Origin of the sequence: Streptomyces viridosporus, assembly GCF_002078235.1 — a bacterium.
In the GTDB taxonomy this organism is placed as follows: domain Bacteria; phylum Actinomycetota; class Actinomycetes; order Streptomycetales; family Streptomycetaceae; genus Streptomyces; species Streptomyces viridosporus.
This window is the reverse complement of sequence record NZ_MSGP01000155.1, coordinates 1-41,967: the sequence shown is the minus strand read 5'-3', so window position 1 is coordinate 41,967 and position 41,967 is coordinate 1. Positions and strand designations below refer to the sequence as shown.

The window sequence follows — 41,967 nt, the reverse complement described above, 5'->3', positions numbered from 1 at the left end:
CTCCAGGAGGACGGCCGCCGTCCGTACGCCGCCATCGGCAAGGCCGTGGGCCTGTCGGAGGCGGCCGTGCGCCAGCGCGTCCAGAAGCTGCTGGAGCAGGGCGTGATGCAGATCGTCGCCGTCACGGATCCGCTCACCGTGGGCTTCAGGCGCCAGGCGATGGTCGGGGTCAACGTCGAGGGCGACGTGGAGTCCGCGGCCGACGCGCTGAGCGCCATGGACGAGTGCGAGTACGTGGTGATGACCGCGGGCTCCTTCGACCTGATGGTCGAGATCGTCTGCGAGGACGACGACCACCTTCTGGAGGTCATCAACAGACGCATCCGGGCCGTGCCCGGCGTGCGCTCCACCGAGAGTTTCGTCTACCTCAAGCTCAAGAAGCAGACCTACATGTGGGGAACCCGATAACCGTGAGCAGCGACAGCCCCAACGACCTCAGCAAGTCCGCGTACGACCACTTGTGGATGCACTTCACCCGCATGTCCTCGTACGAGAACTCCCCCGTCCCCACCATCGTCCGGGGCGAGGGCACCCACATCTACGACGACAAGGGCAAGCGCTACCTCGACGGTCTCGCCGGCCTGTTCGTGGTGCAGGCGGGTCACGGCCGTACGGAGCTCGCCGAGACCGCCTCCAAGCAGGCGCAGGAACTGGCCTTCTTCCCGGTGTGGTCCTACGCCCACCCCAAGGCCGTGGAGCTCGCGGAGCGGCTCGCGCACGAGGCGCCGGGCGACCTCAACAAGGTCTTCTTCACCACCGGCGGCGGCGAGGCGGTGGAGACCGCCTGGAAGCTCGCCAAGCAGTACTTCAAGCTGGTGGGCAAGCCGACCAAGTACAAGGTCATCTCCCGCGCGGTCGCCTACCACGGCACCCCCCAGGGCGCCCTGTCCATCACCGGACTGCCGGGCCTGAAGGCCCCGTTCGAGCCCCTCGTCCCGGGCGCGCACAAGGTGCCCAACACCAACATCTACCGGGCGCCGATCCACGGGGACGACCCCGAGGCGTTCGGCCGCTGGGCCGCCGACCAGATCGAGCAGCAGATCCTCTTCGAGGGCCCCGACACGGTCGCCGCGGTCTTCCTGGAGCCGGTGCAGAACGCCGGCGGCTGCTTCCCGCCCCCGCCCGGCTACTTCCAGCGGGTGCGCGAGATCTGCGACCAGTACGACGTGCTGCTCGTCTCCGACGAGGTCATCTGCGCCTTCGGCCGGCTCGGCACGACGTTCGCCTGCGACAAGTTCGGCTACGTCCCGGACATGATCACCTGCGCCAAGGGCATGACCTCGGGCTACTCCCCCATAGGCGCGTGCATCGTCTCCGACCGGCTCGCCGAGCCGTTCTACCGGGGCGACAACACCTTCCTGCACGGCTACACCTTCGGCGGCCACCCGGTGTCGGCCGCGGTGGGTCTCGCCAACCTCGACCTGTTCGAGCGCGAGGGCCTGAACCGGCACGTGCTGGACAACGAGGGCGCCTTCCGCGCCACCCTGGAGAAGCTGCACGACCTGCCGATCGTCGGCGACGTCCGCGGCAACGGCTTCTTCTACGGCATCGAACTGGTCAAGGACAAGGACACCAAGGAGTCCTTCGACGCGGAGGAGACCGAGCGGGTCCTGTACGGCTTCCTGTCGAAGAAGCTGTTCGAGAACGGCCTGTACTGCCGTGCCGACGACCGCGGCGACCCGGTCGTCCAGCTCGCCCCGCCGCTGATCTCCGACCAGGGGACCTTCGACGAGATCGAGCAGATCCTGCGCGCGACGCTGTCGGAGGCGTGGACGAAGCTGTGAGCCGCCGACGGCTGTGATCTTCCGTTGGGATGATCATCCACGGCCCCGGTGCCGCCCGTTCGAGTGAGAAACGGCGGCCCGGGGCCGCGTGCTGTCCGGCCCGTCGCCGTGGCCTGCCTAGCGTTCCTGTGACCGATCGGCCCTGCCTTCGTTCCCCCGGACGGGGGACCAAGCCCGAACCACGCACGGCATTTCCGATCCGAACCGAGGTGTACGCCATGGTGGCCCCACCGGACAACGACGTGCTCTGGACCCGTGCCCTGCACTTCCGGCACGACGACGGCTCACCCGGACTGAGCGGGGTCTCGCTCGGTGTCCGGGAGGGCGAGATCCTCGCCGTCAGCGGCCCGCGAGGCAGCGGAAAAACGACACTGCTGCGCTGCCTGTCGGGGCTGGTGCCCGTCCGCAGCGGCGAGGTCTGGTTCAACAGCGTGCCCGTGCACACCATGGGCCCCGTAGCCCGGGAGCGGCTGCGCCGGGAGCGCTTCGGCTGGATCGACTCCGACCCGGCGCTCATCCCCGAACTGAACGTCTGGGAGAACGCCGCCCTGCCCCTGATGATGCGCGGCACCGGACGGCGCCGGGCCAAGACGGCCGCCATGGAGTGGCTGGAACGCCTCGACATCGGCGACAAGGCCCGCAGGCGCCCGGACGAACTGGTGCAGGCGGAGCGGCAGCGGGTGTGCATCGCCCGCGCCCTCGCCCCGGCGCCCTCGGTGGTGTTCGCCGACGAACCGACCGCCCCGCTGCACCGTGCCGACCACCGGCACGTGCTGCGCACGCTCACCGCGGCGGCCCGTTCGCACGGCATCACCGTGGTCCTCGCGACCGCCGCCCCGGACACCGCGGCCGTCGCCGACCGCACGGTGTCGCTGCTCGACGGACGGCGCGTGCGCACCGTGCACCTGCCCCCGGTCCCCGGGAGCGCCGAGGCGGAAGGCCGGGCGGCGTGCTCGCTCTCCGTCTGACCCGAAGCGCCCACCCCGCCGTCCAGGTGCGCCGTCTGCTGGTCGCGGCCGCGTCGGCGGGCACGGGCTTCCTGCTCCTGTGCGCCCTCGGCCACGCGCTGGGCCACTCCGGCGCGCCGTCCGCCTCGGTGCTCCGGCTGGCCTGGTGCGCAGCCCCGATGGCGGCCACCGTGCACCTCGCGGTCGCGGTGGCCCGCACCGACCCGGGCACCCGGCCCCGGCCCGGACTGTCGGCGGTGGGCCTGGGCCCGGCCCGTCTGATGGCGATCTCCGCGACGACCACGGCCCTGTCCTGTGCGCTGGGTTCGCTGCTCGCCCTGCTGGTCTTCCTGTTCCTGCGCGGCGGCCTCACCGGCGTGCCCTCCGGCGGTGCCGCGACGGACTTCCTCGCCGCGGACCGGCCGCTGCCGTTCCCGGCGACCCTGACGCTGCTGGCCCTGGTGCCGCTGAGCGCGTCGGCGGCCGTGGCGGTGACGCTGCGTCCGCGCGAACCGGCGCCGGACGCGTCCCGCATCGCGCGGGCGTACGGACGGTTCGGCGCGGCCCGGCGCCCGGCGGGGCCGGAGACCTTCGGGGCGTACGGACGGTTCGGCAGGCAGCTGGGAGCGGCGGCGCGCGGGCGGCGGACGGCCCGCGCACCGCAGGAGGAGAAGCGGGGAGCCGTCCCCGACACCCCCGGGGCGGTCTCCGGCGTTCCCGAAGCGGTCCCCGGAGTGCCCGAAGCGGCCCCGGACGCCGCCGAGGCGGTCCCAGGGGGCACCGGTGCCCCGCCCGCCCCTGCCCGCTCGGTGCTGTCCGGTCTCCCCTGGGGCATCTCCGTGCTGGCCGTGGGACTGGCCGTGGAGGCCTTCGCGAGCCGTACGGGCTCCGACGGCGCACCCGTCGACCGGCCCGGCGCGCTGGTCGGGCTGGCCCTGACCGCCGTCGGCCTCGCCCTGGCCGGCCCCGGTCTCACCCATCTGTGCGGGCTGCTGCTCCAGGCGGTCCGGCCGGGTGCCCTGCGCCTGCTGGCCGGGCGGATCCTGATGACGGAGGCCGCCCGCATCGGCCGCCCGCTGGGGGTGGTCTGCGCGGTGCTGTCGGCCGTCGGCGCCATGGCCTCGCTGAACGAGTCCGACGGGCCGTCGGTCGGTCCGCTCACCACGCTCGGGGTGCTGCTGGTGGCCGGCTGCACGACGGCGACCCTGCTGACGGCCGCCGTCGAGGCCAAGCACGCCCGCGCCGACACCACGGCCGCGCTGCTGCGCCTCGGGGCACCCCTCACCATGCTGCGCAAGGCCGCCGCGCTCCGCGCCGTCGCCCTGCTGGCGCTGTTCGGGCCGCTGACCCTGGCCGTGGCCGAGCTGTCGGCGTGGCCGCTGGCCCGCTGAGGCCCGTACGGACAGTTCCTCGAACGGGTTCTCCGCGGACCGATGAGTTCCGCGCCGCCCCGGGGTCCACCCCTCGAACACCACGGAACCGATGGGAGAGACCCCGCCATGTACCAGCAGATGATCTTCGTGAACCTGGCCGTCAACGACCTCGACGCGTCGAAGAAGTTCTTCACGGAGCTCGGCTACTCGATCAACCCGCAGTTCAGCGACGAGACCGCCGCGTCGGTCGTGATCAGTGACACGATCTTCGCGATGCTGCTCACCCGTCAGAAGTACGCGGAGTTCACGAAGAAGGAGATCGTGGACGCCACGAAGAGCAGCGAAGTGCTGCTGGCCCTGAGCGCCGAGAGCCGCGAGAAGGTCGACGAGCTGGTGGAGAAGGCCGTCGCGGCGGGCGGCTCGGTCACCGGCGAGACCCAGGACCACGGCTTCATGTACGGCCGCGCCTTCGACGACCTCGACGGCCACACCTGGGAGGTCGTGTGGATGGACCCGGCCGCCGTGGAGGGGTGAGGGACGGGCGGGCCCGGCAGGGGCGGGTACGGACGGGTCCCACCCTCCCCCGCCGGGGGCGAGGACCGCCCTGACGGCGTTGAAACATCCGGTTGCTTAATAAGAAGGCAAAACCGGAGCCTGCTGCGGGCATATGCGTTGACACTCCTTACGCGGCGCTTATAGACCTGGGAGCTTCCCGGGAGTGGTGATGCTTCGTCAGCACTCCCTCAACCCCCCGCATTTGCGCATCTCCCGCAAAGGACAAACGTGGCAGTTCTGTCCGTATCCCGCCGCACCGTCGCGCGCAGCGTACGCGTCCTCGGTGTCGTCTCCGCATCGGCCGCGCTCGCGCTCAGCGCCGCCGGCAGCGCGGCGGCATGCAACATCAACGAGTTCTCGGCCAAGGCCGAGTGCGTGGGTGACAAGGGCGTCATCACCGTCACCGACGTGGACCCGGCCGGCATCCCCGCCACCGTCAGCGTGTTCCTCGAGAACAACGGCGCCGACGTGAAGAAGGTCGGCGAGCAGGTGGTCAAGGGCTCCCGCAAGGGCACCACCATCACCTTCGAGGAGGACTGGGAGCCGAACGCCGAGTACCGCATCCACGTCAAGGCCGTGCCCTACGTGGACGAGGACATCAAGCCGAACCTGGTCACCCCGGCCACGGCGTGCAAGAAGGACGAGGAGAAGCCCCCGGCTTCGGAGCCCGCGCCGACCCCGTCGGACGCCGCCTCGTCCCCGGCCGAGGAGGCCGGCTCGCCGACCCCGTCGGCCTCGGAGAGCGGCAGCACCGCTCCGGCGGACACGACGAACAACGTGCCCTCCCCGGCCGGTGAGTCGAACCTCGCCGAAACCGGTGCCAACTCCCACACCGGTCTGATCGTCGGCATCGCGGCCGCGCTGGTCGCGGTCGGCGGCGGCGCGGTCTTCCTCGGCATGCGCCGCCGAGGGGCGAAGAGCGAGAACTGACGTCTCACGGACGCGATGCGATGGCCCGTCCCCGAGGGGGGCGGGCCATCGTGCTGCGGGAACGGGCCGCCCCCCGGCGGTTCACCCGGGCGACCGGTCCGAGGTGGCGGGCGCGGTGCCGTCCGGAGCGGCGCCCGAGGTCACCACGGCCCCCGACCGGCCGCCCGGGGGCGATGCCGTCGCGGTGGCGGTCAGGCGCGAGGGGCTTCGTGCCGCTCGTCCCGGGAGGGACCCCTCATCCGAGCACGGCGATCTCGTCGGCGTCGAACTCCACCCCGACCTCGTCCCCGACCTCCGGCGCCGACCTGAGCGCGCAGGCCGCCTCCAGCCCGGGCGCGTCCTCGGGCTGGAGGCGGACGGCGACATGGGTGCCCCGGAAGGTCCGCGCGGCCACGGTGCAGCGCAGGCCCGTGTCGGCCGGGACCAGGCGGACACCGGCGGGCCGGACGAGGAGCGTCCGCGTTCCCTGCGGGGCGTCCCGGGGCGCGGGGACCTTGCCCCAGGGGGTCACGGCGACCGCGTCACCCACCGTCGCCTCGACCACGTTCTCGAAACCGAGGAAGCGGGCCACGAAGGCGTCGGCCGGCCGCTGCCACACCTGGAGGGGCGTACCGGACTGGGCGATCCGTCCGTCCCGCATCACCACCACCCGGTCGGCCAGCGCGAACGCCTCCCCCTGGTCGTGGGTCACGGCGAGCACGGTGGTGCCCAGCCGGCCGAACAGCTCACGCAGTTCGACGACCAGCCGCTCCCTGAGCGAGCGGTCCAGCTGTCCGAGCGGCTCGTCGAGCATCAGCAACCGGGGGCTGGGCGCAAGGGCGCGGGCCAGCGCCACGCGCTGCTGCTCCCCGCCGGACAACGCGGCGACGGCCCGCCCGGCCGCTCCGGGCAACCCGACGAGCTCCAGCAACTCCCCCACCCGCTCGGCCTGTTCGCTCCGTGACGCCCCACGCGTCCGCAGCCCGAAGGCCACGTTGCCGCCGACGTCCCGCTGCGGGAACAGCTGGTGGTCCTGGAACATCAGCCCGACCCCGCGCCGGTGCGCGGGCACGTCCGTCCGGTCCCGGCCGTCGAGCACGACCCGCCCGGAGTCGAGGGGCTGCAGCCCGGCCACCGCCCGCAGCAGCGTCGACTTGCCGCTGCCGCTGGGTCCGAGCACGCACACGATCTCGTGCTCGGCGACCTCCAGGTCGACGGCGTCCAGCACGGGCCGTCCGCCGAAGCGGACGGTCGCGGCCCGAAGGCTCAACAGCATCTAGAACTCCCCGGTCCGGTCGGTCCGCAGCCGCTCCAGCACCAGCAGCGCCACCGCGCACACGATCATCAGAATCGTCGACAGGGCCATCGCCTGGCCGTAGTTGAGGTCGCCGGGCCGCCCCAGCAGCCGGGCCACGGCCACCGGCAGCGTCGGGTTCTCGGGCCGCGCGATGAACACCGTCGCCCCGAACTCGCCCAGCGACACCGCGAAGGCGAACCCGGCGGCGATCAGCAGCGCCCGCCGCACCATCGGCAGGTCCACCTCCCGCCACGCCCGCCACGGCGACGCCCCGAGCACGGCCGCCGCCTCCCGCAGCCGTACGTCCACGGCCCGCAGCACGGGCAGCATCGTCCGGACCACGAACGGGACGCCGACCAGTGCCTGCGCGAGCGGCACCAGGATCCAGGAGGCCCGCAGATCCAGCGGCGGCTCGTCGAGGGCGATCAGGAACCCGAAGCCGACGGTCACCGCGGACACCCCGAGCGGCAGCATCAGCAGCGCGTCGAACCCGCGCACCAGCCGCCCCGCGTCCCGCCGGGTGAGCGCGACGGAGGCGAGGCCGCCGATCACCACGGCGATGGCGGTGGCGGCCACCGCGTACTGCAGCGAGTTGCCGACCGCCTCGATCGGCGGCACGAGGAACACTCCCCCGTCCCCGCGGGTCAGCGCCCGGTAGTAGCCGAGTCCGGCGCCCGCGAAGGACCGTTCCACCAGTACGGCGAGCGGCAGCAGGAGCAGCACGCCGACGGTGGCCACGACCCCGCCGAGCAGCGCCCACTGCCCGGCGCCGCGCGGCCGGCGCGCGGTCACCGAGGCGTCCACCAGCCGCAGCGCGGTCTCCCGCCGCCGCACCGTCCAGGCGTGCAGGGCGAGGATCGCGCCCACGGCGACGAACTGGATCATCGTCAGGACGGCGGCGGTGGACAGGTCGAAGATCTCGGAGGTCTGGCGGTAGATCTCCACCTCGAGGGTGGAGAAGGTGGGCCCGCCGAGGATCTGCACCACACCGAAGGAGGTGAAGGTGAACAGGAAGACCATCAGCGCGGCGGCGGCCACGGCCGGCGCGAGCGCGGGCAGGGTGACGGTCCGCCAGGCCGCGAACCGCGAGGCGCCGAGCACCCGCGCGGCCTCCTCCTGCCGGGGGTCGAGCTGTGCCCACAGTCCCCCCACGGTCCGGACGACCACGGCGTAGTTGAAGAAGACGTGCGCGAGCAGGATCGCCCACACGGTGGTGTCCAGCCGCAGGCCCCACAGCTCGTCGAGGAGCCCGCCGCGTCCCACCAGCGCCATGAACGCCGTCCCGACGACCACCGTCGGCAGCACGAACGGGACGGTGACCACGGCCCGCAGCACCTGCTTGCCGGGGAACTCGAAGCGGGCGAAGACGTAGGCGCCGGGCAGGGCGATCAGCAGGGTGAGGGCGGTGGAGGCCAGCGCCTGCCAGGTGGTGAACCACAGGACCTGCCGGACGTCGGACTGCGCCAGGACCTCCCCGATCCGGCCGAGCTGCCAGGTCCCCTCGGCCTTCAGCCCGCGCGCGACGATCGCGGCGACGGGGTAGGCGAAGAAGACGGCGAAGAACGCGACGGGCACGGCCATGAGACCGAGCCGCGCCGCGTTCCCCCGCCACCCGGCCGCGGTGCGGCTCACCGGCGCGGTCCCGCTCACTTCAGTACGAGCGAGGTCCACGACTTGACCCACTGGTCACGGTGGTCGGCGATCTTCGCCGGGGCCATGGTCCGGGGGTCCTTCGCCTGCGGTCCGAACTCCGTGAACTCCGCGGGCACCCGGGCGTCCTCGCGCACCGGGTAGACGAACATGTTGAGCGGCATGTCCTCCTGGAACCGCTTGCCGACCAGGAAGTCGAGCAGCGCCTTGCCGCCCTCGGGGTTCTTCGCGTTGCTCAGCAGCCCCGCGTACTCGACCTGGCGGAAGCAGGTGCCCTCGGCCACACCGGTGGGTGCGGTGTCCGGCCTCGGGTCGGCGTAGATCACCTCGGCGGGCGGCGAGGAGGCGTAGGACACCACCAGCGGCCGGTCGGCCTTGGCCTTCTTGCCGCCGGCGGAGCCGGTGAACTCCTCGTTGTAGGCCTGCTCCCAGCCGTCGGCCACCTTCACGCCGTTGGCCTTGAGCTTCTTCCAGTAGTCCGTCCAGCCGTCGTCCCCGTACTCGGCGACGGTGCCGAGCAGGAAGCCGAGGCCGGGCGAGGAGGTGGAGGCGTTCTCGACGACGAGGAGGTTCTTGTACTCGGGCTCGGTCAGGTCGTCGAAGGTCCGCGGCGGGGTCAGCTTCCGCTCGGCGAACCACTCCTTGTCGTAGTTGACGCAGACGTCGCCGGTGTCGACGGGCGTGACCCGGTGCTCGCCCCCGTCGACGCGGTACTCGGGGAGGATGGAGTCGGCGTCCTTCACCTCGTACGACTGGAACAGCCCGTTGTCGAGGGCGCGGGACAGCAGGGTGTTGTCGACGCCGAAGAAGACGTCGCCCTGGGGGTTGTCCTTGGTCAGGATCGCCTTGTTCACGGCCTGTCCGGCGTCGCCGTCCTCGAGGACCTTGAGCTTGTAGCCGGACTCCTTCTCGAAGGCGGCGACGACCTCCTCGGACGCGGCCCACGAGTTGTGGCTGACGAGGGTCACGGTCTTCGACCCGCCGCCGCTCCGGTCGTCGCCACCGGACGAGCCGCAGGCGGACACGGTGACCAGGCCCAGCCCGACGGCCAGGATCGTGACCTTCTTGGTGATGCTCACTGGATTCCTCCTGGGTGACCAGGAAGAGACGCGGCCCTGCCCGGGACCCCTCACAGGTGTCCCGGGCAGGGTGCAACAGCTCGAGTGGTGACCGATCTCCCTACCCAGAATGACCTGGGCCAGGTTCGGAGGGTCTGCGGCCGGTGCCGCACTCTCAGCGCTGTGGCGCTCCCCTGTCGGAATATGAAGATGTGCTTGTCTGATTCTCGACTATGAAGTTGTGCTGACGCCGGCCAGGCTACCGCTCGCTCGCGGCGAGCTGACCACAGGCCCCGTCGATCTCCTGGCCGCGGGTGTCCCGGATCGTCACCGGCACGCCGTGGGCGGCGATCGCCTCCACGAACGCCTTCTCGTCCTCGGGCCGGGAGGCGGTCCACCGGGAGCCGGGCGTCGGGTTGAGCGGGATGAGGTTGACGTGCACGGGCCGGCCCTTGAGCAGCCGGCCGAGCCGGTCGCCGCGCCAGGCCTGGTCGTTGATGTCCCGGATGAGCGCGTACTCGATGGACAGCCGCCGCCCGGACTTGGCCGCGTAGGCGAACCCGGCGTCGAGCACCTCGCGCACCTTCCACCGCGTGTTCACGGGGACGAGGGTGTCGCGCAGCTCGTCGTCGGGGGCGTGCAGCGAGATGGCGAGGCGGCACTTGAAGCCCTCGTCGGAGAACCGGTGGATGGCCGGGACGAGGCCGACCGTGGACACCGTGATCCCGCGCTGCGACAGCCCCAGCCCGTCCGGCTCGGGATCGGTGAGGCGGCGGATGGCCCCCACGACCCGGTTGTAGTTGGCGAGCGGCTCACCCATGCCCATGAACACGATGTTGCTCAGCCGCGTCGGCCCTCCCGGCACCTCGCCGTCCCTCAGGGCGCGCATGCCGTCCACGATCTGGTGCACGATCTCCGCGGTGGACAGGTTCCGGTCGAGTCCGGCCTGCCCGGTGGCGCAGAACGGGCAGTTCATGCCGCAGCCCGCCTGGGAGCTGATGCACATCGTCACCCGGTCCGGGTAGCGCATCAGCACGGACTCGACGAGCGTGCCGTCGAACAGCTTCCACAGCGTCTTGCGGGTGGTGCCCTGGTCGGTCGACAGGTGCCGGACGACCGTCATCAGCTCGGGAAGCAGCGCCTCCCGCAGCCGGGCCCGGGAGCCGGCCGGGATGTCGGTCCACTGCTCCGGGTCGTGCGCGTACCGCGCGAAGTAGTGCTGCGAGAGCTGCTTGGCACGGAACGGCTTCTCACCGGCCGCTGCGACCGCCTCCTTGCGCTCGGCGGGCGTGAGGTCGGCAAGGTGCCGCGGCGGCTTCTTGGCTCCGCGCGGCGCGACGAAAGTGAGTTCTCCGGGCTTGGGCATGGTGGTACCAGTGTCGCAGATCCAATCGGGTGACCTGCGGCTGTCGCTCACGACGCCTGTCGTCGGCAGTCGCCACCAGTCATCACTGAGCGGCGCCGGACGGCCCAGGGACGGCCCGGGCCGGTCACGCCCGAGGCTTGCGGCATGGTGCGATGTGACACCGGTCATGGGGTTGGGCAAGGGAGCGGCGTTGGTCTTTCGTGGAGTGCTCGCGCTGCTCGCGGGCAGCGCTTTCCTGGCGGTGGCATGCGGCTACCGCGGTGTCGACGTGTGGGTGTGGGATTGGGCGGACGTGGTGGTCACGCGGCGGACACGGTACGGAACGCCCTGGCTGAGCCTCACCACCCTGCGGATCCAATGCGGGATCGCGGGAGTCGTCCTTCTGGCGGTCGGGCTGTACACCCTGGTGCGCTGACGGCGGCAGCCGTCTCCGGCTGCCGCGTCGTCCGAACCCGCGGCAGGACGTCCGGCCCATCCGGTCCGGGGCCTGCGCTGGTGAGGCCGACGGGGATCGAACCCATGGCCTCGTCCTCGTCAGGTCGATCACGGGGCCGCTCCCACCGAGAAGACCCTCCGATGTGCGCTGGTGTCCTGGCCGCCGGGGTCCGTCCCGGTTCGGCTCCGGTCGTCGCTGTCGGTGCCAGACGTTGATGTCGGACACCAGTGGGCCCCTGACATCCGGAGCAGACCCGTATGCCTCGGTGCGGTCGCCGCGCGACCACTTCCGGGTGACGCTGTGACCGTGACGGATGCGCTCGCTTTCCGCCGCGCTGTGAGGTGCGGTGACGACCGCACCAAGACGAAGGGGCAACAGGTAATGGTGGACATGCCTCATGGAGCACGGCAGGAGACCAGAGGCGCCCGAAACGACGGCCGGCCGGTCGGACCGATGAGGTACTTCGGTGTGCTGCTCCTCCTCAGCGGAGTGCTGAGCGTCCTTCAGGGCATCGCCGGCATTGCCAAGGATCGTCTCTTTGGCGTGCCGCGGTACTACGAGTACCGGTTCGACCTCACCAGTTGGGGCTGGATCCATCTCGTCGTAGGTGTTGCGCTGGTCGTTGTCGGGGTGGGAGTGCTGCGGGCGATGAGCTGGGGCCGTGCGGCCGGCGTGACGACCGCCGCGATCAGTCTGGTGACCCAGTTCATGTTCATCCCTTACTACCCTCTGTGGTCGATCAGTGTGATGGCGCTCGACCTGATCATTTTGTGGGGCATGGCACGGATCGCCATCGCCTGATCGAGGACCGACGTCGACGCGCGCATCCTCCGGGGTGTGGCCCACCTCGACCGGTCTGCGGGTCACCCTGCGGCGGTCGGCCGGGCTGGAGCCGCCGACGTGATCGCCTCCTCGGAGCCGCCGCGGCACGCCTGGGGCGCGCACTCGGTGACCGTGGTGGAGACCGGGCCCGGGTTCGTGGAGCTGCGGATGACCGGCTACGACGTGCTGCGCGCCGCCCGGCAACGCACCGCCCTCGGCCTGCCCGACCCCGACGACGAGGAGGCGACCCCCCCTGCCCCTCGCCCACTGGACCTACACCGGCCACGGCCACACCCCCGGTGAATCCTGGCTCGCCGCCGACATCCGCCGGGCCCTGCGAGCGAGCCGCGAACTCGCCCGTGAAGCAGTCGCCGACCGGCACGGCACCGGCCTGCGCCACCGCGCCCGCCACATCGGGCCCGACGGCCCCGACCGAGCCCCCTGCCGACGCTGAACGCGCTGGTGAGGGGTTTGTTCGTGCCCGGCCGCTGCCGGTCCTCCGGGCTCAGGCACGGCCTTACCGGTGTCGCGGACGTGCACGGTGATCATCTCCGCGCCGGACCGGTCCGCTGCCGCTCCCCGGCCCGGCCGTGCTCCCCGTCCCGCACACCGCAGGAAGACACCCGCGGGCATCATTCATAATTGCTGGAACAAGGGGCAAAACGCCCCGGTGGAGCGGAGCCCGTGGTCCGCTCCCCGAGCGTGAGGAACGCGCTGAGGCGCGCGGGAGTGCCGGCGCTGGAGGTGGTCGGAGTGCGGACTGTCGTCGACAGGCTGGCCGCTTCCGATATCTGGCGTCGCCCCGCGGTCCGGGTGATGGCCTTCTGCCTCCTGCCGCTGCTCCTGCTGCTGGTGGACGTGGTGACCGGACCGCATGTGCGCCTGAGCCCCCTGATGGTCGCGGGTCCGGCCTTCGCCGCGATCTTCTGCGCCCCCCGCTGCGTCCTGGTGGTGCTCGCCGTGACCCTCCCGTGCTCGGTCGCGGCCTCCGCGGTGAACCAGCACCTGGACACCGTCAACTTCCCGGTCCAGTTCGGCAGCACGGTGCTGATCGGCGCGGCCTCCGTGGCGGCCAGCGCGATCCGGGTGCGCGGGGAGCGCCGGCTGGCCGCGTCCCGCTGGGTGGCCGAGGTCACCCAACGGGTGCTGCTCCACCCGCTGCCGCGCCGGTCCGGCCCCTTCGACGTGGCCTCGCTGTACCTGGCGGCGGACGAGGAGGCCGCCGTCGGCGGTGACCTCTACGGTGTCGCCCGGTGCGGGCGCAGCACCCGGGTGCTGGTCGGGGACGTCCAGGGCAAGGGGCTGGCCTCGCTGGAGATGGTCAGCTGTGTGCTGAACAGCTTCCGGCGGTCGACGCGGCACGGTCTCCCGCTGGACGAGATGGTCGGCGAGATCGAGGCGGCGTTCCGCGAGGAGGTCCAGGAGCAGTCCGCCGCGACGGACCCGGGGGTCCGCCCGGCCGGTCAACTCGCGGCCGAGTCGTTCGTCACCGGGGTGGCGGTCGACCTGTCCGACGACGGCCGCGTCCGTCTGGTGAACCTGGGCCACCCGGCCCCGCTGCTGCTGCACGGGGGCACGGTCACGGCCCTCGAACCGACCGTTCCGGCCCCACCGATGGGTCTGGGAGACCTGAGCGCCGACGAACTCGTCGTGGACGCGGCCGACATCCCGCCCGGGGCCACGCTGCTGCTGTACACCGACGGGGTGACCGAGGCCCGCGACACGTCGGGGACCTTCTACCCGCTCGCCGAGCGGGTACGGCGCTGGGCGGACAAGGAACCGGAGGCGCTGCTGGCCGCCCTCCACGCCGATCTGCGGCGGTACGCGGGCGCCCGGATCGTGGACGACATCGCCATGGTGGCGCTGCGCCGTTCCCCCGTCCGTACCCCGGCCGACGGCGTGTCGGCGGACGGCCGTCGCGCCCGGCCCGCTCCACCGGAGTCCCCTCGTGCCGACGAGGGGTCCACTCCGTTCGACGCTCCGGCCCCCGTACCGCGGACACACCCCGCCGAATAACTCCGGCGCACGGGCCGGCGCCGGCACGCGGAAGGGCCCGTCCCACCGGGACGGGCCCTTCTCACCACGGGTACGGCCGGGGAACGGGTCAGCCCGACCCGACGAAGAGGACGAGGAGCAGCCACACCACCGGTGCCGTCGGCAGCAGGGAGTCCAGCCGGTCCATGATGCCGCCGTGGCCGGGCAGCAGCGTGCCCATGTCCTTGATGCCCAGGTCCCGCTTGATCATGGACTCGCCCAGGTCACCGAGCGTGGCGCTGACCGCGACCGCGAGACCGAGCAGCAGACCCTGCCACCACCTGCCGTCGTCGATCAGGAACTGCATGCACAGCGCGCCCGCCGCCATCGAGAAGGCGATCGCGCCCAGCAGCCCCTCGCGGGTCTTGCCGGGGCTGATCCGCGGGGCGAGCTTGTGCGTGCCGAAACGCCAGCCGACCGCGTACGCGCCCGTGTCGCTCACGACCGTCAGCAGCAGGAACGTCAGCACGCGCCAGGGCCCGTCGTCCGCCGTCAGCATCATCGCGACGAAGGTCGCCAGGAACGGCACGTAGAACGCCGCGAACAGACCCGCCGTGACGTCCCTGAGGTAGTTCTCGGGAGGCGCCGTCATACGCCACACCAGCACCGCCAGCGCGGTGAGCGCCATGGCGACCCACGCGCCCTCGGCTCCCCGGGCGTACCCGGAGACGACCATGGCCGCGCCACCGAGCGCGAGCGGCACCAGGGGCGCCCTGATGCCCTTGCACTCCTTCAGCCGCGTGGTCAGCTCCCACAGGCCCACCACGACCGCGACGGTGACCACGCCGACGAAGACGGCCTTGACGACGAACAGCGACGCGACGATCACCGCGCCGAGTCCGACGCCGACGCCTATCGCGGCGCCCAGGTCGCGCCCCGCGCTCTTCTTCTGCGGGGCACGCGCCGGCTGCGGGGCGTCGGGCATGGGCTCCGGATTCTGCGGCGCCTCCCCCGGGTGGGGGCGGGCCCGCGTCGGCTCGTCTCGGAACGGAGGACCGCTCAACCGAGCGGCCCCCGGGTCCGCATCCTGGTCTCCGCCGTGTTCGGGTACGTCGGGCACGATGGGCATGGGGCGAGTCTGCTGTGCGTAGTGCGCATCGTACGCGGGACCCGCCGGGGCAGCTCCCCGGCCGGGTCCGTGGTCGGACGGCCCCCAGTACCCGGTCTGCGGCGTCCCCCAGGAAGAGTCGTTCATCAGACCTCGAGAAGCTCCGCTTCCTTGTGCTTCAGGAGCTCGTCCACCTGGGCGACGTACTTCGCGGTGGTGTCGTCGAGCTCCTTCTCCGCACGACGGCCCTCGTCCTCGCCGACCTCGCCGTCCTTGATCAGCTTGTCGATGGCGTCCTTGGCCTTGCGGCGCACGGCGCGGATGGAGACCTTGGCGTCCTCACCCTTGGCCTTGGCGACCTTGATGAACTCGCGGCGGCGCTCCTCGGTCAGCTCGGGGAACACCACCCGGATGATGTTGCCGTCGTTGCTCGGATTGACGCCCAGGTCGGAGTCGCGGATCGCCTGCTCGATGTTGCGCAGCGCGCTCTTGTCGAACGGCGTCACCACGGCCATGCGCGGCTCGGGCACGGAGAACGAGGCCAGCTGGTTGATCGGCGTCAGCGCGCCGTAGTAGTCGGCCACGATCTTGTTGAACATCGCCGGGTGCGCACGACCGGTGCGAATCGCGGCGAAGTCCTCCTTGGCGACCACGACGGCCTTCTCCATTTTCTCCTCGGCCTCGAGGAGGGTCTCTTCGATCACCACTTGCTCCTGCGTGTCTTGAGTAGGCCCGGCTGCGGTTCCCCGTCGGGGTGGCGGCCGGCTGCTGCGTCGCGTCTTCTTCCTGCACGGTTCCCGACCGGCGGGACATTGTCCATCCCCCGGCCCGGGTCATCAGCCCTGGCTGACTTGGTCACCCACGAGCGTGCCGATCTTCTCACCCTTGACGGCGCGCGCGATGTTGCCCTCCGTCAGAAGCTCGAAGACGACGATGGGGAGCTTGTTGTCACGGCACAGCGTGATCGCCGTGGCGTCGGCGACCTTCAGGTCCCGGGTGATGACCTCGCCGTAGCCGAGATGGTCGAACTTCACCGCGTCGGGGTTGGCCTTCGGGTCGGAGTCGTACACCCCGTCCACGCCGTTCTTGCCCATCAGCAGTGCCTCGGCGTCGATCTCGAGGGCGCGCTGGGCCGCGGTGGTGTCGGTGGAGAAGTACGGCATGCCCATACCGGCGCCGAAGATGACCACACGGCCCTTCTCCAGGTGCCGCACGGCGCGCAGCGGGATGTAGGGCTCGGCGACCTGCCCCATGGTGATGGCGGTCTGCACCCGGCAGTCGACGCCCTCCTTCTCCAGGAAGTCCTGGAGGGCGAGGCAGTTCATCACGGTGCCGAGCATGCCCATGTAGTCCGAGCGGGCCCGGTCCATGCCGCGCATCTGGAGTTCCGCGCCGCGGAAGAAGTTGCCGCCGCCGATGACGATCGCGATCTGCGCGCCGTCCCGCACGACGGCCGCGATCTCGCGTGCGATGGCGTGCACCACGTCGGGATCGACGCCCAGGCCCCCGCCCCCGGAGAAGGCCTCTCCGGACAGCTTCAGCAGAAACCGGCCGCACACTTTGCCGTCGTCGCTCTTCTCAGCCTTGGTGGTCATCGGGGATCCCGCCTCTTTCACGTGTTGCACATACGAAGAAGGCCATTGCCGGTGGGGCGTGGTTCGCATCCCATACGGCAATGGCCTCCTCGTCAGATCTGCTGTCGCCCGGCATCCGCGCGTACGTGACGGCGTACCGGTACGACTGCTGCCGACCCTATCCGGGTCGCGCGCCCGTCGCGGTACGGACTCAGATGCCGACCTTGATGCGCGCGAAGCGCTTCAGGGTGACACCGGCCTCTTCCAGGACCTTCTGGACGGACTTCTTGTTGTCCAGCGCGTAGGGCTGGCCGAGCAGCGTGGCGTCCTTGAAGAAGCCGTTGAGGCGACCCTCGACGATCTTCGCCAGGGCGGCCTCGGGCTTGCCCTCGGCGCGGGTGGTCTCCTCGGCGATGCGGCGCTCGGACTCGATGACCTCGGCCGGCACGTCCTCCTTGGAGAGGTACTTCGGCGCGAAGGCGGCGATGTGCTGGGCGACGCCCTTGGCGACCGCAGCGGCCTCGTCGGTCTGCTTGTCGAGCTCGACGAGGACACCGATCTGCGGGGGCAGGTCGGGCATCGTGCGGTGCATGTACGCCGCCACGTAACCGTCGGTGAACTGCGCGAAGCGGTCCAGGACGATCTTCTCGCCCAGGTTGGCGTTGGCCTCGTCCACGAACGCCTGGACGGTCTTGCCGGCCTCGATCTCGGAGGCGAGCAGGGCCTCGAGGTCGGCCGGGGAGGTCTTGGCGACGTGCTCGGCGATGGCGGTGGCCACGGACTGGAACTTCTCGCCCTTGGCGACGAAGTCCGTCTCGCACTTCAGCTCGACCAGGACGCCGGAGGAGTTGTCGTCGGCGATGACCGAGACCACCGCGCCGTTCTCGGCGGAGCGGCCCTCGCGCTTGGCGACGCCCTTCTGGCCCTTGATGCGAAGCGCCTCGACGGCCTTGTCGACGTTGCCCTCGGCCTCGTCCAGCGCCTTCTTGCAGTCCATCATGCCGGCGCCGGTGAGCTCCCGGAGCTTCTTGACGTCGGCGGCGGTGTAGTTCGCCATGAGTCTGTGAGTCTTTCTCGAAGTCTGGAGTTTCGAAGATCTGCGGATCGGGGCCCGCCCGGGGGCAGGTCTCCGACGCGCCGCCGACCTGCGGGCGAACGGCGGGAGCGATGGGGGTGCCTCCCCCGCCCTCGGGGCGAGGGGGGCGAGGACACCGCTCCCGCCGTCATCGGCCCTGACGGGTCGGTCAGGCCTGCTCGGCCGGAGCCTGCTCGGCCGGGGCCTCCGCGGCCGGGGCCTCCGCGGCGGGAGCCTCCTCGGCCGGCTTCTCGCCCTCGGCGGCGGCCGGAGCGGCGCCCTCGGAGTCCGCCTTCTTCTCGCCCTCGAGCAGGTCGCGCTCCCACTCGGCCAGCGGCTCGCCCGCGGCCTTCTCGCCCTTGCCCTCGGTGGCGACACCGGAGCGGGCGATGAGGCCCTCGGCGACGGCGTCGGCGATCACCCGGGTGAGCAGGGTGACGGAGCGGATGGCGTCGTCGTTGCCCGGGATCTTGTAGTCGACCTCGTCGGGGTCGCAGTTGGTGTCGAGGATGGCGACGACCGGGATGTTGAGCTTCCGGGCCTCGCCGACCGCGATGTGCTCCTTCTTGGTGTCCACGATCCAGACGGCGCTGGGCACCTTCTGCATCTCGCGGATACCGCCGAGGGTCTTCTCCAGCTTGGCCTTCTCGCGGGAGAGGACCAGGAGCTCCTTCTTGGTCAGACCGGAGGACGCGACGTCCTCGAAGTCGATCTGCTCGAGCTCCTTCAGGCGCTGCAGGCGCTTGTAGACGGTCGAGAAGTTGGTGAGCATGCCGCCCAGCCAGCGCTGGTTGACGTAGGGCATGCCGACGCGGGTGGCCTGCTCGGCGATGGCCTCCTGCGCCTGCTTCTTCGTGCCGACGAACATGACCGTGCCGCCGTGGGCGACGGTCTCCTTGACGAACTCGTAGGCGCGGTCGATGTACGACAGCGACTGGAGCAGGTCGATGATGTAGATGCCGTTGCGCTCGGTGAAGATGAAGCGCTTCATCTTCGGGTTCCAGCGACGGGTCTGGTGACCGAAGTGGACGCCGCTCTCCAGCAGCTCCCGCATCGTGACGACGGCCATGGCCGTATCTCCTTGAATTTCTCGGTTGTGCCGCGGAGACCGGCCGGCCTCCGCGCCTGACGCCCGCGACGCGCCGTTGCCACGAAGGACCGAGGGGCGCTGACATCGGGATCCGGCCGTGACCGGTCTCGGTGTCGGGGCGTGCGAAGTCGACCCGGTGGCCCGGGTCGCCACCAGAAGTGTACGGGACCGGCGGGGTGCCGGGTGACGCCGTTGTCCACAACCGGCGGCCGATCCACAGGTCCCGGCCATGATCACGGTTCTTCCGGGACGCTTCCCGCATGCGAGTGAGGCGATGTCCGGGAGCGGGTGCGCGAGCGGCCCTGTGGGTGGCCCTGATCCTGACGGCGCTGTCGGCGCCGGTGCCGTGGTGGCCGGTGCCGGGCGCGGACAGCGGCGCGGGGAACGCGGTGCCGGCGGGCGGGGACGGCGGGACTCCGGCCGTGGGACGGGCGTGGCCCGTGGGGGTGCGGCCGCGGGTGCTGCGCGGCTGGGAGCCGCCGGCCACGGTGTACGGCCGGGGGCACCGGGGCGTGGACCTGGCGGCGGCGCCGGGGGCACCGGTACGGGCGGTGGCCGCGGGCCGGGTCTCGTTCGCGGGCCGGGTCGCCGGGAGGGGCGTCGTCTCGGTGGAACTGGCCGGTACGGGTGATCCCCCGTTGCGCACGACCTACGAGCCCGTCCGGGCGTCGGTGGACGAGGGCGACGAGGTGGCGGCCGGCGAGGTGGTCGGCACGGTGGAGCCCGCGGGCTCGCACTGCTCGGCCCCGTGCGTGCACTGGGGGCTCCTGAGGGGCGACGCCTACCTGGACCCGCTCACCCTGCTGCCCCCGTGGCTGCTGCACAGGGGCCCGCCGAGACTGCTGCCGGTGCTCGGGGTCCCGGTACCCCGGTGACGGGGGCCGGGCCCCCCGCGCGCCGGGCCGGTGCCGGAGGACGGCCGTCGCCTCGGTGACCCGGCGCCTCGAAAGCGGCCGCCGGAGGAGTGACCAGGGCCGGACCCTCCGCCGCCGGAAGGACACCGCCGGAAGGCACCGCGAAGGCGTGCCGGGCCCGGCCGTGCGTCCCGTCCGTCAGCCCCGCACTCCCCTCAGCACCATGGAGACCGCCGCCTCGGTGATCGCGTCCGGGTGTTCCGCCGCGCCCAGTTCGATGCGGCGCACCGCGGCGTCGACCACGCCCTGGAGCAGCATCGCCGCGAGCCGGGGCTGGTCGTGGCCCAGGTCGCCCAGGGCTTCGACGATCATGGCGATGAGTCCGCCGTGCGCCGCGCGGATCTTCTCCCGGGCACCCGCGTCGAGCTCGCTGGCGGAGATCGCCACCACGGCCCGGTGCCGCCGGTCCCCGACCAGTTCCAGTTGCTTGCGGACGTACGCCTCGATCTTCGCCTCGGCCCCGTCGGCGAGGGCCATCGCCGCCTCGACCTCCGCCGCCCAGACCGGGAAGTCGACCTCGCACAGCTCCTCGACGACGGCCGCTCGCGAGCGGAAGTACTCGTACACGGACGAGCGCGCGAGGCCCGTCCGCTCGGCGAGGGCCGGGAAGGTCAACGCCTCCGTCCCGCCCTCGGACAGCAGGGAGCGTGCCGCGTCCAGCAGGGCGGCTCGTTGCATCGACCGGTGCTCGGCCACGGAGGCCGCTCGAATCCTTGGCACGTCGTCCACTTTACGGACGCCTCACCCGCGACGGGAGTCTCCCGTTCGCAGGCTCAGGTCACACGGGGCCCGGCGGAACCCGGGCCAAACGGGCTCAGCGTCCGAAACTCGCCAGTTTCGCCCGCAGCTGGAGCACGGATTTGGTGTGGATCTGGCTGACCCGGCTCTCGGTCACCCCCAGCACGTTGCCGATCTCGGCGAGGGTGAGCCCTTCGTAGTAGTACAGGGTGACCACGGTCTTCTCCCGCTCCGGCAGCGTGTTGATCGCCCGCACCAGGAACCGCCGCAGCTCCCGGTCCTCGGCCACCTCCACCGGGTTGTCGGCGGCGGTGTCCTCCAGCGTGTCCATGAGGCTCAGCCGGTCGCCGCCCTCGCCCCCGACGTGCAGCAACTCCTCCAGGGCGACGACGTTCGCGAGCGACAACTGGCTGAAAACCGCGTGCAGCTCCTCCACTGCGATGCCCAGCTCTGCGGCGACCTCGCTCTCCGACGGCGTGCGTCTGAGCCGCGCCTCCAGGGTGGCGTAGGCCCGCTCGACGTTCCGCGCCTTCTGCCGGACCGAGCGCGGGATCCAGTCGAGCGCCCGCAGCTCGTCGATCATCGCGCCCCGGATGCGGGTGATCGCGTACGTCTCGAACTTGATCTCCCGGTCGACGTCGAACTTCTCGATCGCGTCGATCAGCCCGAAGATCCCGGAGGAGACGAAGTCCGCCTGCTCGACATTGGACGGCAGTCCCACGCTGACCCGGCCGGCGACGTACTTCACCAGCGGCGAGTAGTGCAGGATCAGCTGTTCCCGCAGCCGCTCGTCTCCTGTCGCCTTGTACGACCGCCACAACTCGTCGAGTGTCGAGGGAGCGGGCGGCCGCACGCTGCCACCGTCGCGGGCGGCTGGGGGGATCGCCGCCCGGTCGGACCCGGAGGTGTGCTGGGGCATTCGTCGCCTTGTGCCGTTCTGCCGTGGACTGGTACTGCCTGGGTGAGTCGTCTGTCCCGTGTCGAGTTGCCTGTGCGTGCCGGAATCCTCGTGAGCGTAGCGTGACTGGGGCGTCGCGGTGTGCGAAGAGGCGGGGCGGAGCCGTGCGCAGATTCGTTCCGGGCGCCGCCCCACCGGGGCATTGCGGTCGCTCAGCGTGATCACCCGGGTGTCCCAACTGGCGTATTTTTCAAGGGGCGTCAGGGTTCCCCCGGACGGCCGAACACGCTCCGTCAGTGCGCGTGCGGACCGCCGCGAGCCGAGATCAGCGCCTGGCGTGTCAACTTCCAGCCGTCGCCGTGTCGTTCGACGTAACCAAGTGCTCGCAGTTCGTACAGTCTCGCGATCGCGTCGTCCCGGGTGGTCTGCGCGCCGCACGCGATGTCCTCCGCCCGGGCGGCCCCGTGCGCCGGCAGCGCGGCGAGGACCTGGCGGCCGGCCGGTTCCAGCAGGTCCCGGGGCAGCACCGGCCCCCGGCGTTCCGGCGCGAGCTCGCCCATGTCGCCGACCAGCTCGACGACGTCCGCGGCATCGGTGACCAGCGCCGCTTCCTGCCTCAGCAGTTCGTGCACCCCGGCGGAGAGCCCGCTGGTGGCCGGTCCCGGCACCCCCATCGTGTGGCGCCCCAGCCGCCGGGCCGCCCTGGCGGTCACCAGGGAGCCGCTGCGGTGGGCGGCCTCGACGACCACGGTGCCCCGGGTGAGCGCGGCGATCACCCGGTTCCGGAGGACGAATCTGCTCGGCGTGGGGTGATCGCCGGGCGGCAACTCGCCGATCACCAGTCCCTGTTCCGCGATCCTGGTGATCAGCCCGGTGTGCCCGCGCGGGTAGGGCCGGTCGACTCCGCAGGCGAGGACGGCGACGGTGGCGCCGCCCGAGCCGAGCGCGCCGCGGTGGGCGGCACCGTCGACGCCGTAGGCACCGCCGGAGACCACGACCCAGCCGCGTTCGGCGAGGCCGGCGGAGAGGACGGCGGCCATGTGGGCGCCGTACTCGGTGCAGGCGCGGGCGCCGACGAGGGCGACCGAGCGCAGCGCCCACATCCGCAGATCGGCGCCGCCGCGCACCCACAGCCCGAGGGGCCGGGCGTCCCCCAGGTCGTCGAGCTGCCGGGGCCACTCGGTGGTCCCGGGGCTGACGAACCGCGCGCCGGCCTCCCGCGCGACGGCGAGGTCCCTGTGCGGGTCGGCCCGCTCGGCCCGGGCGAGCATCCCGGCCCACCGCTTGCCGCTCACCCCGGGCAGGGGCCCGCCCCGTTCCCGCAGTCGCCGCACCACGGCCTCCGCTCCGAGTTCCCGCACCCAGCGCCCGCCGGTCTCGTCCCCGGGCTCGACGACCCGGGTGAGGAGGATCCGGGCGAGGAGCCCGTCCTCGCCCTCGTCGGCGGCGCTCATGCCGGCGCTCCGATGGTCATGGGCACACCGCGGGGCACACCGGTGCGCAGTTGCAGCGCGAGGGCGACGTCCCCGGCGTCGGGCCGGTCGTGGCCGGCCAGGTCGGCGACGGTCCAGGCGACCCGCAGCACCCGGTCGAGCCCCCGGGCGGTGAGCACCCCCCGCTCCAGACTGCGTTCGGCCTCCTCCATCGCGCCGGGTGCGGCGTGCCAGCGACTGCGCAGCTCCCGGCCGGGGACGTCGCTGTTGGTGCGCCACGGAGTGCCGGCGAGCCGCGCGGCGGCGCGCTCCCGGGCCGCCCGCACCCGGGCGGCGACCGTGGCGGTGGACTCGCCGCGGACCCCGCTCGCCGTCAGTTCGGCGCGGGTGACGCGGTCGGCCTCGACCCGCAGGTCGACCCGGTCGAGCAGGGGCCCGGAGAGCCTGGCCTGATAGCGGCGGATCGCCGAGGGCGGGCACTCGCACAGGTCGTTCGTCCGCGAGAAGCGGCCGCAGGGACAGGGGTTGGCGGCCAGCACCATCAGGAACTTCGCCGGGAAGCGCACCACGCCCGCGCTGCGCGCGACGACCACGTGCCCGGCCTCCAGCGGCTGGCGCAGCGCGTCGAGGGCGTGGCTGCTGAATTCGGGTGTTTCGTCCAAAAACAGGATGCCCCGGTGCGCGAGGGACACCGCTCCGGGCCGCGCCACCCCGGGGCCGCCTCCCACCAGCGCCTGCATCGTGGCCGAGTGGTGCGGGGCGCAGTAGGGGGCGACGTCGATCAGCGGTTTGCCCGGGGGCAGCAGGCCCGCCACCGAGTGCACCGCGGTGACCTCCAGCGACTCCTGCCGGTCCAGCGGTGGCAGGACCGAGGGCAGCCGCTCCGCCAGCATCGTCTTGCCGGCCCCGGGCGGCCCTTCGAGGAACAGGTGGTGTCCGCCCGCCGCGGCCACCTCCACCGCCGTCCGTGCCGAGAGCTGGCCCACGACGTCCGCGAGGTCGTGGCCGTGGTCGTGCTGCGCCGCGCCGGGGCCGTGCATGCCGGCGGCCGCTCCGGCGCCGGGGACGCGCAGCCCGGCCAGGAGCGGGTCGGGGCGCCCCTGCTCGTCGGGGACCTCGTCCGGCACGGGCTCGTCGGTGAGCACCGCGATCAGCTGGCGCAGGCTGCGGACGCCGAGCACGGACACGCCCGGCACCAGGGATGCCTCGGCGGCGGCGCTCTCCGGCACCACCACCTGCTCGTAGCCCGCGTCGGCCGCGGCCAGCACCGCCGGCAGGATGCCGCGCACCGGCCGCACCCTGCCGTCCAGCCCCAGTTCGCCGATCATCACGATGTCGGCGAGCACCCGTGGGTCGATCCGCTCGGCGGCGCCGAGCACCGCGCAGGCGACCGCCAGGTCGAACCCGCTGCCGGCCTTCGGCACCGAGGCCGGGCTGAGCCCCACGGTGAGCTTCTTCTGCGGCCACTGCCCACCGGAGTTCACCACGGCCGCGCGGACCCGGTCCCGGCTCTCCGTCAGGCTCTTGTCCGGCAGCCCCACCAGCGTGAACGCCGCCACCCCCGGTTCCAGGTCGGCCTGGACCTCCACGACCACGCCCTCGACGCCGACCAGTGCGACCGAGCACGTGCGGGCGAACCCCACCTCAGACCACCCCCCGGACGTGGTCGACGACGGGCGCACCGCGGGCCGGCAGCAGGACGCCGACCAGGTCGATGCGGACGCCGCCGGGCGGCGCTCCCCCGTGTTCCTGGAGCCAGCGTTCCGCCAGGCCGCGCAGCCGGCTCGCCTTGGCCGGCGTGACCGCCTCCATGGGGTGCTGGAAGGACCCCGCCCTGCGGGTCTTCACCTCGCAGACGACCAGGACGTCCCCGTCCCGGGCCACGATGTCGATCTCGCCGGTCCTGCCGCAGCGCCAGTTGCGCTCCAGGACCGTCATCCCGGCCTGGACCAGCCGCCGTGCGGCCAGCGCCTCGCCGTACCGTCCGAGCGCGCTGCGTGCCCGTTGTGCGTTCATGTCGGCACCACCTCCGGCGCCAACCGTCACGCATCCCGCCCCGCGGAGTGGGTGCCGGTGGGAAACCCAGCGGCTGTGGACAACTCCGTCACCCGCCCGGGAGCTCCAGATCGCTCTTGTTGAGCTCCTCGATGTTCACGTCCTTGAACGTAAGGACCCGCACCTGCTTCACGAACCGAGCCGGCCGGTACATGTCCCAGACCCAGGCGTCCGCCATGGACACCTCGAAGAACACCTCGCCCTGGACCGAGTGCACCTGCATCTCGTAGTCGTTGGTCAGATAGAAACGCCGCTCGGTCTCGATCACGTATTTGAACAGACCGACGACATCGCGGTACTCCCGGTAGAGCTTCAGCTCCATCTCGGTCTCGTACTTCTCGAGGTCCTCGGCGCTCATGGCATGTTCCCCTTCAGCCGTGTGATCCCCCCATTGTGCTCCAGTCCCGGGAACCCCTAGACGATTTCGGTGTCCAGGGTCACGGGTCCGGCCGGGGGACCCTCGTCGAGCAGCGTGCGCAGCAGCTCGGCGAGTCTGGTCGGATACACCGTCTCACGGGCCCGGGTCAGTTCCGGGCACGTCCACCAGCGTGCTCCGACGACGCTGCGCCGCTCCAGTTCGGTCAGTGCCGTGGCCGCGGTGGCCGTCCGGTCGGTGCGGGCGAGGTAGTACCACTCGTCCTGGTGCCAGCGGCGGCCGGCGAAGGGAAAGGAGCACCGCCGCTTCCACAGCACGGGCCCGAGCTCGATCTCGGTGATGCCGGTCTCCTCGGCGAGTTCCCGCCGGGCGGCCTGCTCACGCGTCTCGTCGCCCTCCACGCCGCCACCGGGTGTGAACCACCAGTCGTCGGCCGGATCGTCCGGTTCGTGGCCGTGCAGCAGCAGGATGCGGTCCCGCGGGTCGAGCAGGACGACCCGGGCGACCCTGCGCAGTCCGCCCTCGGCGAGGTCCCCGGCCACCGGGATCGGCTCAACGGGCACCGGCGGACCCCGCCTTCGTCCGGGCCCGGGACGCGCCCGCCCACTGGGCCAGGGGACCGTACGCGGCCCCACCGAGGACGAGGACGGCACCGGCGACCACCATGGCGGTGATCGTCCGCAGCGGGCCGGGCGAGGAGAGGGGGCCGAGCTCCTCGAAGCCGGTGGCGGCCGTCAGCATGCCGTCCATCGGCCAGACCACGGCGTCGACCCGGGCCTCGACGGCCCCCCGGGCCACGGTGCCGTGCGCGGCGTCGGCGAGATGGGCGGTGGAGTCGACCGAACCGGAGCGCTCGTCGCCGAGCAGGAACAGCCGCCCCTCCGGCACGGTCACCTCCGGGAAGCCGTTGAACCCGGTCGCCGTGGCCTCGGAGAGGTACGGTTCGTCGATCTGCTTGCCGTTGACCTCGAGCCTGCCGTCCCGGCAGCAGGAGACGGTGTCGCCGCCGACGGCGACCACCCGCTTGATGATCGGGACGTTCGCCCAGGTCTCGTCCTTGAAGACGACGACGTCACCGCGGCGGACGTCACCGCTGTCGATGCGCTGGGCCAGCACGCGCTCGCCGGCGTCGATCGTCGGCGCCATCGACGGGGTGGGCACGGTGTACGGCCGGTACACCACCGCCCCCCAGGCGAAACCGCCGAGGAACAGCACCATGCCCAGGGCCACGGCCAGTCCGGACAGCCGCTGTCCGGTCCGGCTGCCCGCCTGGCCCCCGCGGGGGGCCGTACGCGTCGTGCTCCGACCACTCATGGCCGCACCCTACCCGGCAGTACCGGACGGGGGCAGCCCTCCCCGGGACGCTCTCCCGGCGACCGCTCAGCGGCCGTCGCCGTCGCCGCGCCACCTGCGGCGCAGCAGCACCAGCGGCGCCGCGCCGGCGAGCGCGAGCCCCTGGGGCGCGACCGACAGGACCGCGCCGGCCGGCGCCTGGGCGTCCAGACCGGACTGGTCGAAGGTGTCCGGGACCGGCAGGTTGTTCCAGCGGTTGACGGGCCAGGCGATGACGACGGCGCGTCCGACGACCTCCTTCACGGGGACCATGCCGTGGTTCTTGTCGGCCTGGTTGTACCGCGAGTCCCGGGAGTTCTGCCGGTGGTCGCCCATCACCCAGATGTACCCCTCGGGGACCTGGACCTTGAACTGGCCGCCCTGGTCGTCCTGGCTGCAGGGCGTGTTGCCGGGGTAGACGTACGACTCGTTCAGCTCCTTGCCGTTGACCCTCAGCGGGCCGGTGCCCTTGCACTCGACCGTGTCGCCGCCGACCCCGACGACCCGCTTGATCAGGTCCTTCTCCTCCGCGGACGGCATCAGACCGATCCAGCTGAGAACCTGCTGCAGGGCGTTCGGGGTGGGCGTCGGCTCGCCCGCCAGCCAGTTGTCGGGGTCGTGGAAGACGACGACCTCGCCGCGCTCGGGCTCGGAGCCGAACCAGGGGGTGAGCTTGTCGACCAGGACGCGGTCACCCTGCTGGAGGGTGTTCTGCATCGAGTCGGACGGGATCGAGAACGCCTGCACCAGGAACGTCTTGATCAGCAGCGCCAGCACCAGCGCGATGCCGATCAGGATCGGCAGTTCCTTCCAGAAGGAGCGGGGTTTCTTCGCCTGGGGGGCGCCGTCGCCCGGCCCCCCTTCCGCCGTGGGGGGCTGCCGGTCCCCGGGCCCGTCGCCACCGCCCGCCGGGGTGTGGTTCCCGGGGGTCACGGAGTCGTCCGCGGCCTGGTACGCCGCTCCCAGGGAACGCCCACGCCGTTCCTCGCCCTCGTGTCCGGACCGTGCGCCAACCGCCGCATCCCCCACGCCAACTCCTCACTCTCTGCCGCCGCCCGCGCCGTGCGCGACGCAGGCCCACCACTCCCATAACGAGCGGGAGTTCCGCAGGGGTCGGGAGCCGGACCGTTCCGTTCGGGTCGTCCGGGGCAACCCTATGCGACAGCCGGGCGGCAGCGGTCGACCCGGACGCCGAGTCCGACACGGAGGCGTAGGTCTTCGGCTCCTCCAGCGTGCTCCAGTTGCCGAGCGGCCAGGCGATGACCATGGCCCGGCCCACCACCTGGTCCTCGGAGACGGTGCCGCCGTAATCGGTGTCCTGGTGGGCGCGGGAGTCGGCGGAGTTGTCCCGGTGGTCGCCCATCACCCACAGCCGCCCCTCGGGGACCGTGACGTCGAACGGCGTCGCGGACGGGGCGTTGCCGGGATACAGGTAGTCCTCGTTCAGGGGAACGCCGTTGACGGTGACCCGGCCCTGCGCGTCGCAGCACAGGACGCGGTCGCCACCGACCCCGACGACCCGCTTGATCAGGTCCTTCTCGTTGTCGGACGGCAGCAGGCCGATGAAGGTGAGCCCTTCCTTGACCTGCTTGATCCCGACGGGGTCGTCCTTCTTCGGGGCGGTCTGCTCGTCCTGCAGCCAGCCGCCGGGGTCCTTGAACACGACGACGTCCCCGCGCTGCGGTCTGGAGCCGAACCACGGGGTGAGCTTGTCGACGAGCACACGGTCGCCGATCTGGATCGTCTGCTCCATGGAGCCGGACGGGATCACGAAGGCCTGGACGAGGAACGTCTTCAGCACCAGCGCTATCAGGACGGCCACACCGACGAGGAGGGGGATCTCCTTGACGGCGCTGCGCCTGCGCCTCCGTTTGACCTTGCGCTGGAGCTTGCGCCGCTCGGCGCGCGTGCGGCCGGCGGCCGGGCTGGACGCACGGCGGTAGCCGGTGGGCAGCAGGCTCTCCGTGGCCTCGGCCGGGACGCCGCGGGGTCGACCTCGGTTACCCATGGGCACCCTCCGCCGGGTGCGCCGCGTCCGTCCCCGGGGCGGGTACGCGCGCGTAGGCGTCGGGACGGTGCAGCCGGGTGGCGCGGTCGAAGGGCAGGACGATCCAGTCGGCGCGGCCGATCACCTCGCGGACCGGGATCATGCCGCCGCCGGGCGACCCGAGGTGGTCGCGGGAGTCGCTGGAGTCACCGCGGTGGTCACCCAGGACGAACAGGCGCCCGTCGGGCACCACGACGTCGAAGGGCACGGTGGAGGGAGCGTCACCGGGGAACAGGAAGCCCGACTCGTCGATCGCCCGGCCGTTCACCCGGATCCTCCCCTCCTCGTCACAGCAGACCACCCGGTCCCCGCCCACCCCGACGACCCGCTTGATGTAGTCGGCCTCACCGAAATACCCGGTGCCGTCGAACACAACCACGTCGCCGCGGAGCGGTCCGGGGCCGAAGCGGTACACCACCTTGTTTACGAGAACACGGTCGCCGACCCTCAAAGCCGGCTCCATGGAACCGCTGGGGATCTGGAACGGCCGCGCCACGAACGTGTTGAGCGCCAGCAGGAACAGCAGGCAGAGCAGCAGGGTCAGCGTGACCCGCCCGCCCGGGAGCCACCCCCTCACGCGCGGCCCCAACGCGGAACGCGACCGCCCCTCCGGGCCCGGTGCTCCCGAGGTCTCCTCGGGTGCGGCCGGGCGGGAGGAGCGATCGCGCTCCGTCGGCTGTGCTTCGGTGTCCATCGGGGCCAGATGTTATCCGGCCGCGGGACGACGCCGGTAAGACGCTCAGCTCTCGCGCTTCTCCTTGATCTTCGCCGCCTTGCCGCGCAGGTCGCGCAGGTAGTACAGCTTGGCGCGACGGACGTCACCCTTGGTGACGAGCTCGATCTTCTCCACGATCGGGGTGTGCACCGGGAAGGTGCGCTCGACGCCGACGGAGAAGGAGACCTTGCGGACCGTGAAGGTCTCGCGCACGCCGGCACCCTGGCGGCGGATCACCACGCCCTTGAACTGCTGCACACGGGAGCGGTTGCCCTCGATGACGCGCACGTGGACGTTGACGGTGTCGCCGGGGCGGAAGGCCGGGATGTCGCTGCGCAGCGACGCGGAGTCGACGGAGTCGAGCAGGTGAGACATTTCGTCTGCTTTCTTCGCTGATGCCGCAGGTCATCAACGGCAACTAGAGTTCGGATCACAGGTGTGCGGGGCCGGGCGGGCGTCGTGTCCCCCTGCGGCAGGGGCGCACGCCGGACGGCGCACAACAGCGGCCTATTCTTCCACGCCGTCGGTCCTGCGCCAAAATCGACCGTACGGCTTTCCCTCCGGGTCCGGTTCCCAGCCCAGGATGGACAGCATCTCGCGGTCCTTCTTGTCGAAGGCCTCGGGGGCGCAGCGCTCGATGAGGTCGGGCCGGTGCGCCGTGGTGCGCCGCAGCGCCTCGTCGCGCCGCCAGCGGGCGATCTTCCCGTGGTGGCCGCTGAGCAGCACCTCGGGGATCCCCCGGTCACGCCAGGTGGGCGGCTTGGTGTAGACGGGGCCCTCCAGGAGGTTGGCCATGGCGCCGGGCGCGAAGGAGTCGTCCCGGTGCGATTCGGCGTTGCCCAGAACGCCGGGGAGCAGCCGCGCCACGGCCTCGGTGACGACGAGGACGGCCGCCTCGCCGCCGGCCAGGACGTAGTCGCCGATGGACACCTCGTACACGGGCATCCGGGTCGCGTACTCGTCGACGACCCGCCGGTCGATGCCCTCGTAGCGGGCCGGGGTGAAGATCAGCCAGGGGCGCTCGGAGAGGTGGACCGCGAGTTCCTGGGTGAAGGGGCGGCCGCTGGGGGTGGGGACGATCAGGGCCGGCTCGTGGGAGCCGGTCTCGTACCCGTCCGCCAGCACCGAGTCGAGGGCGTCTCCCCACGGCTCGGTCTTCATCACCATGCCGGGGCCGCCGCCGTACGGGGTGTCGTCGACGGTGTGGTGCCGGTCGTGGGTCCAGGAGCGCAGGTCGTGCACGTGCACGCTCAACTGCCCGCGCGCGCGTGCCTTGCCGACGAGGGAGACGTTCAGCGGTTCGAGGTACTCGGGGAAGATCGTGACGACGTCGAGGCGCATCTAGGCCTCGTCCCGGGGGGACGCGTCGTGTCCGTCGGCGGCTTCGTTGCGGACCGTCAGGTCGTCGATCAGGCCGGGCGGCGGGGTGATGACCGCGCGCTGCTCCTCCAGGTCGATCTCGGCGACGATCTCCTCGACGAACGGCACGAACACCTCGCTGCCGTCGGGCCGTTCGACCACGAAGAGGTCCTGGGTGGGCAGGTGGGAGATCTCGGTGATCCGGCCGACCCGCTCGCCGTCCGCGGTGACGACGTCGAGGTCGATCAGCTGGTGGTCGTAGTACTCGTCCTCGTCCTCGGGCCGTTCCTCCGGGTCGACCTCGGCGATCAGGAGGGTGTTGCGCAGGGCCTCGGCGGCGTTGCGGTCGCGTACGCCCTCGAAGCGCAGCAGAAGGCGGCCGCTGTGGACGCGGCCCGTCTCGATGGTCAGCGGACCGGCCGAGGCCGGTTCGGTGGCCAGGACGGCGCCGGGGGCGAGCCGCAGTTCCGGCTCGTCGGTACGGACCTCGACGGTGACCTCGCCCTTGATGCCGTGGGCGCGGCCGATGCGAGCGACTACCAGCTGCACGGTGCTTGGTTCTCCTGATCTACGACTGGCCTCTACGGCTGCCCCCGGCACGACTACGGGCCGGGGACGGCCCTGAAGGCCCTCCCCGGCCCGAGCCGGTTGCGATAAGCGTCAGCGGACGTGGTCCACGTCGACGAGGTCGACCCGGACACCGCGGCCGCCGATGGCGCCCACGACGGTGCGCAGAGCGCGTGCGGTGCGGCCGTTGCGGCCGATCACCTTGCCGAGGTCGTCCGGGTGGACCCGGACCTCGAGCACTCGCCCGCGACGCAGGTTGCGTGAGGCGACCTGCACATCGTCGGGGTTGTCGACGATGCCCTTCACGAGGTGCTCGAGAGCCTCCTCGAGCATGCTCAGGCCTCGGTCGACGCGGACTCGGCGGCGGCCTCGTCCTTCTTCTCAGCCTTCTTCTTCTGGGTGATCGCCTCACCCTTGCCCTCGTCGTCACCGCCGAGCGCCTCGAACGACGGGCGGGCGGACTTCTCGGCCTGCTGCAGCAGCGGAGCCGGAGCGGGCTCGCCCTTGAACTTCTGCCAGTCGCCGGTCTTCTTCAGGATGGCGAGCACGGGCTCGGTCGGCTGGGCGCCGACGCCGAGCCAGTACGCCACACGCTCGGCGTCGACCTCGATCACCGACGGGTTGTACGTCGGGTGGTACTTGCCGATCTCCTCGATGGCCCGGCCGTCACGGCGGGTGCGGGAGTCGGCGACGACGATGCGGTAGTGAGGCGAACGGATCTTGCCCAGACGCTTCAGCTTGATCTTGACTGCCACGGGAGTGGGTTCTCCTGGATTTGACGTGGTTGGGCACGGCGAGAGAAGCCGCGTGGGGTTGCGGTACCCGAGTGCCCGATGGACGCGTCAGCCGGAGGAGAGAGGGATCCTGTGCGGCTGTCGAGTACAGCTAGCCATTGTGCCATACGCCGCGGGGCCCCTCGGACCGAAGGGGCGCGCGAAAAAGAGGGGGGCGCGCCGGGAACCGCCCGGTGCCGCGAGGGCCGCACACCGGGTGCACGGCCCGGTGTCAGGGGGTGCCGGCGGCCCTGCCCTCAGCCGCGTGGGCAGGGCCGCCGGCACCCTGTTCGGTTCTGTCGTCGCCCGTCCGGTACCCACGAGATACCGAAGAGGGTCAGCTCGCCGCTCCCACGACCTCCGGGATGCGGAAGGGCTTGCCGCAGCCGCCGCAGACGATGGGGGCCTGGGCCAGGACCGAGGGGACGACGCGGACGTTGCGGCCGCAGTCGCAGACGGCCTTGACCCGGACGCCGCCGCCGGAGGAGCCGTGCCGGGCGGCCGGGCCGCGGAAGCTGCGGGCGGTGTCGCCCGCGGTCGCCGCGGAGTGGGCCTTCAGGGCGCGCTGCAGGCGTTCGATCGTCGGGCGGTAGCGGCGCTTCGCCTCGGGAGTGAGCGTGACCAGCGAGAAACCGCTGCTGGGATGCGGCTCCTCGGGGTGGTCCAGGCCCAGCTCCTCCGCGATGGCGAGGAACCTGCGGTTGTGGTAGCGGCCGGCACGGGATGTGTCGCGCACGCCGCGCGCGGCGGCGACGCCGTGGACTGCTTCGTGCAGCAGTCGTTCGAAGGAGAGTTCGTGACCGCACGCGGACGACGACTCCCCGATCAGGGACTCGGGCGCGGCAAGATCGGGCAGCTCGGGGTGGTGCCGCTGAATGTCGGCCCACGCCTGCGCCAGCTCTGCGGCGAGAACAGGTGGTGTCTGTGTCGTGCTCACGTAATGACAACGAGCCGGGGTGCCTCTGTGTTCCGATTCCGGGGCATCCCAAATAATTTGCACGTACCCGTCAGTTGTCACTGATGCGTGCCGACGAGGGCGGGTGCGCTGATCTGCGGAGAAGCCTCGCAGCTCACCGCAAGGTGGTGCGTAGGCCGACGTACGGCCCGGCGCGTACGCAGGGTCCGCGCGCCGGTGTGCGGAGAGCCCGCTGATGCGCAAGAGGCGTTTTCGGCCGCTCTCGCGGCGGAGCCGTTCGGCCCGGTCCGCACCCGTCCGGACCGCACGCTACCGGGTGCCCCGCCGGCGCTCCGCACCGCCCCGCCCCGGTCCGTACCGATCCGCACCACCCCGCACCCGACCGGATCGCGCGGTCCCGGATCGCCGGAATGTGAATTCTTGCCACTGGCACGTGCAACTGCCAAACCGCCGCCCCGTTCCACTGGACGACACGTCGAGGGGGCAGTTTCCTGGCATACGGGGGAAGTGCGAGCGCACTGCACGGGGGCCAGGGAATCGGGCACTGCGGCAACTCTCGGCTGATTGGGGCGCTTACCTATGACACCTACGCTCGTGCGGCAGCACCTGCCTCACCCGGGGGCCGCCCCCCGCGTGGACCTGCGTGCACGCGCGCGTGACTGGTCCGAGATACAGGAACGGATGCTCGTACCGCTCTTCGAGGCCGTCTACGAGCGACTGGACGTGGGGCCCGCGACGCGGCTGCTCGGCCTCGGCTGCGGTTCCGGGCTGGCCCTGCTGATGGCGGTCTCGCGCGGTGCCACGGTCACCGGTGTCGACACCTCCGCCGACCTGCTGGCCCTCGCGCGGGAGCGGCTGCTGCCCGACGAGCGGGACACGCGCACGCCCACGGACACCCGGCTCGTGGACGGCTCGCCCGCGGACGCGGCCCGCGCGGACGCGCCCCCGTACACCGTGCTGACCGCCTTCGAGCCGATCGGCTGTCTCGCGGGGGACGCGGAAGGGCTCGGCGAACTGCTCGCCGAGGCGACGCCGCTCGCCGAGCGCGGCGCGGCCGTGGTCCTGGCCGGCTGGGGTCCGCCGGAGCGGTGCACCACGGCGTCCGTGCTCCGGGTGGCCACCGAGCTGGCGGAGCCCCTGCGCGCCGCGGGCACCTGGCGCCCCGCGCACCGCGACGACCTGGAGCGGGTCGCCCGGCGGGCGGGGCTGACGCCGGACGGCTCCGGGCGGGTGGCCTGCCCCTTCGGCTACGCCGACGTGGACAGCGCGGTGCGGGGCCTGAGGTCGACGGGGCTGTTCGACCCGGCGATCACCGCCACGGGCCAGGAGCAGGTGGACAAGGAGCTGGCGGAGGCGCTCCACCCGTACCAGCGGCAGGACGGCACCGTGTGGATGCCGAACGTGTTCCGGTACCTGATCGCGCGGACACCGTGAACCCGGCGCCGGTGCCCTGACGCCGCCGGCGCCCGGGACCGCCGGGCACGCCTGCGGGGCGCCCCCGTGCGAGGGGCGCCCCGGTACGGTCACGGCGTGGGCGTCAGCCCATGAACTTCTTGAACTCCTCGGGGAGCTCGAAGTCCTTGCCGCCCTGCTGCGGCAGCCCGAAGGCGTTGCCGCCCTCCGCGGCGGCGGCGCGGCGCTCGGCGGCCTCCTGCTCCTGCTGCTTGCGCTTCATCGGGTTGCCGGAGCGCTGCTTGCCCTTGGCCTGCTTCTGCTTCTTCTTCTGCCGGCCGGGGCCGCCGCCCATGCCCGGCACCCCGGGCATCCCCGGCATGCCGCCGCCCTGGGCCATGCGGGACATCATCTTGCGGGCCTCGAAGAACCGCTCGACCAGGTTCTTCACCGCGCTGACCTCGACACCGGAACCCTTGGCGATACGGGCGCGGCGCGAGCCGTTGATGATCGTCGGGTCCTGGCGCTCGGCCGGGGTCATCGACTTGATGATGGCGGCCGTGCGGTCGACGTCGCGCTCGTCGAGGTTGTTGATCTGGTCCTTGATCTGGCCCATGCCGGGGAGCATGCCGAGCAGCTTGGAGATGGAGCCCATCTTCCTGACCTGCTCCATCTGGGCCAGGAAGTCGTCCAGGGTGAAGTCCTGGCCCTTCTTCGACGCCAGCTTGGAGGCCATCTTCTCGGCCTCTTCCTGGCTGAACGTCTTCTCCGCCTGCTCGATCAGGGTGAGCAGGTCACCCATGTCGAGGATGCGGGAGGCCATCCGGTCCGGGTGGAAGGCGTCGAAGTCGTCGAGCTTCTCACCGTTCGACGCGAACATGATCGGCTTGCCGGTGACCTGGCGGATCGACAGGGCCGCGCCACCGCGGGCGTCACCGTCGAGCTTGGAGAGCACCACGCCGTCGAAGCCGACGCCGTCGCGGAAGGCCTCGGCGGTGTTGACGGCGTCCTGGCCGATCATCGCGTCGACGACGAACAGGATCTCGTCGGGCGAGACCGCGTCCCGGATGTCCGCGGCCTGCTGCATCATCTCCTGGTCGATGCCCAGGCGGCCGGCGGTGTCCACGATCACGATGTCGTGGACCTTGGCCCGCGCGAAGTCGATGGAGTCCTTGGCCACCTTCACCGGGTCGCCCACGCCGTTGCCCGGCTCGGGCGCGTAGACGGCGACGCCCGCGCGCTCGGCGACGACGCTGAGCTGGTTGACCGCGTTCGGGCGCTGGAGGTCGGCGGCGACCAGCACCGGCGAGTGGCCCTGCTCCTTGAGCCACCTGCCGAGCTTGCCCGCGAGGGTGGTCTTACCGGCACCCTGCAGACCGGCCAGCATGATCACGGTGGGCGGCTGCTTGGCGAAGCGCAGCCGCCGGGTCTCGCCGCCGAGGATGGTGACCAGTTCCTCGTTGACGATCTTGAGGACCTGTTGGGCCGGGTTCAGCGCCTTGGAGACCTCGGCGCCGAGCGCGCGCTCCTTGACGTTCTTGATGAACGTACGGACGACCGGCAGGGCCACGTCCGCCTCGAGAAGGGCGATACGGATCTCGCGGGCCGTGGCGTCGATGTCCGCTTCGGACAGCCGGCCCTTGCCCCGGAGGGATTTGAAGGTGGCTGACAAGCGATCGGAGAGAGTATCGAACACGGCGGCGTAGGTCCTCGCGTCGGCAGTGGTGTGGGTCGCCCTCCAGGGTATCCGGCCCGGCGAGCAAATCGTCCCTGCCCGCTGCGGAGAGCGGGCAGGGACGAGATCCCGCGCCGGCGGGGAGCACGCCCGGTACACGTGTGGTCGGCCGACGAGGTCATGCCCGGAGCGTCTCCGCCAGCTTCCCGACCGCCGAGGCCGCGTCGTCTCCCGGCAGGGGCGCCCCCGCGGGGGTCGTCACGTAGAAGGCGTCGACCGCGTTGGAGCCCAGCGTGCTCACATGCGCGCTGCGCACCCGCACCCCCGCGTCCTCCAGCGCCCGTCCGATCCGGAACAGCAGCCCCGGCGCGTCCTGGGCCCGGACCTCGATCACGGTGGCGTGCCGGGAGGCGGCCGGGGCGACCGTGACGCGCGGCGGCGGGGCGACCACGCCCCGGCGCCGGGGGTGGGCGGCGTCCCGTTCGGCGAGTCGGCCGGCGACGTCCAGGGTGCCGTCCAGGGCGCGTACGAGGTCCGCGCGCAGCCGGGCGGCCTGGGGCAGGGAGCCGTACTCGGCGGCCACGCGCCAGTCCAGCAGCAGCACGGACCCCTCGACGCCGTCCGGCAGGCCCACCGCCCTCAGCTCCGCGGTCCGCACGGTCAGCCGGTGCAGGGCCAGCACCCCCGCCACCGCGGGCAGCACGCCCGGCTGGTCGGGGACGGCGATGAGCAGTTCCACGCCCAGCGGCTCCGGGTCACCGGCGGGTTCCCGCCGCTTCGCGGGCGGCTCGGCCCGCGCCCGCAGCGCCAGCACCGGGCCGCCCGTGGCCACCGCCTCGAGCGCGAGGCGCTCCTGCTCGGTGGTGGGCGCGCTCTCCTCGAAAGCGGCGGGGGCTCTCCCCGCGAGCACCGCCGAGACCCGTTTCACCAGGTCGGCGACGAGCGAGGCGCGCCAGGACGACCAGGCGGCGGGGCCGGTGGCGAGCGCGTCGGCCTCGGTCAGGGCGTGCAGCAGCTCCAGGGTGCCCTGGGAGCCGACGGCCCCGGCGACCGCGCGCACGGTCGCCGGGTCGTCCAGGTCGCGCCGGGTGGCGGTCTCCACGAGCAGCAGGTGGTGGCGCACGAGGGCGGCGATCACCGCGGTGTCGTGGTGGTCGAAGCCGATGCGGGCGGCCACGTCCCCGGCGATGACCTCGCCGACCACCGAGTGGTCCCCGGGCCGGCCCTTGCCGATGTCGTGCAGCAGCGCGGCGACCAGCAGCAGGTCGGGGCGGCCGACCCGGCGGGTGAGCGCGGAGGCGCGCACGGCGGTCTCGACGAGGTGCCGGTCGACGGTCCACAGGTGCACGGCGTTGCGCTGCGGCCGGCAGCGCACCCGCTCCCAGTCGGGGAGCAGCAGGGTGACCAGGCCCTCGGCCTCCAGCGCCTCCCAGACCTCCACGGCGGGGCGGCCGGAGCCCAGCAGGGTGACGAACTGCTCCCGGGCCTCGGCGGGCCAGGGCGTGGGCAGCGGACGCGCCCCGGCCGCCATGCGCCGTACGGCGTGCGGGGAGAGCGGGAGCCCGGCCTGCGCGGCGGCGGCCGCCGCCCGCAGCGGGAGCACGGGGTCGCGTTCGGGGCGCGCGGTACGCGCGAGCACCACCTCGCCCTCCTGCTCCACCACCCCCTCGGCCAGGGGGGAGCGCTCGGCGGCGGGCCCGCCCCCGCCCAGCAGGGCGCGCAGCCTCGGCCGCGCGGCCCGGGACCGCAGCACACGCCCCACCTCGCGCCAGGTGACGTCACCGGCGTACGCGATGACGCGGGCCGCCTCGTACACCTGCCGCAGCAGCGCGTCGGCGTCGAGCAGCCCCAGCTCGGACGCCACCTGGTCCTGGTCCTGGAGCGCGAGCCGGTCGGTCGCACGGCCGGTCGTCAGATGCAGTGCGTCCCGCACGTCGAGAAGCCGGCGGCGGGCCTCGACGAGGCCCTCGCGCGGGGCGTCGGCGAGCCAGGAGGCGGCGACGGCGCGCAGCGCGGTGGCGTCGCGCAGTCCGCCGCGCGCCTCCTTGAGGTCGGGTTCCAGGAGGTACTGCAGCTCGCCCTGGCGTTCGGCGCGTTCGGCGCACAGCTCCTGGAGTTCGGGGAGCCGTCTCGGCGCCTGGTTGCGCCAGTCGGCCAGCACCGCCGTGCGCAGGGAGGCCGTGAGGCCGAGGTCGCCGGCGAGGTGCCGGGCGTCGAGCAGTCCGAGCTGGACCTTGAGGTCCTCGCCCGCGGTCCTGCGGGCCTCCCCCGGCGTGCGTACGGAGTGGTCGAGCGCGAGGCCCAGGTCCCAGACGGGGTACCAGAGCCGGTCGGCGAGGGCGGCGACCGCCCCGGGGTCGCCGCCGTCGTGCAGCAGGAGCAGGTCGAGGTCGCTGCGCGGGGACAGCTCCGCGCGGCCGTAGCCGCCGACGGCGACCAGGGAGACGCCGCGCGGCTCCCGTGCCCCGGCGGCGAACAGTGCGGCGAGCCAGGCGTCCGTGAGGCCCGCGAGGGCGGTACGGCGCGGCGGCCCGGACCGCGCCCCCTCGGTGAGGAGGCGCAGCCGGGCCGCCGCGTAGCCGCCGGGCCCCGGGTCCCTCGTCTCGTCGTGCGTGTCCGTGCCCGTCATCCGGCGACTCCCGTTCCGTCGGACCGCGGTCAGAGCGCGTCCGGACCGCGCTCGCCGGTCCGGACCCGTACGGCCGTCTCGACCGGGACCGACCAGACCTTGCCGTCACCGATCTTGCCGGTGCGGGCCGCCTTGACGACGACGTCGATGAGCTGTTCGGCGTCGTCGTCCTCCACCAGCACCTCGATGCGGATCTTGGGGACCAGGTCGACGGTGTACTCGGCCCCGCGGTAGACCTCGGTGTGGCCGCGCTGGCGGCCGTAGCCGCTGGCCTCGGTGACGGTGAGACCGTGCACGCCGAAGGCCTGCAGGGCCTCCTTGATCTCGTCGAGCCGGTGCGGCTTCACGACGGCGGTGATGAGCTTCATGCGTCCACCTTCTTGCTCTTGCTCTCGGCCGGGGCGGCGGGGGTGGTGGCGGCGGTGCGGGCCGCGCCGCCGCCGGCGCCGCTGAAGTCGTATGCGGTCTCGGCGTGCTCGGCCCGGTCGATGCCGGCCACCTCGTCGTCCCCGGAGACGCGCATGCCGATGGTCCTGTCGAGGAGGAAGGCGAGGGCCGCGGAGACGACCAGGGAGTAGGCGAGGACCCCGGCGACACCGGCGCACTGCTTCCAGAACTGGTCGAGGCCGCCGCCGTAGAAGAGGCCCGCGACGTCGGACTGGCCCTTGCCGGTGGCGAAGAAGCCGATGAGCAGGGAGCCGAGGATGCCGCCGACGAGGTGGACGCCGACGACGTCGAGGGAGTCGTCGTAGCCGAACCGGTACTTCAGGCCGACGGCCATGGCGCACAGCACACCGGCGACGGCGCCGACCGCGATCGCGCCGAGCGGGGAGACCGCGCCGCCGGCCGGGGTGATGGCGACCAGGCCGGAGACCGCGCCGGAGGCGGCGCCCAGGGTGGTGAAGGCACCGTGGCGGATCTTCTCGTAGGCGAGCCAGCCGAGGACCGCGGCGCCGGTGGCGACCTGGGTGTTGACGAACATCAGCGCACCGACGCCGTCGTCGTTGCCGAGCCAGGAGCCGGCGTTGAAGCCGAACCAGCCGAACCACAGCAGGGCCGCGCCGAGCATGACCAGCGGGAGGCTGTGCGGGCGCATCGGGTCCTTCTTGAAGCCGATGCGCCTGCCGATGACCAGGATCACGCCGAGCGCGGCGGCGCCGGCGTTGATGTGGACCGCCGTACCGCCGGCGAAGTCGATGACGCCCAGCTCGAAGGCCCAGCCGCCGGAGCCCCAGACCCAGTGCGCGACCGGGAAGTAGACGACGGTGACCCACAGGGCGACGAACAGCGCCCAGGCGGTGAACTTCACGCGGTCCGCGAGCGCGCCGCTGATCAGGGCGGGCGTGAGGACGGCGAACATCATCTGGAAGACCAGGAAGACGAAGAGCGGGATGGTGGTGCCGTCCCACAGCTCGGTCAGGCCGATGCCGCTGAGCCCGACCCAGTCGGAGTTCCAGCCGATGACGCTGCCGGAGTCGGTGCCGAACGCCAGGGAGAAGCCGTACAGCACCCACAGGACGGTGACGATCCCCAGGCTGATGAAGCTCATCATCAGCATGTTCAGCGTGCTCTTGACGCGGACCATGCCTCCGTAGAAGAAGGCCAGACCCGGGGTCATGAGCATCACCAGGGCGGAACAGATGAGCATGAACCCTGTGTTGGCGGCGGAGAGCGTGGGTGTCTCCGCGGCCAGGGTGATGGCTGGTGCCATCGGCGTCTCCTCGTCGTTGGTACGGCCCCGTGCGGGCGAAGCCTGAGCGGATTGAGGGGTGGGCCGGTTATGCGCCATGAGATTGGCGCAGCGCGGTTTCGGTGGAAGCCCCTCGCTGTTTCGCCGCCGTGACGAAGGGACCCGGCGTGTTACGGGTCGGTGAACCGCCGGATCCGGACAGCACCGATCGCTGTCGTGACGTGCCCTTCACCGCACGGCACGGCGACCGCCCGTGGAGAGACCACGGCGGGCGGCCCCGTCCGCGAGGGCGGCGCCGTCCCGGGCGCGGAAAAGGGCCGGCCGCGGCCGGCCTCCGAATGACCTGGCATGGGGGAGCCGAGTCGGGCAGTTCGGGAGGGCCGGCCGCGGCCGGGGCTCAACGGTTCCTCGGGAGTGTCAGACCGCCTCCGCCGACTCGGGCAGCTCGATCGCGAGCCGCTCGGTGAGATCGACGACGTCGGCGAGGTCCCCGAAGTCGCGTACGGCCGTGTCGACCGTCTTTCGGATACGAGTGTTGACGCGTTCGGAACGGACCTTCTTGGCCGCCTTGATGGCCTCGGTGGCGAAAACCACGCCCTGTTCGGGCTCCCGCTGGAGCAGGTGCACCGTGGCCTTGCCGATCAGGTTGAGGGCGTAGGACCGCTGGTGCTCGCCGCTCTCCTGGCCGAACAGCTCCACGGCCCGCTGCATGAGCGGCTCGGCGAGGGAGGCGTAGGTGGGGCTGCGGCCGGCGACGTAGGCGAGGTCGCGGAAGGAGTGGGAGTTCTCCGCGTACAGCTCGGCCTCGGAGAAGAAGCGGATCCAGTCGGGGTCCGGCTCGTCCCACTCGGCGGCCTCGGCGAAGGTGTCCTCGGCCATCCTGACCGCCCGCTTGCACCGGCCGGGCTGGCCCATGTTGGCGTAGGCGCGGGCCTCCATCGCGTACAGCATCGACTGGGTGCGCGGGCTCGCGCAGTCCCGGCTGCCGTACTGGGCGAGGTGGATGAGTTCCAGGGCGTCCTCGGGCCGGCCGAGGTGGATCATCTGGCGGCTCATGCTGGAGAGGACGTAGGAGCCGAGCGGCCGGTCACCGGCCTCCTTGGCGGCGTGCAGGGCGAGCACGAAGTACTTCTGCGCGGTGGGCTGGAGCCCGACGTCGTACGACATCCAGCCGGCCAGTTCGGCCAGTTCGGCGGCGACCTTGAACAGCCTCCGGGTGGTGGTCTCGGGCTGGGGCTCCTGGAGCAGGTCCGTCACCTCGTGCAGCTGGCCGACGACCGCCTTGCGGCGCAGGCCGCCGCCGCACTGGGCGTCCCACTGCCGGAACATCACGGTGGTGGCCTCCAGCAGGTCCAGCTCCGGTTTGGACAACCGGCCCCGGGCCCGCCCGGGGGACGCCACCGGGTCCGGCTCGGGCCGGGGCTGCGGGGCGGACGGGGT

The 41,967-nt window shown here is 72.2% G+C and carries 41 protein-coding genes, 3 pseudogenes and 1 riboswitch; of the genes and pseudogenes, 13 read left to right on the top strand and 31 right to left on the bottom strand.

The genetic code is table 11. The features are described from left to right. From B7L92_RS12175 to B7L92_RS12150, 6 genes are all read left to right on the top strand, one after another. A partial coding sequence (locus tag B7L92_RS12175; protein ID WP_081237442.1) for an Lrp/AsnC family transcriptional regulator occupies positions 1-408 on the top strand: 408 nt, incomplete at its 5' end. Positions 409-410: 2 nt separating this feature from the next. Then, positions 411-1,784: an aspartate aminotransferase family protein gene (locus tag B7L92_RS12170; RefSeq protein WP_004982858.1), complete on the top strand. Its 1,374-nt coding sequence runs from the start codon at positions 411-413 to the stop codon at positions 1,782-1,784. A gap of 218 nt (positions 1,785-2,002) precedes the next feature. After that, the gene (locus B7L92_RS12165; protein WP_081237441.1) at positions 2,003-2,752 is read left to right on the top strand and encodes an ABC transporter ATP-binding protein; all 750 of its coding nucleotides are present in this window, start codon (positions 2,003-2,005) and stop codon (positions 2,750-2,752) included. Next, positions 2,734-4,122: a hypothetical protein gene (locus tag B7L92_RS12160; RefSeq protein ID WP_081237440.1), complete on the top strand. Its 1,389-nt coding sequence runs from the start codon at positions 2,734-2,736 to the stop codon at positions 4,120-4,122. The genes B7L92_RS12165 and B7L92_RS12160 overlap by 19 nt, the downstream gene beginning before the upstream one ends. 108 nt (positions 4,123-4,230) lie before the next feature. Then, the gene (locus B7L92_RS12155) at positions 4,231-4,638 is read left to right on the top strand and encodes a VOC family protein (protein WP_081237439.1); all 408 of its coding nucleotides are present in this window, start codon (positions 4,231-4,233) and stop codon (positions 4,636-4,638) included. Positions 4,639-4,887: 249 nt separating this feature from the next. Next, on the top strand, positions 4,888-5,589 hold the full coding sequence (locus B7L92_RS12150; RefSeq protein WP_081237438.1) for an LAETG motif-containing sortase-dependent surface protein: 702 nt from the start codon (positions 4,888-4,890) through the stop codon (positions 5,587-5,589). 235 nt (positions 5,590-5,824) lie between these two features. Here B7L92_RS12150 and B7L92_RS12145 read toward each other — a convergent pair whose 3' ends face one another. The 4 genes from B7L92_RS12145 to rlmN form a co-directional block, all read right to left on the bottom strand. Further along, positions 5,825-6,844 (bottom strand): ABC transporter ATP-binding protein, encoded by a 1,020-nt coding sequence (locus tag B7L92_RS12145; protein WP_081237437.1) that lies wholly within the window; start codon positions 6,842-6,844, stop codon positions 5,825-5,827. Then, positions 6,845-8,536 (bottom strand): ABC transporter permease, encoded by a 1,692-nt coding sequence (locus tag B7L92_RS12140; RefSeq protein ID WP_438363985.1) that lies wholly within the window; start codon positions 8,534-8,536, stop codon positions 6,845-6,847. Then, positions 8,512-9,594: a thiamine ABC transporter substrate-binding protein gene (locus B7L92_RS12135; protein ID WP_081237435.1), complete on the bottom strand. Its 1,083-nt coding sequence runs from the start codon at positions 9,592-9,594 to the stop codon at positions 8,512-8,514. The genes B7L92_RS12140 and B7L92_RS12135 overlap by 25 nt, the downstream gene beginning before the upstream one ends. A gap of 79 nt (positions 9,595-9,673) precedes the next feature. Next, positions 9,674-9,779: riboswitch (TPP riboswitch) on the bottom strand. A gap of 53 nt (positions 9,780-9,832) precedes the next feature. Continuing rightward, positions 9,833-10,939 (bottom strand): dual-specificity RNA methyltransferase RlmN, encoded by a 1,107-nt coding sequence (gene rlmN, locus B7L92_RS12130; protein WP_081237434.1) that lies wholly within the window; start codon positions 10,937-10,939, stop codon positions 9,833-9,835. Positions 10,940-11,129: 190 nt separating this feature from the next. Between rlmN and B7L92_RS12125 the strand changes: the two genes are divergently transcribed. From B7L92_RS12125 to B7L92_RS12115, 5 genes and pseudogenes are all read left to right on the top strand, one after another. Next, entirely contained in the window at positions 11,130-11,354 is a 225-nt protein-coding gene (locus B7L92_RS12125) for a hypothetical protein (protein WP_255310894.1), read from the top strand. A gap of 489 nt (positions 11,355-11,843) precedes the next feature. Next, positions 11,844-12,176: a DUF7144 family membrane protein gene (locus B7L92_RS12120; RefSeq protein ID WP_255310893.1), complete on the top strand. Its 333-nt coding sequence runs from the start codon at positions 11,844-11,846 to the stop codon at positions 12,174-12,176. Positions 12,177-12,219: 43 nt separating this feature from the next. After that, positions 12,220-12,398, top strand: a pseudogene (locus tag B7L92_RS41365) (plasmid transfer protein); the annotation flags it as partial. Continuing rightward, positions 12,387-12,651, top strand: a pseudogene (locus tag B7L92_RS39385) (hypothetical protein); the annotation flags it as partial. The pseudogenes B7L92_RS41365 and B7L92_RS39385, both read left to right, overlap by 12 nt. Positions 12,652-12,950: 299 nt before the next feature. Continuing rightward, positions 12,951-14,213 carry a PP2C family protein-serine/threonine phosphatase gene (locus tag B7L92_RS12115; protein WP_255310892.1) on the top strand — a complete coding sequence of 421 codons (1,263 nt, stop codon included), beginning with the start codon at positions 12,951-12,953 and terminating at the stop codon, positions 14,211-14,213. An 88-nt stretch (positions 14,214-14,301) separates the two neighbouring features. On the opposite strand, the gene B7L92_RS12110 is transcribed toward B7L92_RS12115, so the two are convergent. The 5 genes from B7L92_RS12110 to rpsB form a co-directional block, all read right to left on the bottom strand. Further along, positions 14,302-15,426 (bottom strand): phosphatidate cytidylyltransferase, encoded by a 1,125-nt coding sequence (locus tag B7L92_RS12110; protein ID WP_081237431.1) that lies wholly within the window; start codon positions 15,424-15,426, stop codon positions 14,302-14,304. After that, complete coding sequence (frr, locus tag B7L92_RS12105; protein WP_004982880.1) at positions 15,426-15,983, bottom strand: ribosome recycling factor; 558 nt, start codon at positions 15,981-15,983, stop codon at positions 15,426-15,428. Before frr ends, B7L92_RS12110 begins: the two co-directional genes overlap by 1 nt. A gap of 132 nt (positions 15,984-16,115) precedes the next feature. Further along, a complete protein-coding gene (pyrH, locus tag B7L92_RS12100; RefSeq protein ID WP_004982881.1) occupies positions 16,116-16,874 on the bottom strand; it encodes a UMP kinase in 759 nt (252 codons plus the stop codon). A 190-nt stretch (positions 16,875-17,064) separates the two neighbouring features. Further along, entirely contained in the window at positions 17,065-17,910 is an 846-nt protein-coding gene (gene tsf / locus B7L92_RS12095) for a translation elongation factor Ts (RefSeq protein ID WP_081237430.1), read from the bottom strand. Between the two features lie 187 nt (positions 17,911-18,097). Next, positions 18,098-18,997, bottom strand: coding sequence for a 30S ribosomal protein S2 (gene rpsB, locus B7L92_RS12090; RefSeq protein WP_081237429.1), 900 nt, complete (start codon positions 18,995-18,997; stop codon positions 18,098-18,100). 281 nt (positions 18,998-19,278) lie between these two features. On the opposite strand from rpsB, the gene B7L92_RS12085 reads away from it, so the two are divergent. Then, positions 19,279-19,893: a murein hydrolase activator EnvC family protein gene (locus tag B7L92_RS12085; RefSeq protein WP_081237428.1), complete on the top strand. Its 615-nt coding sequence runs from the start codon at positions 19,279-19,281 to the stop codon at positions 19,891-19,893. 177 nt (positions 19,894-20,070) lie between these two features. On the opposite strand, the gene B7L92_RS12080 is transcribed toward B7L92_RS12085, so the two are convergent. The 17 genes and pseudogenes from B7L92_RS12080 to B7L92_RS12000 form a co-directional block, all read right to left on the bottom strand. Then, positions 20,071-20,628 carry a TetR/AcrR family transcriptional regulator gene (locus B7L92_RS12080; protein WP_004982892.1) on the bottom strand — a complete coding sequence of 186 codons (558 nt, stop codon included), beginning with the start codon at positions 20,626-20,628 and terminating at the stop codon, positions 20,071-20,073. Between the two features lie 118 nt (positions 20,629-20,746). Continuing rightward, complete coding sequence (gene whiG, locus B7L92_RS12075; RefSeq protein ID WP_081237427.1) at positions 20,747-21,589, bottom strand: RNA polymerase sigma factor WhiG; 843 nt, start codon at positions 21,587-21,589, stop codon at positions 20,747-20,749. Between the two features lie 272 nt (positions 21,590-21,861). Next, positions 21,862-23,022, bottom strand: coding sequence for a DNA-processing protein DprA (dprA, locus tag B7L92_RS12070; protein ID WP_081237426.1), 1,161 nt, complete (start codon positions 23,020-23,022; stop codon positions 21,862-21,864). Further along, a complete protein-coding gene (locus B7L92_RS12065) occupies positions 23,019-24,644 on the bottom strand; it encodes a YifB family Mg chelatase-like AAA ATPase (protein WP_081237425.1) in 1,626 nt (541 codons plus the stop codon). Before B7L92_RS12065 ends, dprA begins: the two co-directional genes overlap by 4 nt. A gap of 1 nt (position 24,645) precedes the next feature. Then, positions 24,646-25,047, bottom strand: a complete 402-nt coding sequence (locus tag B7L92_RS12060) for a YraN family protein (RefSeq protein WP_081237424.1) — start codon at positions 25,045-25,047, stop codon at positions 24,646-24,648. Between the two features lie 58 nt (positions 25,048-25,105). Next, positions 25,106-25,414: a DUF2469 domain-containing protein gene (locus tag B7L92_RS12055; RefSeq protein ID WP_003965949.1), complete on the bottom strand. Its 309-nt coding sequence runs from the start codon at positions 25,412-25,414 to the stop codon at positions 25,106-25,108. A gap of 56 nt (positions 25,415-25,470) precedes the next feature. Beyond that, positions 25,471-25,995 carry an NUDIX hydrolase gene (locus B7L92_RS12050; RefSeq protein ID WP_081237423.1) on the bottom strand — a complete coding sequence of 175 codons (525 nt, stop codon included), beginning with the start codon at positions 25,993-25,995 and terminating at the stop codon, positions 25,471-25,473. Next, the gene (lepB, locus tag B7L92_RS12045) at positions 25,985-26,746 is read right to left on the bottom strand and encodes a signal peptidase I (RefSeq protein WP_081237422.1); all 762 of its coding nucleotides are present in this window, start codon (positions 26,744-26,746) and stop codon (positions 25,985-25,987) included. Before lepB (B7L92_RS12045) ends, B7L92_RS12050 begins: the two co-directional genes overlap by 11 nt. Positions 26,747-26,812: 66 nt before the next feature. Continuing rightward, positions 26,813-27,793, bottom strand: a complete 981-nt coding sequence (lepB, locus tag B7L92_RS12040; protein ID WP_081237421.1) for a signal peptidase I — start codon at positions 27,791-27,793, stop codon at positions 26,813-26,815. Next, positions 27,684-28,772 (bottom strand): annotated as a pseudogene (lepB, locus tag B7L92_RS12035) (signal peptidase I); the annotation flags it as partial. The gene lepB (B7L92_RS12040) and the pseudogene lepB (B7L92_RS12035), both read right to left, overlap by 110 nt. Next, on the bottom strand, positions 28,765-29,505 hold the full coding sequence (gene lepB, locus B7L92_RS12030; RefSeq protein ID WP_081237420.1) for a signal peptidase I: 741 nt from the start codon (positions 29,503-29,505) through the stop codon (positions 28,765-28,767). The gene lepB (B7L92_RS12030) and the pseudogene lepB (B7L92_RS12035), both read right to left, overlap by 8 nt. A gap of 45 nt (positions 29,506-29,550) precedes the next feature. Beyond that, entirely contained in the window at positions 29,551-29,901 is a 351-nt protein-coding gene (gene rplS, locus B7L92_RS12025; protein WP_081237419.1) for a 50S ribosomal protein L19, read from the bottom strand. Positions 29,902-30,033: 132 nt separating this feature from the next. Next, on the bottom strand, positions 30,034-30,867 hold the full coding sequence (trmD, locus tag B7L92_RS12020) for a tRNA (guanosine(37)-N1)-methyltransferase TrmD (RefSeq protein ID WP_081237418.1): 834 nt from the start codon (positions 30,865-30,867) through the stop codon (positions 30,034-30,036). Further along, complete coding sequence (rimM, locus tag B7L92_RS12015; protein ID WP_081237417.1) at positions 30,868-31,434, bottom strand: ribosome maturation factor RimM; 567 nt, start codon at positions 31,432-31,434, stop codon at positions 30,868-30,870. A 111-nt stretch (positions 31,435-31,545) separates the two neighbouring features. Further along, positions 31,546-31,785 carry an RNA-binding protein gene (locus B7L92_RS12010; RefSeq protein WP_003973401.1) on the bottom strand — a complete coding sequence of 80 codons (240 nt, stop codon included), beginning with the start codon at positions 31,783-31,785 and terminating at the stop codon, positions 31,546-31,548. Positions 31,786-31,787: 2 nt separating this feature from the next. Continuing rightward, positions 31,788-32,207: a 30S ribosomal protein S16 gene (gene rpsP / locus B7L92_RS12005; RefSeq protein WP_004982950.1), complete on the bottom strand. Its 420-nt coding sequence runs from the start codon at positions 32,205-32,207 to the stop codon at positions 31,788-31,790. A gap of 355 nt (positions 32,208-32,562) precedes the next feature. Then, positions 32,563-33,162: a hypothetical protein gene (locus B7L92_RS12000; protein WP_004982951.1), complete on the bottom strand. Its 600-nt coding sequence runs from the start codon at positions 33,160-33,162 to the stop codon at positions 32,563-32,565. 558 nt (positions 33,163-33,720) lie between these two features. Between B7L92_RS12000 and B7L92_RS11995 the strand changes: the two genes are divergently transcribed. Then, positions 33,721-34,575 carry a methyltransferase domain-containing protein gene (locus B7L92_RS11995; RefSeq protein ID WP_081237416.1) on the top strand — a complete coding sequence of 285 codons (855 nt, stop codon included), beginning with the start codon at positions 33,721-33,723 and terminating at the stop codon, positions 34,573-34,575. Between the two features lie 103 nt (positions 34,576-34,678). Here B7L92_RS11995 and ffh read toward each other — a convergent pair whose 3' ends face one another. From ffh to B7L92_RS11970, 5 genes are all read right to left on the bottom strand, one after another. Further along, positions 34,679-36,229 (bottom strand): signal recognition particle protein, encoded by a 1,551-nt coding sequence (gene ffh / locus B7L92_RS11990; protein ID WP_081237415.1) that lies wholly within the window; start codon positions 36,227-36,229, stop codon positions 34,679-34,681. A 157-nt stretch (positions 36,230-36,386) separates the two neighbouring features. Next, the gene (locus tag B7L92_RS11985) at positions 36,387-38,837 is read right to left on the bottom strand and encodes a [protein-PII] uridylyltransferase (protein ID WP_081237414.1); all 2,451 of its coding nucleotides are present in this window, start codon (positions 38,835-38,837) and stop codon (positions 36,387-36,389) included. A gap of 29 nt (positions 38,838-38,866) precedes the next feature. Beyond that, on the bottom strand, positions 38,867-39,205 hold the full coding sequence (locus tag B7L92_RS11980; protein WP_004924863.1) for a P-II family nitrogen regulator: 339 nt from the start codon (positions 39,203-39,205) through the stop codon (positions 38,867-38,869). Further along, on the bottom strand, positions 39,202-40,548 hold the full coding sequence (locus B7L92_RS11975) for an ammonium transporter (RefSeq protein WP_081237413.1): 1,347 nt from the start codon (positions 40,546-40,548) through the stop codon (positions 39,202-39,204). The genes B7L92_RS11980 and B7L92_RS11975 overlap by 4 nt, the downstream gene beginning before the upstream one ends. A gap of 396 nt (positions 40,549-40,944) precedes the next feature. After that, the coding region (locus tag B7L92_RS11970) for an NsdA family TPR-like regulatory protein (protein WP_081237443.1) at positions 40,945-41,967 on the bottom strand (1,023 nt) is incomplete at its 5' end.

Coding starts and splice junctions, on each gene's coding strand:
- rpsB (WP_081237429.1), bottom strand. CDS start 18,997: ATGGCCGTCGTCACGATGCGGGAGCTGCTGGAGAGCGGCGTCCACTTC.
- trmD (WP_081237418.1), bottom strand. CDS start 30,867: ATGCGCCTCGACGTCGTCACGATCTTCCCCGAGTACCTCGAACCGCTG.
- B7L92_RS11980 (WP_004924863.1), bottom strand. CDS start 39,205: ATGAAGCTCATCACCGCCGTCGTGAAGCCGCACCGGCTCGACGAGATC.
- lepB (WP_081237422.1), bottom strand. CDS start 26,746: ATGAGTGGTCGGAGCACGACGCGTACGGCCCCCCGCGGGGGCCAGGCG.
- B7L92_RS11995 (WP_081237416.1), top strand. CDS start 33,721: ATGACACCTACGCTCGTGCGGCAGCACCTGCCTCACCCGGGGGCCGCC.
- B7L92_RS11985 (WP_081237414.1), bottom strand. CDS start 38,837: ATGACGGGCACGGACACGCACGACGAGACGAGGGACCCGGGGCCCGGC.
- rlmN (WP_081237434.1), bottom strand. CDS start 10,939: ATGCCCAAGCCCGGAGAACTCACTTTCGTCGCGCCGCGCGGAGCCAAG.
- B7L92_RS12145 (WP_081237437.1), bottom strand. CDS start 6,844: ATGCTGTTGAGCCTTCGGGCCGCGACCGTCCGCTTCGGCGGACGGCCC.
- dprA (WP_081237426.1), bottom strand. CDS start 23,022: ATGAGCGCCGCCGACGAGGGCGAGGACGGGCTCCTCGCCCGGATCCTC.
- tsf (WP_081237430.1), bottom strand. CDS start 17,910: ATGGCGAACTACACCGCCGCCGACGTCAAGAAGCTCCGGGAGCTCACC.
- B7L92_RS12085 (WP_081237428.1), top strand. CDS start 19,279: ATGCGAGTGAGGCGATGTCCGGGAGCGGGTGCGCGAGCGGCCCTGTGG.
- pyrH (WP_004982881.1), bottom strand. CDS start 16,874: ATGACCACCAAGGCTGAGAAGAGCGACGACGGCAAAGTGTGCGGCCGG.
- B7L92_RS12155 (WP_081237439.1), top strand. CDS start 4,231: ATGTACCAGCAGATGATCTTCGTGAACCTGGCCGTCAACGACCTCGAC.
- B7L92_RS11975 (WP_081237413.1), bottom strand. CDS start 40,548: ATGGCACCAGCCATCACCCTGGCCGCGGAGACACCCACGCTCTCCGCC.
- B7L92_RS12165 (WP_081237441.1), top strand. CDS start 2,003: ATGGTGGCCCCACCGGACAACGACGTGCTCTGGACCCGTGCCCTGCAC.
- whiG (WP_081237427.1), bottom strand. CDS start 21,589: ATGCCCCAGCACACCTCCGGGTCCGACCGGGCGGCGATCCCCCCAGCC.
- lepB (WP_081237420.1), bottom strand. CDS start 29,505: ATGGACACCGAAGCACAGCCGACGGAGCGCGATCGCTCCTCCCGCCCG.
- rplS (WP_081237419.1), bottom strand. CDS start 29,901: ATGTCTCACCTGCTCGACTCCGTCGACTCCGCGTCGCTGCGCAGCGAC.
- B7L92_RS12110 (WP_081237431.1), bottom strand. CDS start 15,426: ATGAACGACTCTTCCTGGGGGACGCCGCAGACCGGGTACTGGGGGCCG.
- B7L92_RS12010 (WP_003973401.1), bottom strand. CDS start 31,785: ATGCTCGAGGAGGCTCTCGAGCACCTCGTGAAGGGCATCGTCGACAAC.
- B7L92_RS12055 (WP_003965949.1), bottom strand. CDS start 25,414: ATGAGCGCCGAGGACCTCGAGAAGTACGAGACCGAGATGGAGCTGAAG.